Source organism: Alloacidobacterium sp. (assembly GCF_035631355.1).
GTDB lineage: Bacteria > Acidobacteriota > Terriglobia > Terriglobales > Acidobacteriaceae > Alloacidobacterium.
The window spans coordinates 1-57,671 of record NZ_DASQIX010000118.1; the positions used below are offsets into that span (position 1 = coordinate 1).

The window sequence follows — 57,671 nt, forward strand, 5'->3', positions numbered from 1 at the left end:
GCTCTCGGGAACGAGCGAAGACGACAAATCCTTTGAGGACGAAACGATTCAGGTGGAGGAACTGGTAGCCGGGCGATGTTGATCGCCGGCTAGCCGACTTCCAGCGCGGCGGACGCAGAGCCGTCCGCGCATGAACCTATCACGTCATCACCCAAAAAGGATTTTGACCATGAAGATTTTCATCCCTACGCCGTTGCGCGTGTATGTCGACAAGAAGGACGCAGTGCAGGTCAACGCCGAGACCGTAGGCGACGCGCTCCACGCGCTCACTTCGCAGCACCCCGATCTGAGAAGGCACCTTTACTCCGATGAAGGAAAGCTCCGCGCCTTCGTGAACGTCTACCTCAACGACGAAGATGTGCGCTACCTTCCGGAAAGGGAAGCAACATCGGTGACAGAAGGAGACTCGCTCTCCATCATCCCTTCCATCGCCGGCGGGTGCTAACCGCACGGGCAGATGCGCTTCGCGCCCGTAAGATGTTGCGGATAGACGAAAGTCTTCCGAGGATGGTGAAATTCATATTGCCTATAGACAAAGGTTTAGCCTCAACAACCGGGTAGAAGCACGGGCTTTAGCCCGGTGAATATCTGGAGTAGCGAAGGGGGCTTCAGCCCGGGGCCATTTTCGCATTTGCCCGGCATTAGAGAGAACTTGACTTGCCAATGCTGAAAATCATTCCATTGCTACTCGGCACAGTGCTTGCGGCACAGGCGCAGCAGGTCACTCTCGTCAATTCTTCGATGAAGCAGTTCTCTGGCTCCGATGGGGTTACTTTTCGCTACCCGGCAATATGGAATTTCAGTACTGAAAATGAGTTTTACTCACCGTCAAGTATCACAGCGCCATATCGGTCGCCCCAGGCTGTCGTGTTCTTCAAGGACGCTGGGGAATTCAATCCCTATCCAGAGACAACTTTGAACGGAGCGGAATTTGTCTACGCGCAAGACAAAGCAGCCACGGCTGAAATCTGCCCCGCCTTAACCCCACGCGGCGATGCCAATGCACACTCGCTGGAGCCAACCACAATCAATGGCATCAAATATAAACATGTGCAGTTGGAGAGCGCGGGGATGTGCCACCAGATACGCGAAGATGTGTATGCAACCTATCGAAATCAGACCTGCTACCTGTTCGACCTCGCGATTCATACAATCTGCAGCGGAGTAAAAGACAATACGCGAGACATAACACCTGACGAACTCTCGCAAGTTCACGCCAGCCTGGAAAAAATTCTTTCCAGCATCGAAATAAGTGATCTAAAGAAGAACTAGGAAAAAAACGAAATGCCAACACTCACTGAAGAAAAGGCGGCCCAGCCGCAGCTCACAAATGCTGAAATCGCCCGCTACTCGCGGCACCTGCTTCTGCCAGAAGTTGGACTCGAAGGCCAGCAGAAATTGAAAGCCGCCAAAGTACTCTGCGTGGGCACCGGCGGCCTCGGGGCGCCGCTCGCTTACTACCTGGCCGCGGCCGGAATCGGCACGCTCGGCCTGGTCGACTTCGATGTGGTTGACGAGAGCAACCTCCAGCGCCAGATCATCCACAGCACCAACGACGTGGGCCGCCCGAAAATCGACTCAGCCGCTGAAAAGCTGAAGGCGCTCAATCCGTACCTGAACATCGTGAAGCACGAGACGATGCTCACCAGCGCCAACGCGCTTGAGATCATCAAGGATTACGACATCGTCGCCGACGGGACCGACAACTTCCCCACGCGCTACCTCGTCAACGACGCCTGCGTGCTCAGCGGCAACAAGCCCAACGCCTACGCCTCCATCTTCCGCTTTGAAGGCCAGGCCAGCATCTTCGCCACCGAGGACGGCCCATGCTACCGCTGCCTCTATCCCGAGCCGCCGCCACCGGGACTCGTGCCCTCCTGCGCGGAAGGCGGAGTGCTCGGCATCCTTCCCGGACTGCTCGGCGTCATCCAGGCGACGGAAGTCATTAAGCTCATCCTCGGCAAAGGCGATCCGCTTATCGGACGTCTGCTGCTCGTCGATTCGCTCGGCATGAAGTTCCGCGAGCTCAAGCTGCGCAAGAACCCCGACTGCCCGGTCTGCGGCACGCACCCGACGGTGAAGAAGCTGATCGACTACCAGCAGTTCTGCGGTATATTCCCCGAGGACAAAACCGAGAAACCAGCCACCGTGCAAAACGGAATTCCGCAGATCACGCCTGTTGAGCTCAAGCGCCGTCTCGACGCCGGCGAAGACGTTTTCGTCCTCGACGTGCGCGAGCTGCACGAATACCAGATCGTCAACATCGGCGCGAAGCTCGTTCCGCTCGGCGACCTGCCCAGCCGTCTCGGCGAACTCGACCGCGACCGCGAGATCGTCGTCCATTGCAAGACCGGCAGACGCAGCCAGAATGCCGCAGAATTGCTGGCGAAGAACGGCTTCAAGAACGTGGCCAATCTCGCAGGCGGCATCACCGCCTGGGCCACGGACGTCGATCCCAAACTGCCGAAATATTGACCCGCTTAACCCAAACCAGCGGCGCGCTTTCGAGCGCGCCGTTTTGTTTGTCGAAGCCATACCCCGATGCGTATACTCCCGTCGTGCCAGACGGTGCACCAATTCCTGTGCTGAAAACACCGCCTGCGTGATCGGGAGCCGCGGTTCCTTATGGACCTCGTTTTGATACGCATTCTTTTTGTCCTTATTCTCGCCGCCGTCTGCTACTTTTTTCACATCCTCAATTTTCCCGGCTGGCTTTCCGCCGTCACCGGAACCGGAATCGCTGCCCTGGTCATCATCTTCGAGATGCGCGTACGCGCGCTCAGCCTGCGGCGCCTCATCGGAGCAGTCCTCGGCAGCATCCTCGGAATCTTCGGCGCGTTTCTCTTCAGTCTGGTGCTGGCCAACAGCCTGCCTGCGGGCAACACGCGCAGCTTGCTGCAAATCTTCGTGTTGCTGCTTATGTCCTATGTTGGCCTGGTCGTGGGAACAAGCAAGGGCGACATGCTGAATCTCTCTGCCCTCGGCGACCTCTTCAATGGAGAACGCCAAACCAGGCGCAACGTTAAGCTGCTCGATACCAGCGCCATCATCGACGGCCGCATCGCCGATATGGCCGACACCGGCTTCCTCGACGGCTCGCTCGTCATCCCGGAATTCGTGCTGCGCGAGTTGCAAATGGTCGCTGATTCTTCTGACGGCTCAAAGCGCCAGCGCGGACGGCGCGGCCTCGACGTCCTGCAGCGCATGCAATCCAATTCGCTGCTCAACGTGCAGATCGTCGAAGATGACTTCCCCCACATCCGCGAAGTTGACCTCAAGCTCATCGAGCTTGCCAAGGAACTCGACGCCAAAATCGTCACCAACGATTTCAATCTGAACAAAGTTGCCCACCTGCATCATGTCTCAGTGCTGAACATCAACGACCTCGCCAACTCGCTCAAGCCCGTCGTGCTCCCCGGCGAGAAGATGAACATCGCCATCCTGAAAGAAGGCAAGGAGTACAACCAGGGTGTCGGCTATCTCGACGATGGCACCATGGTCGTCGTCGACCACGCGCGCCGCATGATCGGGCGCTCGGTCGAAATCAGCGTGACCTCGGTCCTGCAGACCGCATCCGGCAAAATGATCTTCGGCAAGATGGAAGAGCCACTGCAGAAGACAGAATCCGTGCGCATCGCCACTGAAATCCGCGAGCTCTCCAATTAAAGAGTTGTCATCCTTGAGCGCAGCGAAGGATCTGTTTTGCGCGATTTGCGCATCAGCACCAGCCGAAGTGTTTCTCATAAATAGTATTTGGTAGAAGCACCGGGCTTTGGCCCGGTGAAATCGGCGGGCAAAATTAAAGGGGCTTTAGCCCTGGTCAATCATGAGCGGAGTGACTTTATCCTCATGAAACACGGCAGAGCGCCACCCAAACCAGAAAATTACGGAAGTCTTACAAGCCGCACCTCTTCGGGCAAGTATCGTCAGAAATTGGAGAGCCTTGCAGAGAACCATGCCCGTACTTACCGAAGAAGCGCCAGTCGCCCACGTTGCCCCCGCCCCTATTCCGAGCGCAGAGCTGTTTCTGCAAAAGCCCTCCGGCAAGTTCAACTGGGTCTTTGGAATCTGGATCGCTGTCTTCCACATCGGAGCCATCGCGTCTTTCTTTTTCTTCCGCTGGTCAGCGCTCATCGTCCTCGCCGTGACCTGGGTGCTCGGCCAGAACATCGGCATTGCCGTGAGTTACCATCGTCAGCTCACGCATCGCGGCTTCACCACGCCAAAATGGCTTGAATATCTCATGGCCATCTGCGGAACGCTCTCGCTTCAGGGAGGCCCGCTTTACTGGGTGGCAGTGCATCGCCTGCATCATCAGTTGACCGACAAGCCAGGCGACCCGCACTCTCCCCGCGATGGCGGATGGTGGTCGCACATTGGCTGGATTCTCTACGGCTCCCTCCACAATGAAGATCCTGAGCTGCTCGGACGCTACGCTCCCGACCTCGCCAAAGACAAGTTTTACCGCTGGCTGAGTCATTATCACTGGGTTCCCGTCACCGTTCTCGGAATCGGTCTTTTCCTTGCAGGTGGATGGTCGTGGATTCTATGGGGAGTCTTTTTCCGTGTGGCAGTTGGCATGCACGTCACCTGGCTGGTCAACTCCGCGACGCACATGTGGGGCGGCAAGCGCTTTTCTACGCGCGACGATTCGCGCAACCTGTGGTGGGTCGCCCTGCTTACCGGAGGGGAAGGCTGGCACAACAACCACCACGCGCATCCCGTTTCCGCCAGCCATGGCATGGCCTGGTACGAGCTTGATTTCAACTACTGGTGCATTCGCCTGCTCGGCACTTTAGGGCTGGCGAAGCGCATTAAAGTACAAGGCCCTGAAGGCGGCGCAGCACGCATCCTACACGGCTGATGTGAAGTCGTCCTCAGCGAACCTCCGCGCTCCCTTTGCGCTCTCTGCGGTAAGCCCCACGCCATACAACCGCAGAGGCCCGCTGATCAAAGATTGATGCTCCACGAAACGCGCGAATTCGACGCCATCATTCTAGGTGCAGGCGCAGCCGGACTCATGTGCGCCATCGAAGCAGGCAAGCGAGGCCGTCGTGTCGCTGTTCTCGAACTCGCCGACCGTCCCGGCAAGAAGATCCTCATTTCCGGGGGAGGGCGCTGCAACTTCACCAATATCTACTGCCGTCCCGATAATTTCCTTTCCGCGAATCCACACTTCGCCAAGTCCGCGCTGGCCCGCTACACGCCGCGGCATTTCATTGATCTCGTCAAAAAACACGGCATTGCATATCACGAAAAGACTCTGGGCCAGCTCTTCTGCGACCACTCATCGCGCCAGGTTCTTGACATGCTCCTCACCGAATGCGCCGACGCGGGAGTCGAGATTTTCACAAGCACCCGCACCGAGCAGATCGAGCACTCGAGCAATTTCACCTTCCACACCAGCAAAGGCATTTTTCAAACTGAAGCGCTGGTCATAGCCACCGGCGGCCTTTCCATCCCGAAAATGGGCGCAACCGCATTCGGCTATGAAATCGCGCGCCAGTTCGGAATCAACATCATTCCGACGCGCCCCGCGCTGGTTCCGCTTACCCTGTCAGACGATGACTGCGCCAATCTCTGTGACCTCGCCGGAGTATCGACCGATGTCACCGCATCCATTGGCCGTCAGTTCTTCCGCGAAAAGATGCTTGTCACCCATCACGGCCTCAGCGGCCCGGCAATCCTACAAATTTCGTCCTACTGGGAGCCATCAAAAACCATCGACCTCGATCTCGGCCCGCAAAAACAGCTCTTAGCTGCAATGCTGACCAGCCCTTCAGGACGCGATGCCAGAAGAGCCGCGTCCCTTCTGCGCGAAGTCCTGCCGCAGCGCCTCGCCGACCGCCTCATCGCGCTCGCAAAACCAGCCTCATGGACAAACCACGCCATCCAGCAGCTCGAATCAAAATTCCACCGCTGGCCCATCATCCCATCAGGCACAGAAGGCTACGACAAGGCTGAAGTCACCGCCGGCGGCGTGGACACCGACGAGCTTTCCTCCAGCACTATGGAATGCAATCGCGTTCCCGGCCTCTTCTTCATCGGCGAAGTCGTCGACGTGACCGGCCACCTCGGCGGCTTCAACTTCCAGTGGGCTTGGGCATCGGGCGCGGCAGCCGGACGCGCTTTATAGTTAGGGCTCTTGCCTTTATCCTGAAAACCGCAAGAGAAAGTCCCATGAAGCTGCTCGCCTGGATCACCGAACTATTCATCGAAACCTTCGGCATCACGCGGCCAAAACCCGAGCAAGTGCGCACAACCAATCTGGTCATCGGCGGATTCCTCCTCGCCTTCGCCACAATTGTGCTTGGCATCGTCGGCTTTCTCGTTTTCCAGATAACTGCCGGCTCCAGCCACTGACCCTGTCCTAAAACGTTACAGTTGCCTGCTTCTATTCGGCAGATAGGCCCGGCTCGTATAAACTATGTCGTCAGTCATAAGTCGAAAACAGCATCTGTCCCTGAGGCTTTGTGCCAATTTTCCTGCAGGATGTTCGCTTCGCTCTCCGGCAGTTATGGAAACATCCGGGCTTTTCCGTTACCGCCATCCTCTCGCTGGCGCTGGGAATCGCCGCGACCGTCTCTGTTTTCAGCGTCCTCTACAGTGTCCTCATCAATCCATCCCCCTATGCGCACTCAAGCCGTATCGTACAGTTTTACAGCCGGGACAAAGCAGGCTTTGAGGACGATGTCTATGTTGCCCGGGACTATCTTGCCGACCTGCGCAACGCGCACGCTTTTGAAGACCTCGTCCAGATGGACGAAGAGTATCTGGCAGATACAACTGTCGATATTCCCCAGGATGTCGATGTTGTCTATCTTTCAGGCAATGCGTTTTCATTCTTCGGAGTTCCCGCCTACCTTGGACGTACGTTCCTTCCCTCCGATGCGCCGCCAGGCCAGGCGCCAAAGCCCGTTGTGGTGCTGACCTATCAGTACTGGCAACGCCGCTTCAACGGAAATCGCTCGATCATCGGCCAGCCGATGCGGCTCAATGATAGAAGCTACACGATCCTCGGCGTCATGCCTCGGCGCTTTACGTGGTGGGACGCCGATGTGTACGTGCCCTTGGATACCTCTGCCGCCACAGATACGTCGATCTATATCACCGTCATGCGGCTCAGGCCTGGTGTCACGCAGGCCCAGGCCTTGGAAGAGGTGCGGCCAATTCTCCAGCAAATGATTCACGAGTACCCGAATCTTTGGATTGAAGGCCTCGAGATCCACATCCAGGGCATTAATGATCGGTTTCGACGCTCGCTCGGCAGCACGCTCTATCTGCTCTTTGCCGGGGTGCTCCTTCTTTTGGTTATTGGCTGTGTGAATGTATCCATTTTGCTGCTTGCGCGCGGAACCGGCCGCCGGCATGAATTCGCGGTACGCGCAGCCGTAGGAGCAGGCCGGGCACGCATCGTCCGCCAGCTTCTCACTGAATCGCTGATCCTTGGCATCGCCGGCGCCGTCCTCGGCGTCATTGCAACCTACCGCGGCACTCCCTTCGTCGTTAGTCTTCTGCCCTTCCAGCTCTTTCCACGCGGCCTTGAAATACCCGTACACGTACCAGTGCTGGCATTCAGCGTCGCGCTCGCGATTATCACCAGCGTTCTCTTCGGTCTTTTTCCCGCGCTTCAGCTTGCCAATCCGGAGATCCGCGAGATCATGCAGACGACTACGCAAAAGGCGGCGGGCAGCGTCACCAGCAAACGGTTGCATGCCGTTCTAATTGCCGGGCAAATCTCTATGGCCATGGTGCTGCTTACCGCCTCTGCATCAACTATCCAGGCCTTTCGCGCGCTGATGCGGACCAATCTCGGATTCGATGCCCATAACGTCGCCGATTTCTCCATTCCCGTCCACAAGAACAGCTACCCCACGTGGGAGGCGCGCGTAAATTACTTCACGGAATTGCGCGACCAGATTGCCAGAACACACGGAGTGACTGGCGCATCACTGGCGATGAAAGCTCCCCCGGTCAGCACCTGGGACTTTCCCATGGAAATTCTCGGCAGGAACGCCTTCGGCGCGCAACTTACCAACGTCAATTTCGTCGATCCTGAATTCTTCAGCCTCCTGCATATTCCTCTACTGCGAGGACGGCTATGGGATGAGGCAGAAGCGCAACGTGGCGCGCGGCTCGCCATTGTGAATCAGGAGTTCATGCGGAGATATTTTCCGGACGGCGATGTGCTTGGCCATTCCGTGCGCATACCCCGCCTTCAGGGTCATCCGCCGGGTATTCTTGCTGTCGAAGGCAGCGATAGCTGGCTGCCCATCATCGGCGTTGTCGGCGATGCACGAAACGGAGGCGTCGACAAACCGGTGAAGCCTGAGATTTACGTCCCTTACTCGCTCTACGTGATCAGATGGATACAGATCCTGGTGAAAACTCCAGGGAATCCGCTTGCACTTGAGTCAACCATTCGCCGCCAGGTCGCCGGCATCAATCCTCAGCAGCAGGTCGCCTATCCGGTCGCGTCCATTGACGAGCGCATTCAGCAGGAACCGGCATGGGAACGGGAACATCTGATCGTTGTGCTCTCCAGCGTCTTCTCCGCGCTTGCGCTCGCGCTGGCCGCCGTCGGGCTCTACAGCGTCGTCTCCTACTCCACCGCCCAGCGCATTCAGGAGTTCGGCATTCGCATGGCACTCGGCGCTCGACGCGGCCATATCCTGCAGAATGTTCTCGCCACTGTAGGGGTGAGCGTCGGCGCAGGCTTGGCGATCGGACTGGTCCTGAGCTTTGGCCTCAACGGCCTCTTTTCACGCTGGATCGGAACCGGCGCAAGCGACCCGCTGCTGATTCTCGCCGTCTGCCTTCTTCTGCTCGCAGTTGCCCTGCTGGCCTGCATCGTGCCGGCCTTCCGCGCCTCGCTGGTGCAGCCGATGAAGGCCCTGCGGATTGAGTAGCAGCACGAACTGGCATCTCCATTCTTAGCGGTGAGTCATTAATTCACGAAATAAATAGTCTCGTAAGGGCATGGCTTCAGCCATGCCGTAAGTGACTCAGAATACATCGGGGCTTCAGCCCCTGAGTTAATTGGATCTTCGCTTAAACGAGTTTTTCCGGAGTCTCTTTCGCTGTTGAGAGATAATTTTTCTCCCCGTCCGGACCTTTTCAGCAACCTCCTCATTCCCGGTCAATCCCTTATGTCCATCTACGAACATCTTCGTCCATGAATGGACAAGCAAAAGCATGCGCCACCCTGCCCAGTCCTTGAGAAATCAAGCAGTTAAGCAAGTCCGGATTCGGTGAATGAATTGCTCCTACAAATGCCGGATCCTACGTCTCAATCAGGGAGATCCCTGTGCACACGTTTCTGCAGGACATCCGCTACGCCTTCCGCCAGTTACGCGCTCACCCCGGCTTCGCCCTGACCGCAATCATGTCCCTTGCTCTTGGCATCGGCGCAACCGTCTCCGTCTTCAGCATCATCTATGGAGCGCTTATTAATCCATGGCCCTATGCGGGCGCGGACCGCATCTGCCTCCCTTTGCTGGCAGATCGCGCGGGTGGTGAGAATCTCGTTCTGCCGACGTGGCCGCAGATACACGTCCTGCGCCAGTCGCCTGTCGTAGAGGGCGTGCTTGGCGTGGATGAACGGGACATGATGGCCACAGGGCAGGATGTCCCGGAAGATGTATACGCCGTCGACACGCCAAACGATACGTTCGCATTTCTGGGCGTTCCTCCCATGCTGGGGCGCGTGTTTACCCCGGCGGATGCGCCTGATGGAAAGGCGCCGCCGGTCGCCGTGCTGGGCAACAGCTTCTGGCAGCGGTATTACAACGGCGATCCAGGGGTGGTGGGCAGGACCATACAGCTCAACCACCGGAGCTACACCATTCTCGGCGTAATGCCGCCGCGGTTTACCTGGATTGACGGAGACGTCTATCTGCCGCTCGACCCGGCGCGGGACCAGAATGCAAACTACTTTACGGTGGCAAAGCTGAAACCGGGCATAACCTATGCGGCGGCTGAGGCCGCGCTGGCGCCGCTTTTTCAATCCTTCGCTAAAGAAAATCCCATCCAGTTCCCAAAAGACTTCAAATTACGACTGCGGGGCCTCGGCTATGGGTCTTATATGAGACTCGGGTCAACGCTCAATCTGCTGTTCGGAGGGGTGGCCCTGCTGATGCTGGTCGGGTGCGGGAATGTCTCGATTCTTCTGCTGGCCAGAGGAATTGCCCGGCAGCATGAGTTTGCCGTGCGGTCCGCCATAGGGGCCAGCCGATTCAGGCTGGTGCGCCAGTTATTGACAGAGTCGCTGCTGCTGGCCCTTACCGGCGCGGGGCTGGGCGTATTGTTGGCGTATCAAAGCGTCGGCCTCATCGTGGCGCGGCTGCCGGAATACTCCTTTCCGCATGAAGCGGATTTCCATCTGAACCTGCCGGTATTGTTCTTCAGCGTTGGCATTGCGGTACTGACCGGCATTCTCTTCGGATTATTTCCGGCGCTGCAAATGGCGCGCCCGAATATCAGTACAGTCATGCAGTCAGCAACCCGCAAAGCGGCGGGAACAGCGCGCGGCAAATACCTGCATACGACGCTGATAGCCGGCCAGATTGCCCTTACGTTGCTGCTTTTGACCGCGGCCGGAGCAGCCATAGAGGGTTTCCTGGGGACGATGCGCGTTCCTTTAGGCTTTGACCCGCACCATGTGGTTTCGGTGGGTATTCCCCTGCATGAAAACACCTTCACCACCCGGGGGGAGCGGACACGCTATTACGAGCTGCTGCGCGAGAGGATTACAGAAATGCCGGGCGTTCTCGCTGCGGGAATTTCAACGAATGCCACGCCGCCCAACAATGGATCCAGGGAGCCAATCGAAATTCTGGGCAGAACGCCCGATGACCAGCAGGAGGCAAAGGCCAATTTTGTGGATTCGCAGTATTTTCAGACCCTGCGCATTTCGTTGCGCCAGGGACGGCTCTGGAGTCCCGCCGAAACCATGCGCGGCGCGGTATTGGCTGTGGTCAATCAGGCGTTCATCAGACGTTATTTCCCGAATGGCGATGCGCTGGGCCATTCGGTGCGTCTGCCCCGGTTGCAGAACAAGCCTCCATCTTCGTTGCTGGCGCCAGGCGGCGATGGATGGCTGCAGATCATCGGCATCGTGGGAGACGCCATGAATGACGGGCTGGACAGGCCTGTCCAGCCGGCAGTCTTCGCTCCTTATACGCTCCAGATGCCGATGTATACACATATCCTCGCACGCACGCAGGGCGATCCGCTCGCTATGCTGCGCGACATCCAACAGCAGATTGCCGCAGTGAACCCGGACCAGCAGATATCCGGCGAGACCAGCGGCGCGGTCAAAGACCTGGATGGTTGGCTGAGGCGTCAGCCCGAATGGGCCAGAGGAAGACTGGTTTCGATGCTGATTACGGCTTTTTCCATTCTGGCGATGGCGCTGGGCGCGGTGGGCTTATACAGCGTCACATCTTACACAGTCGCGCAACGGACAAGCGAATACGGCATACGCATGGCGTTGGGCGCGCCTCGCCGGCATGTGCTGAAAATCGTATTTGCCTCGGCGGGCGTGAGCGTTGGGCTGGGAATTGGAGCAGGTCTCGTTCTGAGCTTCGGCCTCACCCGCGTCATGACGCGCTGGATCGATCACGGCTCTGTGGATCCGTTGCTGGTCCTGAGCGTTTCGTTTCTCCTCATCGTCGTTGCGGTCATGGCTTGCCTTGCGCCCGCGCGCAGGGCGTCATCTGTTGATCCAATAACAGCGTTACGGTGTGAATGAAATTTAGGGCAGTCCGTTCAAGGAGGCTCATTATGACAACGTTTCTGCAGGACATTCGCTACGCCTTCCGCCAGTTACGCGCTCATCCCGGCTTCACCCTTACCGCAATCCTGTCGCTCGCCCTCGGCATCGGCGCGACTGTCTCCGTCTTCAGCATCATCTATTCCGTGCTGATGCACCCCTGGCGATACGACCATCCGGAGCGCATCGCCAACATCGCCCTGCTGGACAAATCCGGCAATGGGCAGGGGTATGGACTCAACGGCCCGCAGACGCGCGAGCTCGCCAAAGCCCACTCACTTGAATATGTCGTGGCATTCAATGGCTGGAATCTCACCATCACCGGCAGCGATGTTCCGGAAGACGTCCAGGCCATGTATTTCACTGGCAATCTGTTTCAGATACTCGGAGTGCAGCCTTTGGCGGGACGATTTTTCCTTCCCTCCGATGACCCCGACGGACAGGACCCACAACCCGTCATTGTCCTGGGTTATCGCTTCTGGAATCGCCACTATAATGGCGACCGCTCCATCGTCGGCAAGACCATACAGCTTGTCCATAAGACCTACACCGTCATCGGCATCATGCCGCCTCATGCCGATTTCATGGGTCCGGATGTCTATCTTCCGTTGAAGCTCTCTTCCTCGGTCACGGAAGGGTACGGCACCCTGATCAAACTGAAAGCCGGCGTCACGCAAGCTGCGGCCGAGGCCGAATTGCAGACCTACTTCCAGCAGTTCGCAAAACAGACGCCGGACCACTTTCCCAAGCAGTACAAGCTACAAATACAGAACCTGAATTATTGGATCTCGCACCGGATTGGCAAAACCCTCTATGTATTGTTCGGCGCCGTCGGCCTGCTGCTGGCCATCGGCTGCGGTAATGTCTCCATTCTGCTGCTGGCGCGCGGCACAGCCCGCCAGCATGAGTTTGCTGTGCGCTCGGCTGTCGGAGCCAGCAGTTCCCGCATCGTTCGCCAGCTTCTTACTGAATCCCTCATCCTCGCGCTCACCGGTGCTGGTCTCGGCGTCGTCCTCGCGTATCAGAGTCTCAACCTCATCATTACGCGTCTTCCGCAGGATGCCTTTCCCAACGAAGCCGACTTTCATGTGCATCTGCCCGTATTGTTGTTCAGCGTCGGCCTTGCCCTCATTACTGGAATCCTCTTCGGCCTGTTCCCGGCGCTACAGTCTTCGCGTCCGGAAATCAGCCAGGTCATGCAGTCGAGCACTAGGAAACTCGCAGGAAGCGTGCGCGGCAGGCATTTTCATTCCGCTCTCATTGCCGGACAGATTGCGCTCACGCTGCTCCTGCTCACCACCGCTGGAGCGGCCATCAGCGGCTTCGTGCGCATGATGCGCGTGAACCTCGGCTACAACCCGCATAACACCATGTCCGTCGGCATTCCCGTCCACGAAAACACCTTCACCACCTGGGCCGAACGGGTCAATTACTTCACCCAGCTTCGCGATAAGATCGCAACCCTGCCGGACGTCATCTCAACCGGCATCTCCACCAACGCCACTCCGCCCGACAGCGGTTGGAACCAGGCCTTTGAATTGCAAGGCAAAACCGCGTCGGAAGACCAGAAGGCCAGCATCAATTTTGTCGATTCGCGCTATTTCAGCACTTTGCAGATTCCTCTCAAGAGAGGACGACTATGGGACGAGCCGGAACTCGAACACGGCGCGCTGATGGCCGTAGTGAATGAATCTTTTGCCAGGCATTACTTTCCCAATGGCGACGTCCTCGGCCGATCCGTAAAAATCCCGGCAATCAAAAACGAGCCTCCCAACAGGCTCACCGCGCCTGGCGCCGATGGATGGCTGCAAATCATCGGTGTGACCGCCGACACGCTCGATGACGGTCTCGATAAGCCAGTCAAACCCGCCATATACCTGCCCTATACGGTCAACATGTGGATGTGGACACAGATTCTCGTCCGCAGCCGCGTCGATCCCCGCACCATCCTGCACAGCGTCAAGCAGCAGATCCTTACCGTCAATCCCGACCAGCAGGCCACTCTCTGGGACGACGGCGTGCTCGAATCATGGATCAAGAACCAGCAGGTATTCGCCCGTGGACGGCTGATTTCTGTCCTCTTCGGCGCTTTCTCCGTCCTCGCCCTCATCCTTGCCGCAGTCGGCCTTTACAGCGTCGTCTCGTACTCTGTCGTCCAGCGCACCAACGAGTTCGGCATCCGCATGGCCCTCGGCGCGCAGCGCTGGCATGTGCTCAAAATTGTCTTCGCTTCAGCCGGAGTCAGCGTCGGACTAGGTGTGCTCGCGGGCCTGGCCCTGAGCTTTGGCCTCACTCGCGTCATGGCGCGTTGGATCGAGAACGCCTCCGCCAGCCCGCTGATACTGCTGGGTGTTTCGCTTCTGCTCCTGGCAGTTGCCGCCCTGGCCTGCCTGCTCCCCGCCAGACGCGCCTCAGCCGTCGATCCCATGACCGCGTTGCGTTGCGAGTAGCTGGTTACTGAATCGAGATGGTCAGAACATCGGGCGGTGACACCTTTTCGGGCTTTACATCCGAGAAGACCTGAAAGTCGCCGCCGGCATGGTTGAGCATGCGCCACTCGCGGAAGTCGCTGTTGTAATACGGCGTGTCTCTGTAGCCCCACCATCCGAGGAATTGCTGTCCCTCAAAATCAAACGAATCCTTGACGTAGATGCCCACTTCTTCAATCGAAAGCACCACCACAGGCAGGCCCGGCACGCCGGGTATCGGCGGACGCATGATGGAAATTTTGCCTGCTATAGCGATATTGAACACAAAGGACCCGAGCGCGGCGGCCAGTGGATCGACAGCCAGGCCGCCCTTTACGGGACGGGCATTGACCCATTGCTGGTCTACTACCGTGACCGGGGCTTTCAAATTCCCAAAAGGCATGTACACACTATTGGAAGGAAGAGGTTTTCCTTTCAGGATTTGCCCGAGACGCTTTCGGCTTGCATCGTTGGTCCACACCTTGTCCGCAATGATGGAGTCATATACGGATTTGGCCCGTGGAAACTTCAATACCCAGCTCATCTTGATGAGGTCTGTAACCGGGGCCGAATAACTGGGCGCCTCCGTTGGCGGCCTTTCAAACCACGTTTCAAGCAGATCGGCCCCTTCATCCATATTTTGAAATCGCATCTCTTCCGGAATCGCAGTGAGGCCATCCAGGTCCAGCTCGTGCCGCAGTTCCTCCGCGTCACGGTCGGTGATGACCTCGTCGCGAATGCGCAGCCAGGTGCGCCGTAGTTCAAGATCTTTTGGGCTTGTCGGATCAAGCGGACGGGTAATGTGCGTCTTCTCGCGAAAACGGCGGTCTGTTTCCTGCTGGACTTCGAGCCGCTGGGGTTTTGTAAGCTGGTAATACTCTTTCGACGCTTCCCCGGCGATATAGGGCTTGCTCATGGCTTTTTCTCCAAGGGGGCCCGCAGCTTTAGTGAAGCTCCGCGTATTTCCGTTACAGAAGAGCGCCAAATGGATGCACAACAAAATAGGCAAGAACGTATTGGCTGAAGGGTCTTGGGTAAGAGCACCGGCCTTCATCGGGTCCCGGCACACGTGATGTTCGTGTGCTGGGGTGATTGAGGCCGGTAAATAAGCCGCTTCGACTCAGAGGTCGCTGAGAATGTCGCTCGTTTCGTAAGGGCACGGCTTCAGCCGTGCCGTAAGCGCACAAAATTATCCAGGGCTTCAGCCTCCGAGGTAACGGAATTCTCTTTCCACCGATGTCATTCTGAGCGGAGCGCGGAGCGCTCAGTCGAAGAACCCGCAGCGGAAATCCGCTGCGAATCGTTGCGGAGCAACGACCGCATTTGCTCGTCGACTGTAGGATAGGCTCCAACTAAGAAACAGTGTCAAACCTGTCTTGAGCGAAGCCGAAGGGTGCCCAGCCTGCAAGCAAGATGTGCTTGTGCCTACAAAGGGCAACCAAAGCAAGTGGTCAAGTGAGTGGCGCTCAATCCGACTTTTTCCATGTCCCTTCCGATGCACCATGGATTGCTGCTAGATACCTTGGGCAAGCCATAAGTCTGGGAAAATGATCTTATGCCTGCGAAGCTTGGAAGATACGAACAGGATTTGATCAGGCTCTTCGTGTCGGCCTACGAGAACTTTGCATGGGCTGCCTCTGACATTAAGCGTCTCGATGAGGAAAAGGACAGCGCTATTGAAGCACTGGTCAAGCGAACCGATGGCCTAACGATGGCGATTGAGCATACGCTCATCGAGCCATTCATCGGCGACAGAAGCGATTTAGCGAAGTTCGAGCGGCAGGCGATTCGTCGAAGGATCGAGGATGATAAGTCTCTTGCAGTTCCAAACACTGGAATCAAAATCTTCGTGCCTGTTGGCATTTTTGACGGCCAGAAGCCAGCAAACCGGGACGTGATCGTTGAGTCGATCTACTGCTGGATCGTGAACCATCGGCTACATCTGCGCGAAGGCATGCATCAGTATCTCTGCGATGTACCGGGAATGCCCCCGGTTACGCTTACTGTCGAGCGAAACAGGTTCGGCCTTCCTCGACCCTATCCGGGATATGTGTTAGTTGGACGGCAGCAAGTGACGAACGATCTTCACAAAGTAATCAAAAACGCCCTCGAAAAGAAACTGCCGAAGCTTGTAAAGGAGAAGGCCGATCGCCATGTGCTGCTCCTCGAACGCGATGAGTTCAATTTCTTTCCAGACCTGATCTTCAACGAGATCGAGCGTCAGCGCTCGAACTTTTTGCTGCTGGAAAATGTCGACGAAATTTGGCATGTAGAGACCATCTTCTACAAGCAGGGAGGCCATGTGTATTTCGAATTACGGAGGGGCGAACAGGTTTTGGAGACTATGACGTTTGAGAACGGCGACCTCACTGGACATTCCAAGGAAGGCATGCCGTACCCGATCTGATCTACCAGCCTGTTCGCACATGCCGCTGTTTGCTTCTCTCAGTGTGCTGCCCGTGTGACTTGCAGTCTTGCCAGCTTTGCCTCATCAGATTGCTGGTATTGGTGCTCCTGCGGGTGCCCCAAGTCTCAACGAGACCTGGGATTCTGGCTCGACAGCGATCCGTAGCCGAAGCATCGGGCTTCAGACAGGGCCGACGCCATTTCAGGGCTAATGAGTGCCTCTAAAATCGAAGGAAATGCACCGAATTGACACTTAACCACGCGTTTTTTGCACCTTTATGCATCGAAAAATCTCGTTGCTTCCTAAATCCGGAAGCCTTGGGCAGCAAGGCCGGGTAAAAGCATAGGCTTTTAGACCAGGTGAACAAGGATCGGGATTGGAGGGCCTTCAAGTCCGGGTTTTTCTTTGTCAAGCCTTTACGAAGGTAACTTTCACCGCAAACCAATGAAAACAAGAAGATTAAACCCAAGCCTCATTTGACCTATCATTTCGCCAAACCTGCTAAAATAGAAATAAGAGCAGAAATCAAAAGAAACGCCCGCCCAAAGCGGGCGTTTTCATTTCTGAACCCTCTACCGGAAAGGACCCTCCCGCAAGTCATTGAAAACACTAGGAAGCACCTAACCCAAGCAGAATCAGCCGCATAGCAGGGGATGATCCCCCACTAAACCATTGAAAACAAATAAAACTGCCCACCCATAGGGAGGGGGAGGATACCTATGCCCGCAGCTCAGAAAACGCCCTTCTATGAATGCCAGCACGTTCGCCCGAGCGGAAAGAAATGCCGCGCCATCGCCATTCGCGGACACCGCTTCTGCTACTTCCACCTTCAGTTGCGCCGCAGCCAGTCTTCCGTCACGCCCGCCGAAGCCGCAGCCAACGGAGCTACCGCGACCATCCCTGCCGCTGCCACCATCGCCATGCCCATGCTCGAAGACCGCACCGCCGTCCAGATGGTCCTCACCGACGTCCTGCGCGCCCTCGCCGCCAATCAAATCGACACTAAACGCGCCAGCCTCCTGCTCTACGGCCTGCAAATCGCGTCCGCCAACTGCAATCGACTCGATGAAATCGGAAACCTCAACTCCGTCCGCCGCCTGGAACTCACCCCTGAGGGCGAAGAAGTCGGCCCTCTCGTCGAATCCGACTGAGAAACGATGCCAAACTGCGCGAAAAAGCTACTTTTTGACGCTCAAAGCGCGCTAAATGGCCAAAATCACGAAACAAAACAGGCCTTATCTCCATCTAAGAACTTGGGATCAGAAAAATCGCGGACTGGAAGAATTGTGATGAAAACAGGCAGGATGAGCCTGACGTCCGTGGTATTCTATAAGTCTTTGGTAGACGTGCGCCTATCGCCCAGCGACACAGATTCGCTTAGGGTTTTGCCTAATTTGGCCCCAATCGCACCCAGTCCTACCCAGGCACACAAAACGATCCGATATTTATCGCGGGAGAACTACGCTTGGCGATGGAAGACAAGTTTGAAGACGACATCCAGAAACTGATTGATACAGGTAAGGAAAAGGGTTACCTCACCTATGGTGAAGTGAACGACCTGATTCCGAATGACCTGAATTCACCAGACGATCTCGACGATCTGATCACCACGATCGGAACGCAGGGCATCGATCTGCTCGACGAGGGCGGCCCCAAGTTTGGCGGCGACAAGTACGAAGAAGGCGAAGAAGGCGAAGACGTTGAGCTCGACCTGACGCCGGGCACGCTCGAAAAAACCAATGATCCCGTCCGCATGTACCTGCGCGAGATGGGCACCGTTCCGCTGCTCACGCGCGAAGGCGAAGTTGAAATTGCCAAGCGCATCGAGCGCGGCCAGATGCGCGTGATGAAGGCCATCTCGCGCTCCGCAATTGTGATTCGCGAAATTGTCGGCCTCGGCGAAGACCTCAAGCGCGGCGTCCGCAACATCAAGGAAGTGGTGATCTTCGACGAAGAAGAGATCACCGAAGAGATCCTGCAGGCGCGCGTGAAGCAGACCGTGGCGCGCATCGACTCGCTGGTCAAGCACCAGAAGAACGCGGCCAAGCTGGACGAGAAGCTGGCTGCCATCGCGGGCCAGAAAACAAAGACCAAAGAGCAGCGTAAGCTGCGCTGGGCCATTGCGCGCGAGAAAGTCTACGTTTCGCGCGTCGTCCGCGAGCTGAAATACACGAACCAGGAGCGCAAGCGCCTTCTCGACAAGCTGAACAAGACCGTCGATTCCATGCGCATGCTCGAGCGCCAGATCAAGTCGCTCGACCAGAAGCACGACACCTCGAAGAGCGAAGAACTCAAGAAAGAATATCGCCGCCAGCAGAAGAACTGCCGGATCGATCTCGAAGAGCTGGAGCAGGAAGCCGGCGTCTCCATCGCCGATCTCAAACGCACCCAGCGCGAGATGATCCAGGGCGATATGGACGCCGAGCAGGCGAAGCGAGAGCTCATCGAAGCCAACCTGCGACTCGTCGTTTCGATTGCGAAGAAGTACACCAACCGCGGTCTCCAGTTCCTCGACCTGATTCAGGAAGGCAACATCGGACTGATGAAGGCGGTCGATAAATTTGAATACCGTCGCGGTTACAAATTCTCGACCTACGCCACCTGGTGGATCCGCCAGGCCATCACCCGCGCCATCGCGGACCAGGCACGCACGATCCGCATCCCGGTGCACATGATCGAGACCATCAACAAGCTCATCCGCACCTCGCGTCAACTGGTGCAGGAGCTTGGCCGCGAGCCAACCTCGGAAGAGATCGCGAAGCGCATGGACATCCCGGTTGCGAAGGTCCGCAAGGTCCTCAAAATTGCGCAGGAGCCCATCTCGCTGGAAACGCCGATTGGCGAGGAAGAAGATTCGCACCTGGGCGACTTCATCGAAGACCGCATGGCCGTATCGCCTTCCGACGCCGTCATCAGCGTCAACCTGAAGGAATACACCTCGCAGGTGCTGCGCACATTGACGCCGCGCGAAGAGCGCGTGATCAAGATGCGCTTCGGCCTCGAAGACGGCTCTGAGCATACGCTGGAAGAAGTGGGCCAGAGCTTCCAGGTCACCCGCGAACGTATTCGTCAGATAGAAGCAAAGGCGCTGCGCAAGCTCCGGCACCCGTCGCGCTCACGCAAGCTGAAAGCCTTCGTGGACGCTGTAACGGAATAAGCGTCAGTTACAAACTTTTAAGGCCGCTCATTTTAGAGCGGCCTTAATTTTTATACAAAGAGTTGTCATCCTGAGCGGAGTGACCGAAGGGAACGCAGTCGAAGGACCTGCGGTTCTTCTTAACACAGGCAAACCGCAGGTTCCTCGACTCCGCTACACTTCGCTCGGAATGACAACTTTGTTTAGTTGTTTCAGTTTTGTGACACAGCTTTCTCATAAACCAGCTTCGCAGCAGCCACATCCTCTGCGCCGATTCCAAGCGCTTTATAAACACGCCGTCCTGAAGGCAGAGCAATCGAACCAACCAGTAACTCACCAAGCTCGGCATACACTTTAGCGCTCGACTGCAAGATATCCCCAGACTCACGCATCGCCGCCTCACGCGACTCAACCACAATCGTCGCATCCATCACGGCATCGTCCAGCTCACGTCGCTCTGGCCCGACAGTAGCAACCGCATTCACGTATGTATCCGGCCCAAGCCACTCTCCACGGACAAGCGGATCGTTCACATGCGCCACGCTCACGACCACATCTGCGCCGCGAACAGCTTGCTCAAGATCAGAAACGGTGCGCACACCCAGTTCGTCAGCCACTTGCCGAGCATGATCCGGAGTCCGACCCCAGACGCGAATCTCCTCGAACGAGCGCACCAATCGCAGCGCGCGGATATGCGCCCGCGACTGCACTCCTGTTCCCAGCACGGCCAGCACGCGGGCATCCGGCTTTGCCAGCAATTTCGTCGCAACTGCGGAAACGGCAGCGGTTCGCATCTCCGTTATCAGCCGTCCATCCATCGACGCTAACGGCTCACCGGTCTTCGCGGAAAAGAGCTGAATCACCGCCTGGTGCGTCGGCAATCCCAGCGCTGCATTCCTCTCATACACCAGCACCAGCTTGATTCCGGCTACATCACCATCAACTGCGGGCATCATGCCAAAGATGCCGCCATGCTCCGGAACCCCCAGCAACGAGCGCATAGGCTGGCGAATCTCTCCGGAAGAGAACCGGATGAGCGCCTGCTCCATCGCCGTAATCAGTTCTTCATAGGTCAGCAGGCTGCGCACCTGCGCTTCGTCAAGATGAAGCATCGTGAGGATGATAATCGAAGCGTGTAAAATCCCGCATTGAAGTCACTCAAGGCGGGCCGCATTGCTTCAGGCAACAGAAAGCGCATTTGTCGTCATCGCGGTTGTCATTACGTCGCTGGCATTTCTCTTTGTGCTCGACCGCCTCTGGCCGTCGCGGCACCGGCGCAACTATAACGAGGTCTTTGCCTGGCAGGTCAACTTCCTCGGCATGACTTACGGCGTCATCATCAGCTTTATGCTCTTTGCTGCCTGGACAAGCTTCTCCGATGCGATCACGAATGCCAACGGAGAGGCCAATGCGGTGGTCAATTTGTGCCGCGCGGCGGATACCCTGCCGCAACCGCAGCGTGACACTGTGCAGGACCTGACCCGCCGCTACGTCAAAGTAATGCTCGAAGATGAATGGCCGGCCATGATGCGCAATGAGCTTTCACCGAAGAGCCATGAGATCGTCCAGCAGCTCTGGCTTCTTCTTGCGCACACTCCGGTCAATACGCAGGCGCAGCAGGTCGGCCTCGATCATGCCTTTGTTGAGCTTTCTTCCATGACGGAACATCGCCGCATCCGCCAGGAACAGGTGCTGCAACATCTTCCCGGCATTCTATGGGCCGTGCTGCTTTTCGGCAGCGTGCTCACGATTTCGTATGCCTGTCTTTTTGGCTCGGATAATCTTAAGCTGCATGCTATCCAGGTATCTGGATTGTCGCTGCTCATCGCACTCAGCCTCGCAGCGATTGCCGATCTGTCGCGGCCTTATCAGGGAGCGGCGCATGTGGAACCGTATGGCTTTGTGCGCGCGCAGGAAACTCTGAGATCCGGCGCAGAGATACCCTAGGCCTCAGGGGCGCTTGTAGATCACGCCGTCCTTCATCACGAAGGAGACGCGCTGGGTTGCGCTGATGTCTTCGAGCGGATTGCCAGGCACCGCAATCACATCGGCGTAATAGCCAGCCTTGAGCTCGCCGATCTGTCCACCCCAGCCGAGCAGCTTTGCGCCATTCAGCAGGTCGGCCTGTAGCACCTGCACTGCCGGCATGCCGAGCTTCACCATCAACACCAACTCACGCGCCTGCGTACCATGCGGAAACGGCCCCACATCCGACCCGACAGCGAAGGGAATACCAGCGGCCATCTGCTTCTTGAACTCCGCTGCATGATAGTCAAGCTTCGCACGTTCGTACCTGGCCTCTTCGGGATTTGGTGCATGATCGGCGAAGTACTCGGAGATGGTGAATGTCGGCACTGCGGGTATCTGCTTCTCGCGCATGATGCGCATCGTCTCTGGACTCAACTGCGCCGCGTGATCGATGGAGGCCACGCCGGCCTGAGCCGCATATAAAGTGCCCGGCTCCCCCATGTCATGCACTGCAACCTTCTTGCCGACCCGCGCTGCCTCTTCGACAGCGGCTTTCAACTGGGCCTCGGTATATTGGTAGGGTGTCGAAAAGACTCCGTCGTGGATTGTTTCTTCACCCGTCTCATACATCTTCACGAAGTCCGATCCCTCTTTGAACTGCTGGCGAATGACTTCGACAATCTCATCGGAGTTATTTGCGTACGTAGCGTTCGACAGCACATGCTGCGCGGGATTGAAGTCGTTCGCATCTTCATGACCACCAAGAATAGAGATGGCATTCCCGCTGATGCGCAGCCGCGGACCCGGAATCAGCCCTTCATTGATAGCGTTGCGGACAGCAGAGTCGGCTGAACCTGCGCCTTCTGTTCCCATATCGCGCTCTGCCGTGAAACCGGCCATGAGATCATCCCTCGCTGCCAGCGTCGCCAAAATCGTCCGCTGAGGAACGGATTCCTTGACGGTCTGCAAATCCTCCTCGCCCGGATGCAGAAACAAGTGCACATGCGCGTCAATCAAGCCTGGCATCAGGGTCACATCACCCAGATCGATCACTTGAGCATTCACCGGACGGTTTACCGATGATCCCGCAGCCACAATCTGATAGCCCTGGATCAAAACCTCGCCCGGCGAGATGATGTTCCCCGCAGAGATATCCAACATACGCGCCGCGTGTAAAACCGTCGGGTGATGATCTGCATCGGCTGACTGTCCCGCCGCAGTCAACGAACCATTTGCAGCCAATAAAGCGGTCACTGCTAAAACTATCCATCGTGCGTGATTCATAAGTGCTGTCCTGAATGGAGAAATTGAGAACACCAGCGATCTTAGATGGTCGCGCCCTGTATGCGAAAAAAATTGAGCGTTCTTATAAGCTTGAACTGCTTTCTTTCAACCGCACAAGGTCATGGAACGCATTGCGGGAAAGGTGCATCTTCCAACGCCGGAGATAACGGCGCCCACTGCGCATCGGTTATCTGTTTATTCTTCAGCTACATTGGTGAGATAGGTTCTAGAACCCTGGCGGACGTTCTCCCGCTACATGAAATGCTCTCTCCATCGCCAATCCTGCTCTTCCCAGCGTGCCCTCATCGAACAACCGCCCAATCAACGTGACGCCATGCGGCACGCGCCGAGGCGGCGAGAATTTCGGGAGCGGATGGCTCGGGTCGGGCGCCCAGTCGCTGCGCGCTTCCGATACCTCGACGAATCCGGCGCGCAGCGTCAGTGAAGGATGCCCGGTGAAATTCGTCAGCGTCAGCATCTCGTCGCGCAGGGAAGGAACCAGCAGCAAGTCTACCTGAGACATCACCCGTGCCATCTCCTGCGCCACCTTGCGGCGGAAGCGGTCGGCCTGCACGTAATCCACTGCGGAAAGAAAACGCGACTGCCGAAACGTATTCGGCCACGCATCGGGCGTTTGCATCTTGAGCGTATAGACCTGACGATTCAGGCTTATCTCCTCAAATGCCGCCGCTGATTCTGCAAACAGAATCAGATCGAGCGAATCATACGGCCAGTCGGGAAGCGAAACCTCGACTGCATTCATGCCCAGTTTCTTCACCGTATCCAACGCCGCGCGGTCAACATCTGTCGCCGGAGCTTCCTGCATCCACTTGGGAAAATATCCGACTTTCAACCCCTTCACATCTATGTTTGCATCGAAGTCCAACCTGCTCGGCACCGATGCCAGATCGCCAGCATCCGGTCCGGAGATGGCATGAAGAACCAGCAGTGTGTCTTCAACACTGCGGGCCATCGGCCCCAGCTTGTCGAGCGACCAGCACAAGGTCATTGCGCCCGTCCGCGCGACGCGGCCATACGTTGGCCGCAGCCCGGTAACGCCGCAACGCATGCTGGGGCTCACGATGCTGCCGCCTGTCTCGCTGCCGATGGCGAACCCCACCAAACCTGCGGCTGTCGACGCGCCTGGTCCTGCGCTTGATCCCGAAGAGCCTTCCTCGAGCAGCCATGGATTCATTGTCTGCCCGCCGAACCACACATCGTTCAGCGCCAGCGCTCCGAGGCTCAACTTAGCGACCAGGACCGCGCCGGCATCATTGAGCCGCTTCACGACAGCCGCATCGTCAGAAGGCACGCGATTGCGGAAAGGCTCCGCGCCATAGGTCGTCGCAATCCCCGCCGTGTCCAGCAGGTCTTTCGCGCCCCACGGAATTCCATGCAGCGGGCCGCGATATTTTCCGGCTGCGACTTCCGCGTCCGCCTGCTTAGCTTGCGCCAGTGCGTGGTCGCTCGTCAAAGTAATCACGCATCGCAGTTTGGGATCGAACTTTTGCAAGCGATCCAGATAAAGCTGCGTCAGCCGCGTGGAAGTCAATTTGCGGGTGTGAATCCATTCCGAGAGCTGTGTGACCGGGGCAAACGCAATGTCTTCTTCGTTCGCCGGCAGCGGCGTTACCTCGCTCCTGCTGCGAATAAATCTGTCGCGCTCCGGCCCAGCCTTTCCAAACTGCGCTGCCTCCACGCGCGACCAAGGAGCCAGCCCCGGCTCCAGCGCCACTTTGCGCGGACCAACGCGCCGCTCATACAAAGGAGCCATCGCCTGCCGCCAGCTCTGCGCCGCTTCATTCTTCTCAGCCGGGGTCAAATCGACCTGCACCAGCTTCTCTGCTTCAGAAAATGTCGCTGAAGTAACCTCCGGCCCCACTGGCGGGGCCGTGGCAAATGCCGGTGGCGCTCCGGGTGTTGACGGTGTCCCTGAGGTTGCCACCGGTTGCTGCTGCTGCGGCACTGGCTTTTCATTGCACGCCAGAGCTGCGCCTGCGATGCTGAGCGATCCCTGCTTCAAGAAATCTCTACGTGATCTAGCCATGTCTCTCCCTGAAAATCGGACAAGATTAGAAACTCAAAAGTATCTGGTGCACTATACGATAAACCGTAGACAAAAGGCCGCCCCTTTACGCATCTGCGGTTTCGTAACAGACACGGAGAAAGAAATGGCCGACCAGGAGCATCTCGCCGTCCTCCAGCAGGGAGTCGCGGTTTGGAACGAATGGCGAGCCTGTCACCCTAAGGTGTGGCCGGATCTGTCATCCGTCTCGCTCTCATGGCTCGAGCTTGCGGATGCGGACCTCCAGCATTGCAGTTTGAATGATTCACGCTTCCACTACACACAACTCACTCGCTCCGATCTTTACCGCGCCGCATTCGGCAAAGCGTCGCTTTATGGGGCCGATTTGCGCGGCGCACGCATCGTCGAGGCCAGTTTTGCAGGAGCAGACCTGACCAAGGCAGATCTTCGTGATGCAGAGATTTCCTTCACTGACTTCACCGGCGCTCACATGGTCGAGTGTAACCTACAGCAGTCCAAGCTCATCGGCGCCGAGCTCAGCAAGGTCAATCTGTTTCAGGCCAACCTGGTGGGCGCGCAGTTACGCGGCGCTAAATTCCTTTGGGCGAACCTCACTGGTGTCGATCTCCGTGATGCGAACCTCAGCGGAGCTAACCTCACAGGAGCCACTTTCATTGACGCCGATCTCTCCGGCGCCGACCTCACCAATGCCAATCTCCAGTTCGCGCGATTGATCGATTCAAAACTTGACGGGGCCAACCTCACAGCCTGCCGCGTCTATGGGGTCTCCGCGTGGAACCTCAGTTCCACCGGAACCATTGAGTCCGATCTTGTCATCACCCGCGGGGATGAAGTCTCAATTGCCGTTGACAATCTTGAAGTCGCACAGTTTCTTTACCTGCTGTTGAACAATTCCCGAATTCGCCAGTGCATCGATACAATCACGTCAAAGGTTGTTCTCATCCTGGGACGATTTACCGCGGAACGTCTGTCTGCATTGCACGGCATCCGCGAAGCGCTTCGCAGCAGCGGTTACCTTCCGCTGGTCTTCGATTTCGATGGACCCTCCAGCCGCGACATTACTGAAACCATCGGCACCCTGGCCCATCTGGCCCGCTTCATCATCGCTGACCTCACCGATGCCCGCAGCATCCCACAGGAACTGACAACGATCGTACCCAATCTTCCCTCCGTTCCTGTGCAGCCCGTTCTGCTCAGTTCCCAGAGCGAATACGGCATGTTTGAGCATTTCAAGCGATATCCCTGGGTATTGGATACTCTGCTCTATAAGGATCCGGGCAACCTCCTCGATCTTCTTCCTGACCGCGTCATCCGCCGCGCAGAAGCGATGATCAACAGCCAGGCCGCCGTGCGCACCTAGCTGCCAAAGCACAGCACATATCCATTGCAGTCCTGAATATCAAAATCGCGGCAGTGATACGGCTGATCGCAGATCTCTCTCGTGATTTTCACGCCTTTGCCTTTGAATTCCGCATACAGTGCGTCCGCATCATCCACCCAGATATATGCATCCCATGCCGATCCCTCGGGATCGGCAGCGCTGTTTGGACGCATCAGCCCAGTCTTTTCGAACTGGCTGAGCATGATGGTAATTCCGCTGCGATTAACCATAGTGAAGCAGGGGGGCTCACCCCAGAAGCGTTCATACCGGAAACCCAGCTTATCGCGATAGAAGTTCGCCGTATCTACCACGTCATCCACGATGAAAGAGGGAGCTATGTTCCAGCGCGGCTTTATTTCTGTCATGTTGTTCCTCCACATTTCATACAAGAGAACAAGCGGCAGCAAAATTGATTGGATTATTTATTCTGCCGCGTTTGGTTTCGAACAGATTCAGCGAAAGTTGTACTACAGGAGACTGCCAATTCTATCCCGTTTATTTTCTTGACCTCGTTCCTGTGCAGACGTAGAGTTTCCCGAGTCAATCGGGCCCTCTTGGGGACGCTCCCTGTCCCATCCACACAAGGAGAGGCACTCAATGGCAACCCCACCGAAAGCTCCAAAATCTATCTCCGTTCACCAGCTCTCAGGCGCCGTGCAAAAAGCCGTAGCGAATGTAAAGGTGCCGACAGGCACAGCTGGCCCTTATGCCTACATCAACCCCGGCACCATTTGCGGAATCATCTGGTATGGTCCAGGCGTTGAATTTGAGGGCGCGACAAACGTCGCCAACACGATCGCTGCCGCTGCTACCCAGCACCTCGGTCAGACCGTGGCCGGCACAGTGCAGACGAGCGCGGCCATCGGCGCGGAAGCAGCGATCGGGAAACTGCCGCCGAAATACATTATCTGCGGCTTCAAGCTCCCGCCCGAAGCGCACGTTCTCTTTTAGAGAACCTGCCCCGGGCACAAAAATCGCGCTGAGAGCAACCTATGCTCTCGGCGCGGGAGAACTTTTATGTCGCAGAATCCGTCCTCGCCCGCACCGCACTGCGCGGGCGAGGAACATCTTTATTGCCCGAGCGCGCAGCCCGATATGGAGGGCAGCCGTGTGCTCGGCGTCATCGGCGGAACGCCGGATGCCCCGGAAGTCTCCTATCTGAACGAATTCCTGCCCGTAAACGACGAGATTCTGGCCATGACTGGCCCGGTCAAGCCGACACAGGTACTCCGCTTCGCCGCTCCCTGCCAGGAAAAAAAGTGCTGCCACTTCGACGGCAAGGACTGCGGTCTCGTCACGCGCATCGTTCAGATCCTACACGCCGTTACCGATGGCCTGCCCGCTTGCCTCATCCGCGCCACCTGCCGCTGGTACCAGCAGGAAGGGAAAGCCGCGTGCTCCCGCAACTCGTAAGTACAAAAACCGCATACAATGTCCTCCATGAGCATCCAGAACATTCCAGTCCGCCGCATTACCGGAGAAGAAACCACCCTCGCCGAGTTTCAGGGCGAAGTCATGCTTGTCGTCAATGTCGCCTCCAAATGCGGACTCACGCCGCAATATGAAGGACTCGAAAACCTCTACCGCAAATATCGCGATCGCGGGTTTGTCATCACCGGCTTCCCATCCAACGACTTCGCCGGACAGGAACCCGGCAGCAACGAAGAAATCCAGAGCTTTTGCAGCCTCAACTACAGCGTGGACTTTCCGCTGTATGAAAAGATCACTGTTGTCGGCGAAGAAAAGCACCCGCTCTACGACGCCCTGATTGAAGCCAAGCCAACCTCGGTCAAACCCGACGGCGAGCCCTTCACCGAAAAGCTCATCCGTTTCGGCGTCCAGCCCAATTCCGAGCCTGAGATTCTCTGGAACTTCGAAAAATTCGTCGTCGCCCGCAACGGTGCAGTCGCCGCCCGCTTCTCCCCCGACACCAAACCCGACGACCCGGCATTAGTAAGCGCCATCGAATCTGAGTTAGCGAAGTAACAAAATTATGGTCTTCCTGAGTGAAGCGCAGCGTAGCCGAGGACCTGCGGTTCACTCGGGTGCCCTATCCTTTCACTCACTTTGTGAAAGAGCCTGAGCTTGTAGAAAGGGTGGGAAAGCACGGACACTCGCTTACGAAATCCGCTAGAATTTTCCGGCAACGCAAACAGAATCATCACACCGGAGGCCACACGTGCGAGCAGCCCTCATGACCCGCGAATACCCGCCCAACGTCTACGGCGGCGCCGGAGTACACGTCGAATACCTCAGCCGCGAGCTCGCAAAAAAAATTGGAGTCGAAGTCCACTGCTGGGGCGACCAGAACTCCGACACCGCCAACCTCCAGGTCCGCGGTGCGCAGCCATGGGACAAGCTCTCGCAGGGCGAGCCGCAGAAATTCACCGCCGCGCTCGAAGCCATGAGCCTCAATCTTGCGCAAATCAAAGCTCTCGGCGGCGTCGACATCGTCCACACGCACACATGGTATGTCTCGATGGCCGGCTTCCTCGCCAAGAAGCTGCACAAGATTCCCTTCGTCCTCACCACGCATAGCCTCGAACCCCTCCGCGCATGGAAAGCCGAGCAACTGGGCAGCGGCTATGCCATGAGCTCATGGATGGAGCGGACCGCAATTCTGGATGCCGACGCCATTATCGCTGTCTCCAAAGGCACCAAGGCTGATATCCTCCGCGCCTACCCAGACGTGCAAGCCGACCGCGTTCACGTCATCTACAATGGCATCGATCTTGCACAGTATCAAAAGACCAGCGATACGTCCGCGCTGCCCGGCTTCGGTGTCAATCTCAGCGAGCCGTATATCCTGTTCGTGGGCCGCATCACACGGCAGAAAGGCGTCACCCATCTCGTCGACGCCATCCGCTATCTGCCGCCCAACACCCAGGTCGTGCTCTGCGCGGGCGCGCCCGACACGCCGGAGATCGCCGCCGAAATGCGCAGCAAAGTCGATGAAGCCCGCGCTTACAACCCTAATGTCGTCTGGATCGAGAAGATGGTCACCAAGCAGGAAGCCATTCAGCTTTACAGCAACTGCGCCGTCTTCTGCTGCCCGTCAGTTTATGAGCCTTTCGGCATCATCAACCTCGAAGCGATGGCCTGCCAGGCCCCCGTCGTCGCCAGCGCCACCGGAGGCATTCTCGAAGTGGTCGTCGATGGCGCCACCGGTTACCTTGTGCCCTTTGAGCAGGATGCGACTACTGGTTTTCCGACAGAGCCAGCCAGGTTTGCCCGCGATCTGGCGGCAAAGATCTCAGACCTGCTGGCCGATCCGGCGAAAGCAAAACAATTCGGTCAGGCAGGCCGCAAGCGAGTTGAAGAACATTTCTCGTGGACTGCCATCGCCGATCAGACGATAGACCTCTATCGTCAGTTGATTTACGCCGGATCGAAGTGAACTATGCACTTATGAGGGCGAGGCTATGCTCACGGAACGGTAATTACAACCTTTCCCACTTGCGCATTTGATTCAAGATACCGGTACGCCTCCACCGTTTGCGCAAACGGAAAGGTCTTCGCGATCTTCGGCTGAAAACGGCCATCCTCCAGCCGCTCATATACATATTCCTTCGCGTCTTTCAGCTTCGCCAGATCGCCGGTAATCTCAAACAGCGTATAGGCGCGAATGACCATCCTGTTGCCAAACATTGTGAACAACGGGAGAGGCGTAGGCGCAAGCGATAGAGAGCCATATTCAATAAGAATTCCACTTTGCGCCGCGGCCTCTGCCAGCTTCTCGACAAACGGCCCTGCCACCGGATCGAAAATCACCCGCGCACCTTTGCCGCCGGTGATTTCCTTGACACGGGCCACCAGATCTTCCTCCTCGGTGGCGATCACATGGTCGGCTCCCAGCGCTTCCAATTCCGCCTTTTTGACGCTCGTTCTTGTGGTGGTAATGGGAACCGCGCCTTCAGCCTTGACCATCTGAATGGCTGCAAGCCCCACGCTGCTTGAGGCCGCTGTGATGAGCACAAAGTCGTCTTTTCTGATCTGTGCGATTTCAATCAATGCGCCGTACGCCGTCAAGTACTGCATCCAAGTCGCCGCGCCCTCTGTCGCTGATAGCTTCGCCGGATATTCGCCGAGCGCCAACGCCGGCACAACCGCCTCTTCCGCCAGAAGACCATAGCTGTTCATGGAAAATGACGGGACGACTGCAGCCTGCTTGCCTATCCAGTCCCGATCCACATCCGGGCCAACGGCTTCTACTACGCCCGCGGCTTCATATCCAAGCAGCGATGGGAGTTTCGGCTGTTCCAGATAGTTGCCGTGGAAAAACATGGCCTCGGCCCGGTTTAGCCCTACGGCCTGCACCTTCAACCGCACTTCACCCTTGCCTGGCTGCGGTGTGGCAGTTTCCTCAATCTTTAAGACTTCGGGACCACCCAGCTCATGAAAACGAACCACCTTTGGCATGAACCACCTCTCGTGTGGTTTGGATGGAAGGTCTGCCACTGTCGATTCGAAAAGTATCGAACTATGTAATAAGCGATATGACTGCGCAGCAAACCATTACTGCTTTATACCCATTCGCCCTGCCGCATCAGCGGCTCAGTCGCCCCTGTTGCGGTAATGCCGTCGATGTCCAGCTTGTCCGATCCGATCATCCAGTCCACATGTATCAGGCTCTCATTCGCGCCTCTGGCTGCAAGCTGCTCCGGCGTAAGCTTGTCGCCATTGATAAGGCATGAGCTATAGGACTGCCCAAGCGCAATGTGGCAGGCGGCATTTTCATCGAAGAGCGTATTGAAGAAGAGCATCCCGCTCGCAGCAATCGGCGACGAGTGCGGCACCAGCGCCACTTCGCCCAGCCGCCGCGCGCCGTCGTCGGTGTCGATCAGCTTCTGCAGCACTTCCTGCCCCTTGGTTGCTTGCGCTTCGACAATCCGGCCGCTTTCAAAGCGCACCTGGATGCCTTCAATCATCGTGCCCTGGTGCGAAAGCGGCTTGGTCGCGGTCACCGTACCGTCGGCGCGGTTCTTATGCGGAGTGCTGAAGACCTCTTCCGTCGGCATATTCGGAATGCAGTATGCGCCGTTGCCCGCTGTGGTGCCGCCGCCAAGCCACAGATGATCATCGGCCAAACCGAGACGAAAATCCGTACCCGGCCCGCGATATTGCAGGGCGGAATAGCGTTTTTTATTCAGATATGCAGCCCGCTTGTGCAGTCCGGCATCGTGCGCCTTCCATGCCGCCACCGGATCGTCTGCATCGACACGCGACGAGGCAAAAATCGCATCCCAAAGCTTCGCCAGCGCTACATCGGGCGCGTCCTCGGGAAACATCGCCGCCGCCCAGGCTGGAGTGGCGCTGGCAACAATGGTCCAGTTAATCTCGTGACGCGTAATTAACTCCAACGCAGGACGATAAGCTTTGGAAACAGCCCGGTTCGCTCGACCAACTTTCTCAGGATCTTCACTCGAGAGCAGGGAAGGATTTGCTCCGGCAATCGCCAGCCGCGCGGCACCACTCTTGAAAGCCGCACCCATGCCGTCATAGAGCCATGCGGGAGCGCGGTCAAAGCTCTCATCGGGAGCAAATTTGTAGCGCATCAGCGCCGCTTCCTCATCGGTGAAGAGTGTCGTCACCAGCGAAGCGCCTGCCCGATAAGCATGTTCGGTGATGCGGCGCGCCAGCGCAAGCGAATCGAGCGATGCGGTCATTACCAGTTCCTGCCCGCGCTCAAGTCCAAGCCCGACGCGGACGGCAACCTCGGCAAGACGGTCTAATTTTTGTTCGTGAGTAAGCTGTTCAGCGGCAACTGCGGCAGTGGTCATGCTTCAAGTCTATGCCTTCCGGCGCGCGCATGCGACCCGCGGAATCCGCTGCAGATCATCGACAAAACTGACTTCATCCCAATCCGAGAGCAACCCAACCAGAGATTTCTTCTGCCCGAGGCCCATTTCCATCAGCAGCCAGCCTCCAGGTTTCAGCGACTTGCGCGCTTGCGGAATCAGCCGTTCGTATACATCAAATCCTGTTGCCCCTCCAAAGAGTGCTACAGCAGGCTCATAGTCGCGGACCTGCGGCTCCAGGGACTCGCGATCTGCTTCCGCCACGTAAGGAGGATTCGAAACCACTGCATCGAAGTGTTCGCCAGCTACTGCATCCAGCAGATCAGACTTAAGAAACCGCATCCGGCCAGCAACCTGATGAGTCTTAGCATTCCGCTGTGCCACTGCCAACGCGCTATCCGAGATATCGAGTGCCGTTAGTTGCGCTAGCTGCAGCGAATGGGCCAGCGCTACAGCAATTGCGCCCGAACCGGTGCCGACATCAACGATTTGCAACGGCTGATCGTGCGGCACGCGCGCCAGCAGCCCTTCAACCAGATGCTCCGTCTCCGGACGCGGAATCAGCACATCCGGCGTAACCGCAAACGTAAGTCCGAAAAACTCCTGCTCGCCCAGAATGTACTGGATTGGCTCATGCGCGGTGCGCCGCTGCAGCCACTCTGCATACTGCATGGCCTGCTCAGGTGTTAGTTGAGTGCCGGGATGTGTCAACAAGAAAGCGCGATCGCGCTTGATGACGTTCAACAGCAGCAACTCCGCATCGCGGCGCGGCTGCGTAGAGATGCCTGAGAGTTTGTCTGCGCCTTGATCCACGGCTTGTTTGAGTTGAAGCTTCTTGCGAGGCACTTTGTCATCCTGAGCGCAGCGAAGGATCTCTTTGTGTTTCGAGTGGTGGCTCTTCTTTCAAAGGGTATGCCTACAAACTTATGCTGCTCGACAAAGAAAAGCAGATCCTTCGCGTTGCTCAGGATGACACCTCACTCAATAGTTACAAGAGTCTTCAAGCCGCCGAAGCCGTCCTCGCCTTTAATCGCTCAGCATTGAAATACGAGGTTAGCGCATCGACGACAGGCTGCAGCTTGCCGTCCATCACATCCGTCAACTGGTGGATCGTCAACCCGATACGATGGTCGGTCAGCCGGTTCTGCGGAAAGTTGTAAGTGCGAATCTTCTCGCTGCGGTCGCCGGAACCAACCTGCTGCTTGCGCTCTTTCGCCAGCGCCTGTTGCTGCTTCTCCATCTCGATTTCGTAGAGACGCGCGCGCAGCACACGCATGCCCTTTTCGCGGTTCTTGATCTGCGATTTCTCGTCCTGGCAACTGACAACGGTGTTCGTGGGAATATGCGTGATCCGAACCGCAGAGTAGGTCGTGTTTACCGACTGCCCGCCCGGCCCAGAAGAACAGAACGTGTCGATGCGCAGGTCCTTCGCCTCGATTTTGATGTCAACATCCTCGGCCTCTGGCAATACCGCGACCGTGATTGCCGAAGTATGCACGCGCCCCTGCGTTTCCGTCGCCGGAACGCGCTGCACGCGATGCACACCACTCTCGTACTTCAACTGCGAATAGACCCTTGTGCCTTCGATGATGGCGATGACTTCCTTCAAACCGCCAACCGAAGACTCCGAAGCTGAGAGCACCTCAACTTTCCAGCGATGCAGCTCGGCAAAGCGCGAATACATGCGGAATATCTCCGCCGCAAAAAGCGAAGCTTCGTCACCACCAGTGCCAGCGCGGATTTCCAGTACGACGTTCTTCTCGTCATTCGGGTCCTTAGGCAGCAGCGCCAGCTTCAGTTCTTCTTCGATTTTCGGCAGGCGCTCTTCAAGCGCGGCGAGTTCTTCTTCCGCCATCGCGCGGATGTCGGCGTCCGTCTCATTCAGCAGCGTCCGCGCGTCAGCTATGCCCGTCTGGATCTCCTTATACTCGCGGTACTTTTCGACCACGGCTTCGAGGTCGCGGTGCTGCTTGGCAATCTTCTGATACTTCTGTGGATCAGAAACGATCTCATGCGAGGCAAGCTGCTCGCCCAGCTCTTCATAACGTGCTGCAATCTGGTCTAAACGCTCAAACATAACGGCTTCTCCTGCGCTCTGCGCGGTTACATGTGAATTGGAGGGGAGAAAAAGACGAACGAATGTATCGGCGGCGGGAGCCGCTAGAGAAGAACGCCGTTCTGAGGATCGAACTGCATTATCTTTATTTTACCGCGCTTTTGACTGCGGAAAAAGCCTTATCCATCCAGTCGGGAAGCGCCGGAAGCGTTTCCGCAGCTATAGTCGATACGATGAGCGCGCCTCTCAAAGCATTTGCTGAACTCTGCGAGCAGCTTTCCGCCACCAGCAGGAAGCTCGAAAAGCGCGCCTTGATTGGAGATTACCTGAAATCGCTCTCGGCCGAAGACGCATCCCGGGCCGCTCTTTACCTGTCAGGTCAGCCTTTTGCCGAGACCGATAGCAGAAATCTCAATGTTGGAGGCTCATTGCTCTCAAAGGCCGTAGCGCAACTCTCCGGCGCAGACCGCAACGCCATGTACGCGGCATATCGGCGAAACGGCGACCTGGGCGCAGCCGCTTTTGACTTGTTCCAGGTCCGTCAGAATATCGCTTCATCGCGAACCCTCGAAGGTGTCGAATACGCATTTGCAGATTTAGCCAATGCAAAAGGCCCCACGGGCAAACTGCCATTGCTCCTCGAGCTGCTCGAAAAAACAACGCCGCTCGAAACAAAGTACTTGATCAAGCTCATCACCGGCGACATGCGCATTGGCGTCAAACAAAGCCTTGTTGAAGAGGCCATCGCCCATGCCTGGAACACACAGCCCGCCGAAGTACGCCGCGCCGTCATGCTCACCGGAAGCCTGCCTGAAGTCACGTCGATGGCAATATCCGGCACCCTGCAGCAGGCGCACATGCGTCTCTTCCACGCTCTCGGATTCATGCTGGCAAGCCCCGTTGCTACCGTCGACGAAGCTCTGGAACGCTTCAGCCAGGAGATCGCCGCCGAACACGCCGGAATTTCCGAAGCTCTGCCCGAAGAAGAGCGCATACCTTCGTCTCCTGAGAAGACATCAGCTCAGCAAGCTGTCCGCGAGGCTCAACTTGAAGATAAATACGACGGCATCCGCGCACAGCTCCATTGCGGCGAGTCTAGGCAGCCGGGACGCGTGGCCCTTTTCTCCCGCAATCGCGAAGACATCGGCGAAAGCTTCCCCGAACTCATGGAAGCCTTCGAGCAGATCAATGAACCCGCCATCCTCGACGGAGAAATTGTCGCCTGGAACCCTTTTGACCAGCGCGCCCTGCCCTTCACCTCACTGCAACAGCGCCTCGGACGAAGGCGCGTCTCACGCGAGATGCGCGAGCGCACTCCTGTCGTCTTCGTTGCCTTCGACCTTCTTTACCTGGGCGAAGAACTGATGCTGGAATACCCTCTAAGCAAACGCCGGAGCGCACTGGAGCAGTTTGTAGGAAGGCATGCGGAAGGAACGATAAACTGCGCGCAGCGCGGACAAGCTCACCTATTTGCTGAAAACTCCAGCAATACCTTCGCTCACCTCATTCTCGCGCCAGCCGTGCAACTGTGCAGCGCTGAACAGCTCGACCGCTCTTACACTGAAGCACGCGAGCGCGGCAATGAAGGCGTCATGCTGAAAGCGTTGCACAGCATCTACCAGCCGGGAAGGCGCGGCCTGGCGTGGCTCAAGCTGAAGCGCGAACTGGCAACACTCGATGTGGTTGTAACCGGAGCCGAATACGGGCATGGCCGCCGCGCAGGAGTGCTGAGCGACTACACCTTTGCCGTAAAAGACGGCGACGAGTTGAAAAATATAGGCAAAGCCTACTCCGGCCTTACAGATGCGGAAATCGACGAACTGACAGAATTTTTCAAACAGCACACACTCGAAGACTACGGCGGATTCCGCACCGTCGAGCCGCTGGTTGTCCTCGAAGTCGCTTTCAACAACATCATGCACTCCGACCGCCATAACAGCGGATTTGCGCTGCGCTTCCCGCGCATCCTGCGAATCCGTACAGACAAGCCGGTCAGTGAGATCGATACTTTGGAGCGGGCTGAAGATATTTACAACGCGCAACCGGATAAGCCTACTGACAGCTAATGGCTATGCCCATGATGGTGCGCATGCATCTGCACTTCTTCCACCGCCATCACGCATCCGTGAGCCACTTCGCAGCCGGAGTTTTCAAACTGGATTGTCGTGTGGTCGATGTGAAAGCGAGAATGCAGCATCGTCTTGATCTCTTCAAGAATGCGGTTGCTCTCCGAAGGAGGAATGTCGGCGATGGTCACATGGCTGGCCAGGGCATGCGTCTGTGATCCGAGGCTCCAGACATGCAGGTCATGCACATCTTCGACTCCCGGAATCAGCCGCAATGTCTCGCGAATCTCCGAGAGCGAAAGCCCCTGCGGCGTTCCCTCCAGCAGAATGTTCAGCGTCTCCCGCACAATCGAGAGCGACGACCAGACAATCAACGCGGCAATCGCCAGGGAGAGCGCGGGATCGATCCACGACTGCCCCGTCCACAGAATCGCAGCGCCGCCAATGATCACCGCTGCCGTCGAGAGCGTGTCTCCCAGCATGTGAATAAACGTGCTGCGAATATTCACATCCGTATTCACGCGCCACAGCAGCGCCGCAATCACGCCGTTCATCAGCACGCCGGCCGCGGCCACAATCATCATCAGCCTAGGCTGCACATGTACTGGCTCACTCAACCGGTGCACAGCTTCGATCGCGATTAACACAGCAATCACGATCAGCGTAAGTGCGTTCACGAATCCCGCGAGCACGCCGGCGCGCTGATAGCCAAAGGTCTTTGCGTCTGTTGGAGGGCGGCTCTGAAAGTACACGGCGACAAAGGAAAGCAGCAGCGCCAACGCGTCAGAAACGTTGTGCCCGGCCTCGGAAATAAGCGCCAGCGAATGTGCCCGCAGCCCGGCGGCAAACGTCAGCACCACGTAGGCGAGCGTCGCCATCAGCGAAAAGCGCAGCACGCGCTGCATCCGGGCCGTTGGTGCTCCATGTACGTGCATCGTCAGACTCTAGTGTAAGCTGCGCTCGATAATGCTTGCTAGGCCGCTAAATTAGTCGACGCGCCGAAGACGGGCCCTGTGAAGTTCCTGCCGCTGTTCCACCCGACAAGGATCGGGTGGTCTTTCCTCTGCTGCGCGGTTGCTTCTGTAGCATGTTGTCTCAATCTAAATTCGCGTCAGTAACTATCGAACAACTCTGCTGGATAGCTATAAGCAGCTTGGGATGTGCAGCGTCCGATACCACGCTCTGAATCAATCCATCGAAGCAGCGCAGCTGCAGCTTCATAGGCATTTGTTCTGAGTACGCGTTTTGCGCAATTTCCGCAATAGAACTGCTTTCCATCTTCATTTTTGAAGTTGGCGTAGTTTTTGCAATTCGCGCTACTGCATTTCCATGGATTGCTGCTGGTATAGGCTTTCACTCTTCTCACCTCGCTGGCAGGAATTTTCTTTGTTGAATTCATGCTGATATTGATTGCCAATTTAGTCGTTGCTCGAAGTCAGATATGTGCTTGCTGCGGAGCAAGCAAGCATTGGGTATCGGCAAAACAGCAGCCGCCTGAGGCTAGCCGGGTGGCCATTCAAGCATGATATATAAAAAATAGCGAGGTAACCCTTTGGCGCTCTCCGCTTGAGCTTTGCCATCGCGCCGCGACTCAGGCGAACGCTGGCTCAAGGATGTATCTGACTCATGCCCGATCAGAAAGAGTCAAGCCTGAGGTGCCGCTGGCGAATGCGAGTTGCTTGCCGTCACCTGACGCTTCGGGGACGAATTCGCCGGTCCGCGCAGACCGCTCCACGTTTCAGCTACAACTATGCTGTTTTCCGGCTTATGCGTGTCATATCGCACGGAGCAGGGCACGCCCAGACGGCAGTCATGGATATCCACGAGGTCGCGCAGTGGGGTCACCTCCTGCGAGCATTCATACTCCACGCCGCCAATCTCGTATTTGTAGAGAAGCAGTTGCATCCCGCCGGGCCGTCCACTCTCGGTTGCATCAAGCTCCGAGATGTCGAGCAGTGTCCCGTCGATAATCCGCCCGGTTTGCACCAGATATGCCCGGCGCTGGCGCTCAATTTCCTCCGCCGTGGGCTTTTTCCGCAGGGCATAATAGATAGCTACGCCGCCCAGGCAAAGACCGGCAGCCGCCAATGTTCCGATAACCTGAGGGTCTCGCAGGGAAAAGCCGTTCATAACACCGTCTAGCAGCAGAATACCCCAGACCGGCCCGGCAACAGCACGTCCCCGGACATTTTGATGTGCGATTTTCAAAGCTGTCCGCGAAACGCCAGCCAACTCCCGATAACTATTCGACTGTGTCTAAGAATGCTGGCGAAAAAATATGTCTTCCATTACATGCCCGCGGGCGTATGCTGGTTGGCAATTCCGAGGACGTTCACCCCGTAGCATCCTTAGAAACAGAACTCTCAGGAGAGAAATCCCATGCAATGTCCTTCCTGCCATAACGAAGTCGCTCCACAGGCAACATTTTGCGGCTTTTGTGGAACTTCTCTGTCTGCCGCCTCTGCCGGTGGGCCAGCAGTTCCCACAAGCTACGCTCCAGCCGGTGGAGGCTCCTATGCGGCGCCGCCCGCTGCGCCCGCCGCAGGCGGACTATCGGAAAATGCCGCCGCGGCCATCTCGTATGTCACCATCATTCCGGCCATCATCTTTCTGGTGATTGAGCCGTATAACAGGATGCGCCTGGTCAAGTTTCATGCCATCCAGTGCATCGCGCTGCATGTTGCATGGATTGCAGTGTGGATAGCCACGGTTATCCTTACTATAGCTTTGCACGTCATCCCGTTCATCGGTTTCCTGTTTTCGCTGATTGATTTTGTGATTGCGGTGGGCTTCTTCATCGCATGGCTGCTTTGCATCCTTAAGGCCAGCCAAGGGCAGTACTTTAAGCTGCCCATCATCGGCGATTTCGCCGCAAAACAAGCCAACGTCTAGGAACCGCGGCGTTTCCAGATCATCATTGCTCAGGCTTCGGTGCGCTATACTGAGGCCTGAGCATGTCGAAGAAAAAGTTGTCCGCCGCCACCTTTTCCCGTGGCGTTTCTCCCCTTGAATTAGACTCCGCTACCGGTCGGCGCATCCGCTCCACTACGGTCATCTGCGTACGCCGCAACGGCAGCGTCGTCATGGCCGCCGACGGGCAGGTCACGCTCGGCGAATCGGTCATCAAACACTCGGCAAAGAAGATACGCCGCCTCTATCAGGACAAGATCCTCGCCGGATTTGCCGGTTCAACTGCCGACGCCTTCTCGCTCTTCAGCCGCTTCGAATCCAAGCTGGAGCAATATGCCGGCAATCTCGGCCGCTCCGCCGTCGAGCTGGCCAAGGAGTGGCGCACCGACAAAATGCTGCGCAATCTTGAAGCCCTGCTCATCGTCTCCGATCCGCACCAGACGTTTCTGCTCAGCGGCTCCGGCGATGTCATTGAGCCGGACGAAGGTATCGCAGCAATCGGCAGCGGCGGCTCTTTTGCGCTGGCTTCTGCCCGCGCCCTTTATGAGAACACAGACCTGTCCGCCCGCGATATCGCTGAAAAGTCGCTGAGGATCGCCGGACAGATCTGCATTTACACCAACGACCACATCACTATCGAAGAATTGCACGCCTAGGGGCTGCCACATGGCCATCTATTTACCCGGAACCGCTGAAGACCAGGAACTCGCGCTCGAAGAGCTCACCCCCCGCGAAATCGTCGCTGAACTGGACAAGTACGTCGTCGGCCAGCACGCCGCTAAGCGCGCTGTCGCCATCGCATTGCGCAACCGCATGCGCCGCCAGAAGCTCCCGCCCGATCTCGCCGAAGAGATCATGCCCAAGAACATCATCATGATTGGGCCTACCGGCGTCGGCAAAACCGAAATCGCGCGCCGTCTCGCCAAGCTGACAAATTCGCCCTTCCTGAAGGTCGAAGCCTCCAAGTTCACCGAAGTCGGCTATGTGGGGCGCGATGTCGAAGCCATCGTCCGCGATCTGGTCGAGATCGCCATCGACATGGTGCGCGAAGAAAAGCTTGAAGAAGTGGAAGACAAGGCGGAGTTGAATGCCGAAGAGCGCCTGCTCGACCTGCTTCTACCGCCGCCGACACCGGCTCCAGCATCTTCAACGCCACAGAGCGAGCACGGCACTCTGACCTTCCCCGCGCCCAGCAACGAGTCGCATCAGCGAACCCGCGAAAAGCTGCGCCAGCAATTCCGCGAAGGCAAGCTCGACGACCGCATGGTTGAAATCGACGTGCGCGAGCGCAACGCGCCGTCCTTTGAAATCATCTCGAACCAGGGCGTCGAAGAGATGGACATCAATCTCAAAGATGTCCTGCCGAACATCTTTGGCCAGCGCACTAAAAAGCGCAAGATGAAGGTCGGCGAAGCCTTCGACTACCTGGTGCAGGAAGAAGAAGGCCGCCTCATCGACATGGACCAGGTGACGCGCACCGCCGTCGAGCGCGTCGAAAACTCCGGTATCGTCTTCCTCGATGAAATAGACAAAATCGCCGGGCGCGAAGGCGGCCATGGGCCCGACGTTTCAAGAGAGGGGGTTCAGCGCGACATCCTTCCCATCGTCGAAGGCACAACGGTCAACACCCGCTACGGCATGGTGCGGACCGACCACATCCTCTTCATCGCCGCCGGGGCCTTCCATGTCTCAAAGCCCAGCGACCTGATTCCCGAGTTGCAAGGCCGCTTTCCCATCCGCGTCGAGCTGCAATCGCTCACGGTTGAAGACTTTATCCGCATCCTGCAGGAGCCAAAGTCCTCTTTGACCAAGCAATACACTGCGCTGCTCGAAACCGAGGGACTAAAGCTCGAATTCACGCCTGAATCGCTCGAAGAGATGGCCCGCTTTGCCTTCCGTGTCAACGAAACGACGGAAAACATCGGCGCCCGCCGTCTCCATACCATCATGGAGCGCGTGTTGGACGAGATCAGCTTCCTCGCCCCCGACCTCACCAAGGCAGCAAAGGGCGACAGCAACGTAATCGACATTGCCGCCAGCGCCGAAAATAATGGGTCGAAAATTCCGCTTCCCATCATCGAGCGCGAAACCTCATCAGGTCGTGAAAAAGTAGCCGTCATCGATCCCGAATACGTCCGACACATGGTGTCATCAATCGTGAAAGACCAGGATCTGTCGCGGTATATTTTGTAATCTTGTGACCTAATTTGTCATCCTGAGCGGAGCACCAAAGGCACGCAGCGGCTTCGATCGGGATGACAATTCCAATAAGAACCCGATCAACTCGTGTGATCCAGAATAATCCTCCACCCCTCTGCCGACTTCTCCCAAACCAGCGAAAAAATCCCCGAAGCGTCACCGCCACCGGCTGCCGCCCGCGTCAGATGATACTTCCCCGTAACGACCGCGTAATCAGTTCCCAACATGCGGACCTTCAGGTCTGAAAACTCCAGCGCACCCATCGCATCTTTCGTCGAGTAGCTGGCCTTATAGCGATCCATCACCTGCTGCCAGCCCTGTCGCATCGTCTTACCAATGAACGTTGTCTCTGGCGAGTCTTTATATCCCTGCATAAATGCGTCGATATCGCCACGGTTCCACGCAGACACCTGGTCAGCGAGGACCTGCCGGATCGCGCTCTCGGCATCCTGCGCAAAAACCGGTTTTGGTGGAGCAAGCCACAGCACAATCAGCAACATTCCAGGCACAAATCGCGTCATTCCCCTCATCGTCATCTCCACAGGCACACTCTCAGATAGTCTGAAGCGCAACCGCAAAAAATTCCATTCCAAATTCCAGTCTTCCTTTTGCGCGCCTTTGCGATTCTTCGCGTCCTTTGCGGTAGATTCTCCCTGGTAAAGCAGCCTACAATCTAAACATGGCTGCCGCGAAAACAGTCCACACCGTCTGCTCGCATGACTGCCCGGACTCCTGCGGAGTCCTCGTCACGGTCGACGAGAGCGGACGGGCGACGCGCGTCCAGGGCGACCCGAACCATCCGGTCACGCAGGGATTTCTCTGCGGCAAAGTGGCAAAGTATCTCGACCGCGTCTACTCGCCCGACCGCTTACTCTACCCCATGCGCCGCCGCGCCGGAGTTACCAAAGGATCACTCCCACAAGGTAAAGAGGCTGAAGCTTTCGAACGCATTTCCTGGGACGAGGCGCTCGACGCCATCGCGACGCGCCTGCAAAAAATAAGCGACGAGCACGGCCCGGAATCTATCCTGCCCTACTCTTATGCAGGAACCATCGGCGTGCTTGGCTACGGCTCAATGGACCGCCGCTTCTTTCATCGGCTGGGAGCCTCGCAGCTCGACCGCACCATTTGCTCGACAGCTGGCGGCGATGCGCTCGTCTCCGTTTATGGACGCAAGCTCGGCACGGATACCGAACACTTCCGCCACGCGCGCTATATCATCGCCTGGGGTGCGAACGTCCACGGCACCAACATCCATCTCTGGCCTTTTATCGAAGAGGCCCGCCGTCACGGCGCAAAGCTCATCGTCATTGACCCTTACCAGACGCGCACGGCGAAGGTCGCCGACTGGCACATCGCCATCAATCCCGGAACGGATGTTGCCCTTGCGCTCGGCATGATGCATGTCATCCTGCGCGATGGCCTGGAGGACCGCGAGTACATCACCGAAAACGTGCACGGCTTCGCCGAACTCAAGGCACGCGCTGCCGAATACACACCCGAATGTGTCTCGCGCTGGACCGGCATTCCGGCTGCCGATATAGAACGCCTCTCCCGCGAATACGCCACCACGATGCCTGCCGTGATCCGCATGAACTACGGCATTCAGCGCAACCAGAACGGCGGACAGGCCGCACGCACCGTCGCCATGCTGCCTGCGCTGATCGGGTCCTGGAAGCATCTGGGCGGCGGGCTGCAACTTTCGACCAGCGGAGCTTTCTCCTGGGACAAGGCCGTGATCGAGCGCCCAGATCTGATGCTTTCAAGCCCGCTCAAGCGCCACGCCCGGATCGTCAACATGGCGCAACTGGGCCACGCTCTTACCGAACTCGGCGACCCACCAGTGAAGGCGCTCTTCGTCTACAACTCGAACCCTGCCGCCATCGCGCCCGACCAGACACAAGTCCTGCGCGGCATGGCACGGCCTGATCTCTTTACCGTCGTTCACGAGCAGTTCTTCACCGATACTGCCGATTATGCCGACTTCCTGCTCCCCGCCACCACTTTCCTCGAACATAAAGACGTGCAGGGCGCTTACGGTCACTACTATGTCCAGATATCAAATCAGGCCATCGATCCTGTCGGCGAAGCCCGCTCCAATGTCTGGCTTTTTGGTCAGCTGGCGAAACGCATGGGCTTCACCGATGCCTGTTTCCGCGATACTTCCGACGACCTCATCGCGCAGGCGCTTCGCATCAGCCAGCCTGACAAGCAAAGCCCGTGGATGGCAGGCGTGACCGAAGAAACACTCAACGCCGCGGGTGGCCATCAGCGGCTGCAATTCGCCAAAGAGAAGGACGGTCGGCCGTTCCTGCCCTTCGCCGCCGGCCCATTCCAGACGCCAAGCGGAAAGATCGAATTCTTTTCCGAAGCGCTGGCGGCGCAGGGCATTGACCCGCTGCCCGGCTTCATCCCTCCGGAGGAATCGCGCCACACCAAACAGTCCGCCTACCCGCTCGAATTCCTGCCGCGTAAGGCCGACAACTACATGAATTCGACCTTCGCCAACCTGCCCGGACATCAGCGTATGGAGTCGGCGCATGCGAATCTGCTTGAAATGCATGCCGACGACGCAAGCGCGCGCGGTATTGCCGAAGGTGACCTGGTAGAAGTTTTCAATGACCGCGGCAGCCTTCACTTGACCGCCCATGTAAATGGCGGCGTTCCGAAAGGCGTGGTCGCCAGCCGCCTCACATGGAACAAGCTCTCGCCCGGCGGACACAACAGCAACCTGCTCACCTCACAACGCCTGACCGACTTCGGCGGTGGACCTACGTTTTATTCGACGCTGGTGGAGGTGCGGAAAGCCTGACCTATCTGTGGGAAGCAGCCGCCTTTTCCGCTAACCAGACTTTCATCAGTGATTGATACGGAACATCCAGTCTCTTCGCTTCAGCGCGGATGGTATTCAGCAGACTTTCCGGCAAACGCAGCGAGATAGTTTCGGTAGAGCGGCGAAGATTTGGAAAACTCACGACCTGCGCTTTGCTCCAGTCCACATATTCCGCGCTGTCGTTCACGGCAGACTCCCAGAACGCGCGCTCTTCTGCCTCATTTCGGAATTTAGGAATAGCTTTTGAGTGCTTCTTCATAAATCGCTTTCTCCTTCACGCTCATATCGCGGGCAGAAATAGGACGAATCAGCGTTTGGTTCGCGCGCAAGGTAAACGTGATATGCAATCTTCTGCCAGTATCGGTCCGGCCCAGCGCATGGTGCCGGTCCTCCTGCTGACTGTGTTTTGTATCTAACGCGACGATGAGCGGGGCGTTGTGGAACGCCTGCTCGACTTCCACTTGCGCTACGCCATGCTTTTCGTTCTTACGCGCGTTTTCTTTGTCCCAATCAAAGCCGGTAATCCACGCCCGATCCATGTGTATATTATAATAATATACACATGGATCGAAGTGCATCAGCCTTGATTCTGTGCATCACGCTGATTCTCATGCTCTTCACTCAAGTGCCGTGTGCGTGTTCACAAGCAAACACGGGCGCGCAAAGTATGCCTTCATACAACCTTAGGGTCTCGGTTGATGAAGTCAGTCTCACCCTTCACGCAGCAGACGCGCATGGCCTCCCCATCAATGACCTGAGACTCAAAGAACTGACAATTCTCAACAACGGCAAACCGCCACAAAAAATACTTGCCTTTCAATCCCTGCAGATGCTCCCATCCGCGCCGGAATTCTCCTAGATTCGAGCGAGTCCATGGAGAAACATCTTCGTCATGACCGGGAAATATCAACGGAATCTGTTCAATGGCTGCTGCGCCAGAAACTGACCAGGCTTTCGTTATGGGGTTCGGCTACATATCGAAAATCACGCAACCCTGGACTGGCGATCTCGCTCCTCTTGCTGCAGGAGTTCGGTCGGTAGCCAGAACCCCCTCGGCGGAACGGCACTCTTCGACGCCATCTATCGAGCGTGTTTCTATGAGTTTGGCAATGCCAAATACTCAGCCAGCAGGAACTTTATCCTGCTCTTTTCTGATGGCGAAGACAACGCCAGTCATACTTCTCTTCAAGATGCCGTTGACGTATGCCAGCGCATGAATACTGCCATCTATGTCTTTCGCACGGAACCGAAATTCAGTTTTTCCTCTGGCCCAACGAACCTGGCTGCACTGGCTTCTCAAACCGGTGGCCGGGTTTTCTTCGACGACGGCTTTGAAGCTGGAACAACCAGCGATCTGCGCGTCATTGAAGCAGACCTCGGCAATCAATACCTCCTCGTCTACAGACCTGCAGACTTGAAACACGACGGTTCCTTCCACCTCATTGAGTTAAGGGGTCCTGAGCGTGTAGACAGCATCAACGTCCGTTCCGGCTATTACGCCCCGTCGCATTGACAATTCCATCGGTTTCACAAGAGTTGAGCGGTAAGACCATTTTCCACCCGCCCCATCATCCTCCAGCCAGCGAAATCTCCTTCATTCCGATAGACTAAGAGCGGACCTATCGATGCCCTTCGCTGCGGATTTCCAATGCGCTGGCTGTGGAGAGTGGAATGAAACTGTGGTTGACGAATCAGCCGGCCAAAGGCAGTTCTATGTCGAGGATTGCCAAATCTGTTGCAAACCAAACCTTCTCAGAATCGTCTGGAAAGGTGATGGCTTCGATGTCCATGCAGAACTGGAAAGTTAAGGGACCTGACCCGGGTGGATTGGCTCCGCCCCGATGACCGGAAACGCACGCAACCGTCCTCCGGAGTTGGGAACAGCGCCTCCGGTCACTTATAATCACCTTTTCCTCAAGTTGGACCTGATTTTTTGCAGTGAGGGTGTGCCTATTTTTCCCGTCATGCGAGAGAGCGCAAGCTCTCCACTCAAAACCAGCCAGAACGCGCGTCGCAAATTCCGCCTCGCGCTGAAGCCGTTGGCCTTTGTTCTTCTTTGCTTCACTGTCTTTTCGGCATGGGCACAGACGCAGCAGACCATTACCCAGATTCGCGTCATCGGCAACCGCCGCATTCCTAAAGAGACAATTCTTGCCCGCATGTTCAGCCACGAGAATGAGCAGTTCGACCCCACCACGGTCGAGCGCGACTTCAACTCCCTGTGGAATACCGGCTACTTTGAAGACGTCCGCATCGAGCGCGAGGACAATCCTAAGGGCGGCATCATTCTCGACGTATATGTCCGCGAAAAACCCACCATCCGGGAAATCAACTACAAGGGCCTGAACTCGGTCACGCAGTCCGACGTCCTCGACCGCCTTAAGAAGGAAAAAGTCGGCTTCTCCGTCGAAAGCCAGTACGATCCCACGCGCATCGCTCGCGTCGAGACGGCGATCAAGGAGCTGCTCGCCGAGCACGGCCGCCAGTTTGCCACCGTTAAAGCCGACGTCAAGACCATTCCGCCCGCCTCCGTGCAGGTAAACTTCATCGTCAAGGAAGGCCCCAAGGTCAAGGTAGGCAACATCAGCTTTACCGGCAACCAGCACGTCAGCTCGCGCGAGCTGCGTGAAGCCATGCGCAACCTGCGGCCCATCGGCATTCCGCACTCCATCATCTTTGAGAACCTGTTTGCCAAGACCTACGACGCCAGCAAGCTGGAAGAAGACGCCGAGCGCGTGCGCCGCGCTTACCAGGACCGCGGCTATTTCCGCGCCTCCACCGGTGAGCCGTTGACACACCTCCGCAACGAGAGTGGCCTCTCATTCTTCACCTTCCGTCCGCGCAAGGGGAAGCGCATTGACATCCGTATTCCCGTCGACGAGGGCGCCCGCTACCGCCTGGGCACCATCACCTTCCAGGGCAGCAAGATTCCCAACCTGAACGTGAAGGCGCTGCGCGCGCAGTTCCCGGTGAAGGACGGCGACTGGTTCAACATCACCCAGTTCAGCAAGGGTCTGCAAAACCTGCAAAAAGCCTACGGCACGCTCGGCTACATTAATTTCTCGGCCTCGCCGGAGCCCAAAATTGACGATGACAAGAAGACCGTCTCCTTCGTCATCGACCTCGAAGAGGGCAAACCCTTCTATGTCTCGCGCATTGAGTTCCAGGGCAACACCGTCACCCGTGACTTCGTCATCCGCCGCGAACTGCTGCTTGAAGAAGGCCAGGTTTACAACAGCCACCTCTGGGAATTGAGCCTCCTGCGTCTCAACCAGCTCGACTACTTCAACCCGCTGAAGGTTGATCAGGACTCGGAGACGCACCAGAATCCCGAAGCGGGCACCGTCGATCTTCTGCTCAAAGTTACGGAAAAGGGCAAGAACGCTATCGGCCTCAACGGTGGCGTCAGCGGCCTGTCAGGCACGTTCCTCGGCCTCAACTACCAGACCAACAACTTCCTCGGCCTTGGCGAAACGCTTAGCGTCCAGGCCAGCGCCGGCAATCTCTCGCGCAACTTGCAATTCAGCTTCAATGAGCCGTACCTGCGCAACAAGCCCATCGGACTCGGCGTCTCGGTCTATTCCAGCAAATACGACTACAACTCAGCCAAGGCTTACAACCTCTCCGGCGCGGATGTAAACACCACCGCCGCTGTGAACTCACTGACCCAGAACTACAACCAGTCCGTCACCGGCTTCACCGTCTCCGGAAGGTTTCCCATCCGGCACACGTTTAAGAATGTCGGCGTCACTTACTCACTCAACCGCTCGTCGGTCACGACCTTCAGCGCTGCGTCGCAGAACCTCTTTCAGACGCTGGCCTTCCGCAGCGGCATCCAGAACGGAAACTCGCTCGAGGGCATCGTCAACAGCATGATCTCCCTCAGCTATGCCTGGAACAAGCTCGACTCCAGCTACATGCCGCGCACCGGCTCCTCGTTCCAGGCTGCGCTGCAGCTTGCCGGACTCTGGGGCAACGTCCGCTACTTCCAGCCGGTCGTCGAATACAAGCAATTCCGTCCCGTCAAGTGGTTCCACTTTAACAATGATGGACGCAACGTCCTCGGCTACCGCGTTCAGGCAAACTACATCCAAGGCATCAGCGGCGATGTCGCCCCTCCGTTCAACCGCTTCTATGCCGGCGGCGAGGCCGATCTACGCGGCTTTGATATCCGCACGGCAACGCCCTATGGCTTCGTGCCCACGCGCGTCCTCTTCAATCTCACCAATCCGGATGGCACCTGCGTCCCCCGCGATCCGACCAATCCGCAGACCAACCAGTGCGTGCAGGTTCCCATTCCTGTCTATGGCATTGGTCCCATAGGCGGCGACACGCAGATTACCGGCAACATCGAGTACCGTATTCCGCTCGTGGGCCGCACGGCGGCGCTCGAGTTCTTTGACGACTTCGGCATGAACATGGCCACGAATATCGGCCAGTTGAAGCAGAGTCCGCAAGGCTATGACTCGCTGAATGCCCCGCTCTATGGCTGCCCGAATTACGTCAATGGCGCCTGCGTTGGCGGCCAGCAGATTCAGTTCGATCGCTACATTCGGCCCATCCCGGGAACCAACTATGTTCCGCGCATGTCGCTAGGCGCGCAGATTTCGGTCATGATGCCGATCATCAATGCGCCGTTCCGCATCTACTACGCCTACAACCCGCTGCGGTTGTATGACAACATCACCGGCCAGAACCTGATCACGCGCAGCATGTTTCCCGCCGGAGGCGCAGGCGACTACAGCTACGCGCAAGCCACCCAGCTCTACGGCTCGATTTACGAGCTTCGCGAGCCCAACAAAACCTTCCGCCTGACGGTCAGCACGACCTTCTAGCTAGGAATGCAGGTGGTGGGGGCCATCCTCTCAAACGAGGATGGCCCTTTTGCTGTACGGCTGGGATGCAATCACAATCGTTAAAGCATATTGCAACGGCAAAGCCGATTCATTCTTCTCGCAACAGGATTAAAGGATTCACCGACAGCGCACGTTGCGCTGGAATCCAGGTAGCCACCAGCCCGAGCAACGCCATGGCCAAAACAACCGCGGCCAGCACCAGTGGGTCGCGTGGTGTCGCCTGGTAGACGATGTAGGCCAGCACCTTGGTTGCCAGAAGACCAAGCAGCAGCCCTGCTACGGAGCCAAGAGCCAGCAACTTGAATGCGCGTCCCAACGCCGCCTGTAGTACCTGTGTACGCTGTGCCCCGAGGGCAACGCGAATTCCCAGCTCCCGTAGCCGCTTGCTGACCGAGTAAGCGGCCATTCCAAAGATGCCGGTAATCGCCAGCATTGCCCCCATCAGACCCAGCACTCCCAGAGAAATCGTCGCCATGCGGGAAGCGAAGAGAGCGCCGTCCAGTTCCTGGGTCCATGTTTGGATGTCGGCGGGCAGCCCGGCATCCAGTTCGCGCAGTTTGCTCCTGATGGCTGCCGCCATTTGCTGGGGCTCGCGCGTCGAGCGCACCACGATTGCACTCTCCACCATTGCATTTTTGTTCAGTAGCGCATATTGGAGGCTGGGCAGAAATACGGCTGGTTGCGGATCTTCGGTAAGGCTTGCATACTTTCCGTTTTCGACCACCCCAACGACCTGTATCCGCGATCCATCCTGTCTCTTGTAATATCCGCCAACTGCGCCGGTTACTGAGCCAAAGATTTTCCTGGCAAACTGCTGGTTCACAATGGCTACGAGCGGTACATCTTTGTCGTCATGCCAGCTGAAACTTCTGCCCGCCAGCAACGCTGTCCGCGCCGCATCGAAATATCCAGGAGAAATGTTGTAGATCATCGCCTCAGCCGCAGCATTCATCGGTCTCAGGTCCGTCGTTTTATCGGCAAAGACATTAGCGCTGTTCGCGCCGTAGTACAAAGGCGGCCTGTCAACCAGCCCAACAGCCTTTACACCGGGAATCGTTTCCAACGCATCGATCATGCGCCTTTGCATGGTGGCTAGGCCGTCGCCGCTGTAACCAGCCATCGTCAGATTCGTGCCCACGAGTATTGCATTCCGCGGCTCAAAGCCGAGATTGCTGTGCAGAGAGCGCGCCAGCCCACGCAAGGCAACCATCGAAGACGTGACCAGTACGGCACATATCGCAATTTGCAGCACAAGCAGCAGGTCCCGGAAAGTCGTCCGCTGCCCGGACTTGCTGACCGCGCCGGCCTTAACCACTTCGTAGGGATTCGTTCGGAGTATCTGCCTTACCGGCACAACGCCAAAGAGGAACCCGCTCGCCAGGGCTAACAACAATGCAACTAGATAAACCTTTGCATCCGGGGCCACGGGTACATGGAGAGACGCAACGCTGGGAAGAGGCCGCCACACGCTCAGCCCGCGCAACATCATGATGGCACCCAACAACCCGATAGCGCCCCCACCTAAAGAAATCAGCGCGGCTTCTGTGAACACCTGCCGCAGAATACGCCTGCGGCTTGATCCCAGCGCGAGCCGCAGAGCAATTTCCCGTCCACGGTCAGCGGCGCGCGCAGCAAACAGGCTTCCCAGATTGGCGCATGCGGCCAGAAGAATCAATCCTGCCAGCAGCATCAATCCTGCCATGAAATCCCGAACTGGATCCGCTAGCCAGTCGCCTGCAAGATATGGGCGCGTCAGTGAAAAGCTCATCTTGCCATCATCTTTGGGGTAGTTCTTTTCGAGATATGAGCCAATTGAGTTCAGATCAGAAACAGCCTGCGCTGGCGTGACTCCCGCTTTCAAATGCCCCAGCACCATCAGGATGCTTCGGTTTCCGCGCTCGTTCAGAGCATTCGATCCCTCTACCTGTTCCTGGTCCACAATCGGCACCCAGAAGTCAGGCGAGAGGAACAGCAAAGTCCCGCTGAACCCTGGCGGCGCTACACCGAGGATGGTGAAAGGATGCTTGTTGAGTTGAACAACGCGGCCAACCACTCCGCGATCATCCTGAAACTGGCTGTGCCAATACGCATAGGTAAGCACGATATAGGGAGCGCTGTTTGGGCCATGCTCATCGGAAGCATGAAAGAACCGGCCAAGATACGGCTGAATCCTGAGCACGTCGAAGTAGTTCCCAGTCACTTCAAAAATCCAGGCGCTCGATGGGTTGTTGCCTGTATTCAGCCCTACGGAAGTGACGTTATATGCTGCCAGGCCGTCAAAGCTGCGATTGCGGTCGCGCAGGTCGAGGTAATCGGGATACGAGTGGTTGATGGCCTTGTCGCTCCCGCGCTCGATTGCATAAAGGCTCTGCGCCTGCGGCACATTCACCGGGCGCAGGATCAGCGCATTCAACACAGCAAACACCACTGCATTCGCGCCGATAGCCAAAGCCAGCGTTAAAATCGCGACGAGGGTGAATCCCGGAGACTTACGCAGCAGCCGAAGACTGAACCGCCCATCCTGAACAAGAGTCTCGACGAAATTCCCGCCCAGCGCTTCGTGCGATTCCTCCTTGTAGCGTTCGTAGCCGCCGAACTCAACACGCGCGCGTCGTTCTGCTTCAGCTCGTGGAAGGCCGGACCGCTCGAGATCATCAGCCCTGAGCTGAATGTGCGAGCGAAGCTCCTCATCCATCTCATTCACGGTCTGAGACCGGCGAAAGAACTTAGCAGTTACAGAACGAAAATAAGCCAGCAGTTTCATCGCGATTCCTCCGGTTAAGCAACGATGACCTCACTCCTCGCGCAGCAGCGTTGCCGGATCAATCGACAGAGCGCGCTGCGCCGGAATCCAGGTAGCCACAAGCCCCAGCAAAGCCATCGCCAGGACGACTCCGACCAGCACAAGCGGATCGCGCGGAGTGGCCTGATACACGATAAAGGCCAGCACCCTGGTCGCCAGAAGTCCGAGAAGCAGTCCTGCCGCCGAACCAATTGCCAATAGTTTGATCGCGCGTCCCAGGGCAGCTTGCAGCACTTCTTTACGCTGTGCCCCGAGAGCGATACGGATTCCGAGTTCCCGCAGGCGTTTGCTGACCGAATAGGCAGCCATGCCAAAGATGCCGGTGACTGCCAGCATTGCGCCCAACAAGCCCATTACACCCAGAGCCTTTGTCGCCATCTGGGAGGGAAACAGAGATATGCCAATCTCATCGTAACGGGCCTCAATCTGAACCGGCAGCCCTGGATCCAGTCGCCGCAACGCGCTCCTTATGGCTTCGCCCAATTGCTGCGTGTCACGATGCGAGCGAACCACCAGCCATGCAGAGTTCGAAGGGTATTGCAGGATTGGGAGAAACATCGCCGCCTGTGGATCTTCGGTAATGCCCCCGTACTTTCCATCTTGTGCAACTCCCACCACTTCTATGCGCGATCCATCCGGCATCTTAAAGTGGCCGCCCACGGCACTTTCTACTGAGCCAAAAATTCTGCGCGCAAACTCCCGGTTCACAATGGCAACGCGTGGCGAATTTTTGTCGTCATGCCATGTGAACGACCTGCCGGACAGCAAAGTAGTGCCCTCGGCGCGAAGGTAATCGGGAGATATGTGGTACATGTAGACGCTGGCAGCAGCATTTACTGATCTTAGGTCTGTTGTTCTGTCGGTAAATATATCCGAGTTGCTGAAGTCATTCAGCAGTAGCGCATCCGTCAATCCCACCGCCTCTACGCCGGGAATCACCGCGATGGCATCCATCATGCGCTTTTGCATTGGAGCCACTCGGTCACCGTCGTAGCCGGCCATGTGGAGATCGGCGCCCACCAGCAGGGCATTTCGTGGTTTAAAACCGTAATTGCTGTTCAGGGCCCGCATCATCCCACGCACCGCAACGAGCGAAGACGTGACCAGTACCGCGCAGATTGCAATCTGCACACCGAGCAATCCATCCCGGGCCGTCATGCGCGGTGCGGCAGCCCTGGCCGATCCCAATTTGACGACCTCATACGGATTCGTGTGGAGCACCTGCTTCACCGGGACCACTCCAAAGAGAAGTCCGCTGAGTATGCTCAGCAGAAAAGCCAGCCCATAAACGGTGGCGTCCGGTTGCACAGGCGTGTAAATGGGAAAATTCCCAAAAGGCTGCCATTCGCTCAGCCGGTGCAGCAGTAAAATGCTGGCCGACATTCCGACGATGCCTCCGGCAAGCGAAATCAGCAGAGCTTCGGTAAGCAGACTCCGCAGAACGCGTTTGCGGCTTGATCCGAGCGCGAGTCGCAGAGCAACCTCACGCCCACGGTCGGCGGCGCGCGCGGCAAACAGGCTGCCCAGGTTTGCGCACGCGGCCAGCAGAATCAGCACCGCCAAAAGCATCAATCCGGCCATGAATGCTCGTACCGGCTCGCCGAACTCATCGCCAAAAAGACCCGGACGCGCCAGGAGAAAGCTCATCTGGCGTTCCTCGTTGGGATAGGTCTTTTCCAGATATGAGCCAATCGAGTTCAGATCAGCTGCGCCCTGCGACACGGTTACTCCCGGCTTCAGGTGTCCGACGGTCATAAACACCCAACGGCTTCCGCGGTCGCTTAGATCATTTGCCCCACTAACCTGCTCATGGTTCACCATTGGCACAAAGAAATTGGGAGAGGCGAACACGATCGTTCCGCGAAATTCGGGAGGAGCCACGCCGAGAATAGTAAAAGGGTGTTTGTTGATCTGAACGGCGCGGCCCACTACTCCGCGATCATCGTGAAAGTGACTGTGCCAATATTCGTAGCTGAGCACGATATAAGGAGCGCTATCCGCGCCATGCTCATCGGAAGCATGGAAGAAGCGGCCAAAATACGGCTGAATCCGTAAGGCGTCAAAATAATTGCCGCTGGTTTCCAGGCCCCAGACAAGAGATGGATTGTTACCAGTGTCCAGCGCTACCTGAGAGACTCGAAAAGCAGCCAGGCCATCAAAACTACGATTGCGATCGCGCAAGTCGAGATATTCGGGGTACGACTCACTCATGTCCTTATTGCTCGCGCGCTCAATTGTGTAAAGGCTCTGTGCATCCGGTACATTCAGCGGTCGCAGGATAAGCCCGTTCATAACGCTGAAAACCACCGCGTTTGCGCCGATTGCCAACGCCAGGGTCAAGACGGCCGTAACTGTGAAGCCCGGAGATTTGCGCAAAAGCCGAAGACTGAAGCGCACGTCTTGAATAAGAGTCTCGACAAAGTTCCCACCCAGCGCTTCGTGCGACTCTTCCTTGTAGCGTTCGTAGCCGCCGAACTCGATACTCGCGCGCCGTTCCGCTTCAGCTCGTGGAATGCCGGAACGTTCCAGATCATCAGCACGGAGTTGGATGTGCGAGCGAAGCTCCTCATCCATCTCATTCGCGGTCTGAGAACGATGAATAAATTTAGCGATTACGGAACGAAAGTAAGCCAATATCTTCATACTTCCTCCCGGAGGACGAGAACTTCATTCGTCCCGAAGCAGAATCAAAGGATCCACTGACAAAGCGCGTTGTGCTGGAATCCAGGTGGCCAGCAGCCCCAGCAGCGACATAGCCAGAACGACTCCAGCCAGTACCAGCGGATCGCGTGGAGTTGCCTGATACACAATGAACGCCAGTACCCGGCTTGCGAGCAGGCCAAGCAGCAATCCTGCCGCCGAGCCAAATGCCAGCAGCCTGACGGCCCGCCCCAAAGCGGCCTGCAGCACTTCCCTCCGTTGTGCGCCGAGGGCAATGCGAATACCCATTTCTCGCATTCGCTTACTTACTGAATATGCAGCCATTCCGAAGATGCCGGTCACGGCCAGCATTGCGCCCATTACACCAAGAATGCCCAGCGCCATCGTTGCCGCGCGTGGAACAAATAACGCGGTGTCCAGTTTCTTATGCCATGTATTGATCGTGAATGGGAGTCCGGCATCGAGGCCTCGCAGCACGCGTTCCAGTTCCGTTGCCAGTTGCTGCGGGTCGCGACGTGACCGCACCAGCAACCACGTGCTGCTGGATGGGAATTGCAGAATGGAAACGAACATGGCCGGTTGCGGATCTTCGGCCAGGGTCTTGTATTTTCCGTCTTCGGCCACACCAACAACCTGCACGCGCGTGCCACCCCAGATCTTGAAGTAGCCGCCGATGGCTTTATCGACAGAGCCGAAAACCTTACGCGCAAACTCCTCGTTCACAACAGCGACGCGCGGAGCATTCTTATCGTCATGCCATGTAAATGCCCTTCCCGCAATCAGTGTTGTCGCAGCGGCCTTGAAGTATCCCGGCGAGATGCGGTACTCCATCGAATCCGCGGCGCCATTGGACGGCCTGTAGTCCGTCGTGCTGTCGGCAAACACAGTCGAGTCGCGCCAGCCCAGGTTCAGCGGAATGCCGTCGGCATAGCCCGCGGCAGTGACTCCGGGAATGGCCGCGACCGCATCCTGAATGCGCCTCTGCATGGCCTGAACTTGATCGCCGCTATACCTGGCCATGTCGAGGTCTGTGTTCACCTGCATGGTGTTCTGAGGATCAAAACCGAAATTGCTGTGCAGCGACCGCACCATCCCACGCACAGCCACCAACGATGCAGTGACAAGCATCGCGCACACGGCGATCTGTCCGGTCAAAAGTACATCGCGCAACGTGAAACGCCGCGTACCTGCCGCTCCCACAGGTCCGGACTTGATCACCAGATACGGGTCAGCCTTCATGATCTGTCGCGCAGGCACAATCCCGAAGAGAAAACCACTCGCCACAGCCATCACCAAGGCGGCGATATAAGTGCTCGCATTAGGATTGACCGGCACATTGATAGGCATATCCGGGACAGGTTGCCATGCGCTCAGCCAATGCAGTAGCAAGACGGCTGCCAGCATTCCGAGCACGCCCCCGATCAGTGACACCAGAGCCGCTTCTGTCAGCAACTGCCGCAGGATCCTTTTGCGGGTGGAACCGAGCGCCAGGCGCAGCGCAACCTCCCGGGAACGGTCCGCGGTGCGCGCAGCGAAGAGACTCCCCAGGTTGGCGCAAGCGGCCAGCATAATCAGGCCGGCCAGCGCCATCAGTCCTCCTGCAAAAGCGCGCACCGGCCCACCCAGCATGTTGCCGATCAGCCCGGGACGCGCCAGTGAGAAGCGAATGCCGTCATCGTCTTTCGGATAGGTCTTCGCCAGGTATGAGGCGACTAAGTTGAGATCAGCAGCGGCCTCGGCCGGAGTCACACCCGGCGTCAGATGGCCCGCCAGCCACAGACCGCGCTCTCCGCGCGAAGTCAGTCCGCTGTAGCCCTCGATCTGTTCTTTATTGACCAGCGGTGCCCAAAGGTCTGGCGCAAAGAACAGCTCTGTGCCTCGGAACTGCGGAGGCGCCACGCCAAGAACGGTATAGGGAAACTTGTTCAGTTCAAGGGCACGGCCTACAACGCTGGGGTCGCCCAGGAAATGACTCCGCCAATAGTCATAACTAAGAACGATATAGGGAGCGCTGTTTGGGCCATGCTCGTCGGCACTATGAAAAAAGCGGCCAAGATAGGGCTGAATCTTCAGTTCGTCAAAGTAATTCCCGCTTGTCTCGTAGAGCCAGATTGGCGAAGCTCTATCTCCGGCATACAGTCCCGCGGGCGCCATCTCATAAGCCACAATCCCATCGAAACTCCGGTTGCGGTCGCGCAGGTCGAGATAGTCAGGATATGAATGAGACGACCAATCGTTGTGCTGAATTGTGGGCTGGATTGCGTACAGGTTTTGCGCATCCGGGACATTGAGCGGACGCAGCACCAGCGCGTCGAGCACCCCGAAGACCACAGCATTCGCTCCAATTGCTAATGCCAGAGTCAAGACGGCGGTAATTGCGAATCCCGGAGATTTGTGCAATAGCCGAAGGCTGAAGCGCACATCCTGAACAAGAGTCTCGACAAAGTTCCCGCCCAGCGCTTCGTGCGATTCCTCCTTGTAACGTTCGTATCCGCCGAACTCAATGCGCGCCCGCCGTTCTGCTTCAACACGACCCAGGCCCTCGCGTTCCAGATCATCGGCCCTGAGCTGGATGTGCAAACGAAGCTCCTCGTCCATATCATTGGCGGTTTGAGAATGACGAAAGAACTTGGCTGCAACGGAACGAAGCCATGCAAAGAATCTCATGTTTCCTCCGGTTGCGCAGCGAGTGCGCATCCAATGGCCGTTGCAAGTCGATTCCAGTTGTCTGTCTCCTCGCGCAAACGATTGCGGCCCGCAGCCGTCAGCTCATAGAACTTGGCGCGGCGATTGTTCTCCGATGTGCCCCAGCTTGCTTTGAGTAATCCCTGGCGGACGAGGCGAAACAGACCGGGATAGAGCGCTCCTTGTTCGATCAGCAGCGCATTTCCGGAGATCTGCCCAATCCGCAGAAGAACGCCGTACCCGTGTAGTGGCCCGAGCGAAACCGCCCGCAGGATGAGAAGATCGAGCGTTCCCGGAAGCAATTGAGCCTGGTCAGTCACATGCCCTCCTAAAATGATTA

The 57,671-nt window shown here is 57.2% G+C and carries 46 protein-coding genes; 27 read left to right on the forward strand and 19 right to left on the reverse strand.

Annotated features, from left to right (window positions below):
- The first annotated feature begins 169 nt into the window (after positions 1-169).
- From VEV40_RS20120 to VEV40_RS20165, 10 genes are all read left to right on the forward strand, one after another.
- Positions 170-445, forward strand: a complete 276-nt coding sequence (locus tag VEV40_RS20120; RefSeq protein ID WP_324834866.1) for a ubiquitin-like small modifier protein 1 — start codon at positions 170-172, stop codon at positions 443-445.
- A gap of 218 nt (positions 446-663) precedes the next feature.
- Positions 664-1,272 (forward strand): hypothetical protein, encoded by a 609-nt coding sequence (locus tag VEV40_RS20125; protein ID WP_324834867.1) that lies wholly within the window; start codon positions 664-666, stop codon positions 1,270-1,272.
- 12 nt (positions 1,273-1,284) lie between these two features.
- Complete coding sequence (gene moeB / locus VEV40_RS20130) at positions 1,285-2,475, forward strand: molybdopterin-synthase adenylyltransferase MoeB (protein ID WP_324834868.1); 1,191 nt, start codon at positions 1,285-1,287, stop codon at positions 2,473-2,475.
- Positions 2,476-2,625: 150 nt separating this feature from the next.
- Positions 2,626-3,666: a PIN/TRAM domain-containing protein gene (locus VEV40_RS20135; RefSeq protein WP_324834869.1), complete on the forward strand. Its 1,041-nt coding sequence runs from the start codon at positions 2,626-2,628 to the stop codon at positions 3,664-3,666.
- A 289-nt stretch (positions 3,667-3,955) separates the two neighbouring features.
- The gene (locus tag VEV40_RS20140) at positions 3,956-4,864 is read left to right on the forward strand and encodes an acyl-CoA desaturase (RefSeq protein WP_324834870.1); all 909 of its coding nucleotides are present in this window, start codon (positions 3,956-3,958) and stop codon (positions 4,862-4,864) included.
- A 96-nt stretch (positions 4,865-4,960) separates the two neighbouring features.
- Positions 4,961-6,136 carry an NAD(P)/FAD-dependent oxidoreductase gene (locus tag VEV40_RS20145; protein WP_324834871.1) on the forward strand — a complete coding sequence of 392 codons (1,176 nt, stop codon included), beginning with the start codon at positions 4,961-4,963 and terminating at the stop codon, positions 6,134-6,136.
- A 44-nt stretch (positions 6,137-6,180) separates the two neighbouring features.
- A complete protein-coding gene (locus tag VEV40_RS20150; RefSeq protein WP_324834872.1) occupies positions 6,181-6,363 on the forward strand; it encodes a hypothetical protein in 183 nt (60 codons plus the stop codon).
- A 110-nt stretch (positions 6,364-6,473) separates the two neighbouring features.
- Positions 6,474-8,909 (forward strand): ABC transporter permease, encoded by a 2,436-nt coding sequence (locus VEV40_RS20155; RefSeq protein ID WP_324834873.1) that lies wholly within the window; start codon positions 6,474-6,476, stop codon positions 8,907-8,909.
- 398 nt (positions 8,910-9,307) lie between these two features.
- A complete protein-coding gene (locus VEV40_RS20160; RefSeq protein WP_324834874.1) occupies positions 9,308-11,752 on the forward strand; it encodes an ABC transporter permease in 2,445 nt (814 codons plus the stop codon).
- Between the two features lie 32 nt (positions 11,753-11,784).
- Positions 11,785-14,223: an ABC transporter permease gene (locus VEV40_RS20165; RefSeq protein ID WP_324834875.1), complete on the forward strand. Its 2,439-nt coding sequence runs from the start codon at positions 11,785-11,787 to the stop codon at positions 14,221-14,223.
- Positions 14,224-14,227: 4 nt separating this feature from the next.
- On the opposite strand, the gene VEV40_RS20170 is transcribed toward VEV40_RS20165, so the two are convergent.
- The gene (locus VEV40_RS20170) at positions 14,228-15,157 is read right to left on the reverse strand and encodes a DUF6402 family protein (RefSeq protein WP_324834876.1); all 930 of its coding nucleotides are present in this window, start codon (positions 15,155-15,157) and stop codon (positions 14,228-14,230) included.
- Positions 15,158-15,796: 639 nt separating this feature from the next.
- Between VEV40_RS20170 and VEV40_RS20175 the strand changes: the two genes are divergently transcribed.
- From VEV40_RS20175 to rpoD, 3 genes are all read left to right on the forward strand, one after another.
- Positions 15,797-16,648, forward strand: a complete 852-nt coding sequence (locus VEV40_RS20175; RefSeq protein ID WP_324834877.1) for a hypothetical protein — start codon at positions 15,797-15,799, stop codon at positions 16,646-16,648.
- A gap of 719 nt (positions 16,649-17,367) precedes the next feature.
- Positions 17,368-17,799, forward strand: coding sequence for a hypothetical protein (locus VEV40_RS20180; RefSeq protein ID WP_324834878.1), 432 nt, complete (start codon positions 17,368-17,370; stop codon positions 17,797-17,799).
- A 314-nt stretch (positions 17,800-18,113) separates the two neighbouring features.
- Positions 18,114-19,805, forward strand: coding sequence for an RNA polymerase sigma factor RpoD (rpoD, locus tag VEV40_RS20185; RefSeq protein ID WP_324834879.1), 1,692 nt, complete (start codon positions 18,114-18,116; stop codon positions 19,803-19,805).
- A gap of 191 nt (positions 19,806-19,996) precedes the next feature.
- On the opposite strand, the gene VEV40_RS20190 is transcribed toward rpoD, so the two are convergent.
- Positions 19,997-20,896, reverse strand: a complete 900-nt coding sequence (locus tag VEV40_RS20190; protein WP_324834880.1) for an ornithine cyclodeaminase family protein — start codon at positions 20,894-20,896, stop codon at positions 19,997-19,999.
- 61 nt (positions 20,897-20,957) lie between these two features.
- Between VEV40_RS20190 and VEV40_RS20195 the strand changes: the two genes are divergently transcribed.
- Positions 20,958-21,731 carry a hypothetical protein gene (locus tag VEV40_RS20195; protein WP_324834881.1) on the forward strand — a complete coding sequence of 258 codons (774 nt, stop codon included), beginning with the start codon at positions 20,958-20,960 and terminating at the stop codon, positions 21,729-21,731.
- Between the two features lie 3 nt (positions 21,732-21,734).
- Here the strand turns inward: VEV40_RS20195 and VEV40_RS20200 are convergent, their stop codons facing one another.
- Both VEV40_RS20200 and VEV40_RS20205 read right to left on the reverse strand, forming a co-directional pair.
- Positions 21,735-23,036, reverse strand: a complete 1,302-nt coding sequence (locus VEV40_RS20200; protein WP_324834882.1) for an amidohydrolase family protein — start codon at positions 23,034-23,036, stop codon at positions 21,735-21,737.
- Between the two features lie 226 nt (positions 23,037-23,262).
- A complete protein-coding gene (locus VEV40_RS20205) occupies positions 23,263-25,083 on the reverse strand; it encodes an amidase (RefSeq protein WP_324834883.1) in 1,821 nt (606 codons plus the stop codon).
- A gap of 124 nt (positions 25,084-25,207) precedes the next feature.
- Here VEV40_RS20205 and VEV40_RS20210 point away from each other — a divergent pair, with 124 nt between their 5' ends.
- Positions 25,208-26,443, forward strand: a complete 1,236-nt coding sequence (locus VEV40_RS20210) for a pentapeptide repeat-containing protein (RefSeq protein WP_324834884.1) — start codon at positions 25,208-25,210, stop codon at positions 26,441-26,443.
- Here VEV40_RS20210 and VEV40_RS20215 read toward each other — a convergent pair.
- Entirely contained in the window at positions 26,440-26,829 is a 390-nt protein-coding gene (locus VEV40_RS20215) for a VOC family protein (protein ID WP_324834885.1), read from the reverse strand. The genes VEV40_RS20210 and VEV40_RS20215 overlap by 4 nt on opposite strands.
- Before the next feature lie 232 nt (positions 26,830-27,061).
- Between VEV40_RS20215 and VEV40_RS20220 the strand changes: the two genes are divergently transcribed.
- The 4 genes from VEV40_RS20220 (at position 27,062) to glgA (ending at position 29,861) form a co-directional block, all read left to right on the forward strand.
- Positions 27,062-27,415, forward strand: a complete 354-nt coding sequence (locus VEV40_RS20220; protein ID WP_324834886.1) for a hypothetical protein — start codon at positions 27,062-27,064, stop codon at positions 27,413-27,415.
- A gap of 66 nt (positions 27,416-27,481) precedes the next feature.
- The gene (locus VEV40_RS20225) at positions 27,482-27,877 is read left to right on the forward strand and encodes a hypothetical protein (RefSeq protein WP_324834887.1); all 396 of its coding nucleotides are present in this window, start codon (positions 27,482-27,484) and stop codon (positions 27,875-27,877) included.
- 27 nt (positions 27,878-27,904) lie between these two features.
- A complete protein-coding gene (locus tag VEV40_RS20230) occupies positions 27,905-28,450 on the forward strand; it encodes a glutathione peroxidase (RefSeq protein ID WP_324834888.1) in 546 nt (181 codons plus the stop codon).
- A gap of 193 nt (positions 28,451-28,643) precedes the next feature.
- Positions 28,644-29,861 carry a glycogen synthase gene (gene glgA, locus VEV40_RS20235; RefSeq protein WP_324834889.1) on the forward strand — a complete coding sequence of 406 codons (1,218 nt, stop codon included), beginning with the start codon at positions 28,644-28,646 and terminating at the stop codon, positions 29,859-29,861.
- Between the two features lie 29 nt (positions 29,862-29,890).
- On the opposite strand, the gene VEV40_RS20240 is transcribed toward glgA, so the two are convergent.
- The 4 genes from VEV40_RS20240 to prfA form a co-directional block, all read right to left on the reverse strand.
- Positions 29,891-30,883 carry a zinc-dependent alcohol dehydrogenase family protein gene (locus tag VEV40_RS20240; RefSeq protein WP_324834890.1) on the reverse strand — a complete coding sequence of 331 codons (993 nt, stop codon included), beginning with the start codon at positions 30,881-30,883 and terminating at the stop codon, positions 29,891-29,893.
- A 104-nt stretch (positions 30,884-30,987) separates the two neighbouring features.
- The gene (locus VEV40_RS20245; RefSeq protein ID WP_324834891.1) at positions 30,988-32,244 is read right to left on the reverse strand and encodes an aminopeptidase; all 1,257 of its coding nucleotides are present in this window, start codon (positions 32,242-32,244) and stop codon (positions 30,988-30,990) included.
- Positions 32,245-32,253: 9 nt separating this feature from the next.
- Positions 32,254-33,108 carry a peptide chain release factor N(5)-glutamine methyltransferase gene (gene prmC, locus VEV40_RS20250; RefSeq protein ID WP_324834892.1) on the reverse strand — a complete coding sequence of 285 codons (855 nt, stop codon included), beginning with the start codon at positions 33,106-33,108 and terminating at the stop codon, positions 32,254-32,256.
- 154 nt (positions 33,109-33,262) lie between these two features.
- Positions 33,263-34,339, reverse strand: coding sequence for a peptide chain release factor 1 (prfA, locus tag VEV40_RS20255; RefSeq protein WP_324834893.1), 1,077 nt, complete (start codon positions 34,337-34,339; stop codon positions 33,263-33,265).
- Positions 34,340-34,401: 62 nt separating this feature from the next.
- Here prfA and VEV40_RS20260 point away from each other — a divergent pair, with 62 nt between their 5' ends.
- Positions 34,402-36,384, forward strand: a complete 1,983-nt coding sequence (locus VEV40_RS20260) for an ATP-dependent DNA ligase (RefSeq protein WP_324834894.1) — start codon at positions 34,402-34,404, stop codon at positions 36,382-36,384.
- Here the strand turns inward: VEV40_RS20260 and VEV40_RS20265 are convergent.
- The 3 genes from VEV40_RS20265 to VEV40_RS20275 all read right to left on the reverse strand — a co-directional run bounded on the left by VEV40_RS20265 (position 36,381) and on the right by VEV40_RS20275 (position 38,592).
- The gene (locus VEV40_RS20265) at positions 36,381-37,289 is read right to left on the reverse strand and encodes a cation diffusion facilitator family transporter (protein WP_324834895.1); all 909 of its coding nucleotides are present in this window, start codon (positions 37,287-37,289) and stop codon (positions 36,381-36,383) included. The genes VEV40_RS20260 and VEV40_RS20265 overlap by 4 nt on opposite strands.
- Positions 37,290-37,495: 206 nt before the next feature.
- Positions 37,496-37,801: a hypothetical protein gene (locus VEV40_RS20270; RefSeq protein ID WP_324834896.1), complete on the reverse strand. Its 306-nt coding sequence runs from the start codon at positions 37,799-37,801 to the stop codon at positions 37,496-37,498.
- Positions 37,802-38,028: 227 nt separating this feature from the next.
- Positions 38,029-38,592: a hypothetical protein gene (locus VEV40_RS20275; RefSeq protein WP_324834897.1), complete on the reverse strand. Its 564-nt coding sequence runs from the start codon at positions 38,590-38,592 to the stop codon at positions 38,029-38,031.
- 171 nt (positions 38,593-38,763) lie between these two features.
- Here VEV40_RS20275 and VEV40_RS20280 point away from each other — a divergent pair, with 171 nt between their 5' ends.
- From VEV40_RS20280 to hslU, 3 genes are all read left to right on the forward strand, one after another.
- Complete coding sequence (locus VEV40_RS20280) at positions 38,764-39,276, forward strand: hypothetical protein (RefSeq protein WP_324834898.1); 513 nt, start codon at positions 38,764-38,766, stop codon at positions 39,274-39,276.
- Positions 39,277-39,338: 62 nt separating this feature from the next.
- Positions 39,339-39,950 carry an ATP-dependent protease subunit HslV gene (hslV, locus tag VEV40_RS20285; RefSeq protein ID WP_324834899.1) on the forward strand — a complete coding sequence of 204 codons (612 nt, stop codon included), beginning with the start codon at positions 39,339-39,341 and terminating at the stop codon, positions 39,948-39,950.
- A gap of 10 nt (positions 39,951-39,960) precedes the next feature.
- Positions 39,961-41,487 carry an ATP-dependent protease ATPase subunit HslU gene (hslU, locus tag VEV40_RS20290; protein WP_324834900.1) on the forward strand — a complete coding sequence of 509 codons (1,527 nt, stop codon included), beginning with the start codon at positions 39,961-39,963 and terminating at the stop codon, positions 41,485-41,487.
- Between the two features lie 86 nt (positions 41,488-41,573).
- Here hslU and VEV40_RS20295 read toward each other — a convergent pair whose 3' ends face one another.
- Positions 41,574-42,014 carry a nuclear transport factor 2 family protein gene (locus tag VEV40_RS20295; RefSeq protein WP_324834901.1) on the reverse strand — a complete coding sequence of 147 codons (441 nt, stop codon included), beginning with the start codon at positions 42,012-42,014 and terminating at the stop codon, positions 41,574-41,576.
- A gap of 158 nt (positions 42,015-42,172) precedes the next feature.
- Between VEV40_RS20295 and VEV40_RS20300 the strand changes: the two genes are divergently transcribed.
- Positions 42,173-44,305, forward strand: a complete 2,133-nt coding sequence (locus VEV40_RS20300; protein ID WP_324834902.1) for a molybdopterin-dependent oxidoreductase — start codon at positions 42,173-42,175, stop codon at positions 44,303-44,305.
- Position 44,306: 1 nt separating this feature from the next.
- Here the strand turns inward: VEV40_RS20300 and VEV40_RS20305 are convergent, their stop codons facing one another.
- Together VEV40_RS20305 and VEV40_RS20310 are read right to left on the reverse strand one after the other, a co-directional pair.
- The gene (locus VEV40_RS20305) at positions 44,307-44,585 is read right to left on the reverse strand and encodes a BrnA antitoxin family protein (protein WP_324834903.1); all 279 of its coding nucleotides are present in this window, start codon (positions 44,583-44,585) and stop codon (positions 44,307-44,309) included.
- Positions 44,557-44,865 (reverse strand): BrnT family toxin, encoded by a 309-nt coding sequence (locus VEV40_RS20310; RefSeq protein ID WP_324834904.1) that lies wholly within the window; start codon positions 44,863-44,865, stop codon positions 44,557-44,559. Before VEV40_RS20310 ends, VEV40_RS20305 begins: the two co-directional genes overlap by 29 nt.
- A 674-nt stretch (positions 44,866-45,539) precedes the next feature.
- On the opposite strand from VEV40_RS20310, the gene VEV40_RS20315 reads away from it, so the two are divergent.
- The 3 genes from VEV40_RS20315 to bamA all read left to right on the forward strand — a co-directional run bounded on the left by VEV40_RS20315 (position 45,540) and on the right by bamA (position 49,161).
- The gene (locus VEV40_RS20315; RefSeq protein ID WP_324834905.1) at positions 45,540-45,839 is read left to right on the forward strand and encodes a hypothetical protein; all 300 of its coding nucleotides are present in this window, start codon (positions 45,540-45,542) and stop codon (positions 45,837-45,839) included.
- Positions 45,840-45,951: 112 nt separating this feature from the next.
- Positions 45,952-46,134: a CPXCG motif-containing cysteine-rich protein gene (locus VEV40_RS20320; RefSeq protein WP_324834906.1), complete on the forward strand. Its 183-nt coding sequence runs from the start codon at positions 45,952-45,954 to the stop codon at positions 46,132-46,134.
- A 33-nt stretch (positions 46,135-46,167) separates the two neighbouring features.
- Positions 46,168-49,161, forward strand: a complete 2,994-nt coding sequence (gene bamA, locus VEV40_RS20325) for an outer membrane protein assembly factor BamA (RefSeq protein WP_324834907.1) — start codon at positions 46,168-46,170, stop codon at positions 49,159-49,161.
- Between the two features lie 109 nt (positions 49,162-49,270).
- Here the strand turns inward: bamA and VEV40_RS20330 are convergent, their stop codons facing one another.
- The 4 genes from VEV40_RS20330 to VEV40_RS20345 are packed head-to-tail and all read right to left on the reverse strand — an operon-like array spanning position 49,271 to position 57,651.
- A complete protein-coding gene (locus VEV40_RS20330) occupies positions 49,271-51,946 on the reverse strand; it encodes an ABC transporter permease (RefSeq protein WP_324834908.1) in 2,676 nt (891 codons plus the stop codon).
- 30 nt (positions 51,947-51,976) lie between these two features.
- Entirely contained in the window at positions 51,977-54,628 is a 2,652-nt protein-coding gene (locus tag VEV40_RS20335) for an ABC transporter permease (protein WP_324834909.1), read from the reverse strand.
- 24 nt (positions 54,629-54,652) lie between these two features.
- A complete protein-coding gene (locus VEV40_RS20340; RefSeq protein ID WP_324834910.1) occupies positions 54,653-57,313 on the reverse strand; it encodes an ABC transporter permease in 2,661 nt (886 codons plus the stop codon).
- A complete protein-coding gene (locus VEV40_RS20345) occupies positions 57,310-57,651 on the reverse strand; it encodes a PadR family transcriptional regulator (protein WP_324834911.1) in 342 nt (113 codons plus the stop codon). Before VEV40_RS20345 ends, VEV40_RS20340 begins: the two co-directional genes overlap by 4 nt.
- Positions 57,652-57,671 lie beyond the last annotated feature (20 nt).

Coding starts and splice junctions, on each gene's coding strand:
- VEV40_RS20120 (WP_324834866.1), top strand. CDS start 170: ATGAAGATTTTCATCCCTACGCCGTTGCGCGTGTATGTCGACAAGAAG.
- VEV40_RS20125 (WP_324834867.1), top strand. CDS start 664: ATGCTGAAAATCATTCCATTGCTACTCGGCACAGTGCTTGCGGCACAG.
- moeB (WP_324834868.1), top strand. CDS start 1,285: ATGCCAACACTCACTGAAGAAAAGGCGGCCCAGCCGCAGCTCACAAAT.
- VEV40_RS20135 (WP_324834869.1), top strand. CDS start 2,626: ATGGACCTCGTTTTGATACGCATTCTTTTTGTCCTTATTCTCGCCGCC.
- VEV40_RS20140 (WP_324834870.1), top strand. CDS start 3,956: ATGCCCGTACTTACCGAAGAAGCGCCAGTCGCCCACGTTGCCCCCGCC.
- VEV40_RS20145 (WP_324834871.1), top strand. CDS start 4,961: ATGCTCCACGAAACGCGCGAATTCGACGCCATCATTCTAGGTGCAGGC.
- VEV40_RS20150 (WP_324834872.1), top strand. CDS start 6,181: ATGAAGCTGCTCGCCTGGATCACCGAACTATTCATCGAAACCTTCGGC.
- VEV40_RS20165 (WP_324834875.1), top strand. CDS start 11,785: ATGACAACGTTTCTGCAGGACATTCGCTACGCCTTCCGCCAGTTACGC.
- VEV40_RS20170 (WP_324834876.1), bottom strand. CDS start 15,157: ATGAGCAAGCCCTATATCGCCGGGGAAGCGTCGAAAGAGTATTACCAG.
- VEV40_RS20175 (WP_324834877.1), top strand. CDS start 15,797: ATGCCTGCGAAGCTTGGAAGATACGAACAGGATTTGATCAGGCTCTTC.
- VEV40_RS20180 (WP_324834878.1), top strand. CDS start 17,368: ATGCCCGCAGCTCAGAAAACGCCCTTCTATGAATGCCAGCACGTTCGC.
- VEV40_RS20190 (WP_324834880.1), bottom strand. CDS start 20,896: ATGCTTCATCTTGACGAAGCGCAGGTGCGCAGCCTGCTGACCTATGAA.
- VEV40_RS20200 (WP_324834882.1), bottom strand. CDS start 23,036: ATGAATCACGCACGATGGATAGTTTTAGCAGTGACCGCTTTATTGGCT.
- VEV40_RS20205 (WP_324834883.1), bottom strand. CDS start 25,083: ATGGCTAGATCACGTAGAGATTTCTTGAAGCAGGGATCGCTCAGCATC.
- VEV40_RS20210 (WP_324834884.1), top strand. CDS start 25,208: ATGGCCGACCAGGAGCATCTCGCCGTCCTCCAGCAGGGAGTCGCGGTT.
- VEV40_RS20215 (WP_324834885.1), bottom strand. CDS start 26,829: ATGACAGAAATAAAGCCGCGCTGGAACATAGCTCCCTCTTTCATCGTG.
- VEV40_RS20220 (WP_324834886.1), top strand. CDS start 27,062: ATGGCAACCCCACCGAAAGCTCCAAAATCTATCTCCGTTCACCAGCTC.
- VEV40_RS20225 (WP_324834887.1), top strand. CDS start 27,482: ATGTCGCAGAATCCGTCCTCGCCCGCACCGCACTGCGCGGGCGAGGAA.
- VEV40_RS20230 (WP_324834888.1), top strand. CDS start 27,905: ATGAGCATCCAGAACATTCCAGTCCGCCGCATTACCGGAGAAGAAACC.
- VEV40_RS20240 (WP_324834890.1), bottom strand. CDS start 30,883: ATGCCAAAGGTGGTTCGTTTTCATGAGCTGGGTGGTCCCGAAGTCTTA.
- VEV40_RS20245 (WP_324834891.1), bottom strand. CDS start 32,244: ATGACCACTGCCGCAGTTGCCGCTGAACAGCTTACTCACGAACAAAAA.
- prfA (WP_324834893.1), bottom strand. CDS start 34,339: ATGTTTGAGCGTTTAGACCAGATTGCAGCACGTTATGAAGAGCTGGGC.
- VEV40_RS20260 (WP_324834894.1), top strand. CDS start 34,402: ATGTATCGGCGGCGGGAGCCGCTAGAGAAGAACGCCGTTCTGAGGATC.
- VEV40_RS20265 (WP_324834895.1), bottom strand. CDS start 37,289: ATGCAGCGCGTGCTGCGCTTTTCGCTGATGGCGACGCTCGCCTACGTG.
- VEV40_RS20280 (WP_324834898.1), top strand. CDS start 38,764: ATGCAATGTCCTTCCTGCCATAACGAAGTCGCTCCACAGGCAACATTT.
- hslV (WP_324834899.1), top strand. CDS start 39,339: ATGTCGAAGAAAAAGTTGTCCGCCGCCACCTTTTCCCGTGGCGTTTCT.
- hslU (WP_324834900.1), top strand. CDS start 39,961: ATGGCCATCTATTTACCCGGAACCGCTGAAGACCAGGAACTCGCGCTC.
- VEV40_RS20295 (WP_324834901.1), bottom strand. CDS start 42,014: ATGACGCGATTTGTGCCTGGAATGTTGCTGATTGTGCTGTGGCTTGCT.
- VEV40_RS20300 (WP_324834902.1), top strand. CDS start 42,173: ATGGCTGCCGCGAAAACAGTCCACACCGTCTGCTCGCATGACTGCCCG.
- VEV40_RS20305 (WP_324834903.1), bottom strand. CDS start 44,585: ATGAAGAAGCACTCAAAAGCTATTCCTAAATTCCGAAATGAGGCAGAA.
- VEV40_RS20310 (WP_324834904.1), bottom strand. CDS start 44,865: ATGGATCGGGCGTGGATTACCGGCTTTGATTGGGACAAAGAAAACGCG.
- VEV40_RS20315 (WP_324834905.1), top strand. CDS start 45,540: ATGAATACTGCCATCTATGTCTTTCGCACGGAACCGAAATTCAGTTTT.
- VEV40_RS20320 (WP_324834906.1), top strand. CDS start 45,952: ATGCCCTTCGCTGCGGATTTCCAATGCGCTGGCTGTGGAGAGTGGAAT.
- bamA (WP_324834907.1), top strand. CDS start 46,168: ATGACCGGAAACGCACGCAACCGTCCTCCGGAGTTGGGAACAGCGCCT.
- VEV40_RS20330 (WP_324834908.1), bottom strand. CDS start 51,946: ATGAAACTGCTGGCTTATTTTCGTTCTGTAACTGCTAAGTTCTTTCGC.
- VEV40_RS20335 (WP_324834909.1), bottom strand. CDS start 54,628: ATGAAGATATTGGCTTACTTTCGTTCCGTAATCGCTAAATTTATTCAT.
- VEV40_RS20340 (WP_324834910.1), bottom strand. CDS start 57,313: ATGAGATTCTTTGCATGGCTTCGTTCCGTTGCAGCCAAGTTCTTTCGT.